The organism is Gilvimarinus algae, from assembly GCF_030518215.1.
Lineage (GTDB): Bacteria > Pseudomonadota > Gammaproteobacteria > Pseudomonadales > Cellvibrionaceae > Gilvimarinus > Gilvimarinus algae.
In genome coordinates this window covers 172,048-226,925 of the sequence record NZ_JAULRT010000035.1, presented here as the reverse complement: position 1 = coordinate 226,925, position 54,878 = coordinate 172,048, and the positions used below count along the sequence as shown (strand labels likewise).

The window sequence follows — 54,878 nt, the reverse complement described above, 5'->3', positions numbered from 1 at the left end:
GGCGCAACTGCGTCTCGGGGTGTTAAATCTGCAGACGGTGTCCGTGGGCGATCTGTTTGTCGGCGCGGTGATCCCCGGGCTGATGCTGGTGGTGCTCTACATGCTCTATGTGCTGTTTGTTGCGGGCACCCGGCCAGAGCGAGCGCCGCGCGCCTGCTTGAGCGATGATGAAGAGCCTGTCTCGCGCAGCCGTTTGCTCCTGTCCCTGGTGCCGGTGCTGGTCCTGATTACCCTGGTGCTCGGCTCTATTTTGCTGGGCATTGCCACGCCCACTGAGGCGGCGGGTGTGGGCGCGGCCGGTGCACTCATGTTGGCGGCCTGCAAACGCCAGCTGACGCGCGCGCGGCTGGTGGACGTGATGCGCAGTACCACCCGCGTCAGCGCCATGATTTTTACCATTTTGATCGGCGCATCGCTGTTCTCATTGGTGTTTCGCGGCTTTGGTGGCGAGGAGTTGGTGCACCAACTGTTCTCGCAAATGCCCGGTGGCGTGGTGGGCGCTACCCTGGTGGTGATGCTGGTGATTTTCCTGCTGGGCTTTATTCTCGATTTTATCGAAATCACCTTTGTGGTGGTGCCCATTGTCGGGCCGGTGCTACTGGCCATGGGGGTGGACCCGGTGTGGCTGGGCATTATGATTGCCATTAACCTGCAGACCTCCTTTCTGACCCCGCCGTTCGGCTTTGCACTGTTCTACCTGCGCGGTGTGGCGCCCGAGTCGGTGCCCACCAGCGCGATCTATCGCGGCGTTGCGCCCTTTATTGCCTTACAATTACTATTGCTACTGGTTCTGGCGATCTGGCCGTCCTTGGTCACTTGGCTCTAATTGGGCCCGGGTTGCGGAACTGCTCTTTAATGCACCTGTCGTTAAAGTGATTTAACATTTCCTGTATTGACCACCTCGCCTCTGCGGCGTCCACAAGCTAAGGTATACAACATGGCCATGCACGGTCTGGACGATGATCCCACCCCCAATGGTGTACTCACCCTGCAAACCCTTTCCATGCCCTCCGATACCAATCCCTACGGGGATATTTTCGGTGGCTGGCTGATGTCGCAAATGGATATTGGCGGTGCGATTCTCGCGCAGGACGTTGCCCGCGGCCGGGTCACCACCGTGGCGGTGGGCAGCATGGTGTTTTTGCGGCCGGTGCCCGTGGGTGCTACCGTGAGTGTCTACGCCGAAGAGGTGGAGGTCGGGCGCTCATCCATCCGTATAATGATCGAGGTGTGGATCAAGGATCATCGCAACGGCGAAACCGCCAAGGTCACCGAAGGCGAGTTCGTGTACGTGGCGATTGACGACAATGGTCGCACCCGGCCAGTCAACCGCTAGTCGGTGGTCGCTAATATTTGTTAAGCGGGCCAGCGAAACCTGGCCCTGGTTGGCAAAACTGACGAAAAGCGTCCAGGTTCTTTTGAGCTTGGCTTTTTTCTCACACTTCTTAACGTCAGCCGGCGGCGAGCTCTGATAGCGTAGCCATACTGCCAAGGCAAGGAACGGCATCTATGTTAAAAGACAATGCGCGGGGCTACGGGTTAATAACCATTATCGTTCACTGGGTGAGCGTCCTGGCCATCGTCTTTCTATTTGGCCTCGGGCTGTACATGACCAGCCTCAGCTATTACGAGCCCTGGTATCACAAAGGCCCGTCATTGCACGTCAGCATCGGCTTACTCTTGGCGATACTGACCCTGGCCCGACTGCTCTGGCGGCTGTTCAGCCGCAGCCCCGACCCGCTGCCAAATCACTCGTTATTGATTCGCTTTGCCGCGACCAGTGCCAAGGTGGTGCTCTACGCCCTGATTTTTACGGTGCTCGCCACCGGATACCTTATTACCACGGCCGAGGGCAAAGGGCCTGACATCTTTGGCTGGGTCACCTTTCCGGTACTGGTGGAGCTCGGCGCTGACAATGTGGATCTTGCCGGGGAGATTCATCTGATTTTCGCCTGGGCGATTATCGTGGTGGCGGCCTTGCACGGGCTGGCCGCGTTGGTTCATCACTTTGTGATCCGGGATAAAACACTCGTGCGTATGTTAAAGCCTGTTAAAACTTCTACCGATTCTCATCAAGGAGATTGATATGAAAGCTCTGCACCGCTCACTCAAGACCGCTGTAGCAACCGCTGTACTGACGGGCGCCAGCCTGACCTCCGTCCAAGCCCTGGCGGCGGATTACGTTATCGACGCCAAGGGTGCTCACGCGTCCATCAACTTTAAAATCAAGCATCTGGGTTACAGTTGGCTGACCGGCCGCTTTAACGACTTCAGTGGCGATTTCAGCTACGACCCAGCCAAGGTGGAAGAGAGCAAGATCCACGTGACCATCGACACCACCAGCATCGACAGTAACCACGCCGAACGCGACAAGCACTTGCGCGGCAGCGATTTTTTGTCCGTGGATAAATTTCCGCAAGCCAAGTTTGTGAGCAAGCGCATCACCAACGTGGAAGATGGCGGTGAAGAGTTCGATGTTGTCGGCGACCTCACCCTGCACGGTGTGACCAAAGAAATCACCATTGAGGTGGAAAAAGTCGGCGAAGGTAAAGACCCTTGGGGCGGCTACCGCGCCGGCTTTGAGGGCGACACTGAAATCCGCCTGAAAGACTTTGGTATCGACTACGATCTTGGCCCGGCTTCGCAAGTGGTTGAATTGGAGCTGCACGTAGAGGGTATCAAGCAGTAGTGCGCTTTTGATGCTCCAGACATCTGGCGCTCTGGTTCAAAACAATCTGAGCATTTGAAGTAAAAACGAGGCCGGCTTTTTGCCGGCCTCGTTCGTTCTGTGGTTCCTGCTTTAGGCGCTAGAGGTTTAGAGTTAGCTTGCTGATGGCACTATCGCTTTGCAGAATTTTCAAAATAACGTTTCAAAAAGCTACTTTATTTCACCGCAGGCAACGCGACTGCCGCCACCGCCGAGCGGCTTGGGCAGGTCGGAATAATTGTCCCCGCCTTCATGTAACATCAGCGCGCGACCTTTTAGGTCCTCCGGTTTGATTTTGGGGGCCAGCACCGGCTGAGTGGCCTTGCCGTCCTCGCTGACGTAAAGCGCGGGCAGATCACCCAGGTGGCCCTCGCTCCAAGGTGGCGCGTGGTTGCCGTGGCCTTTGGGGTCGTAGTGGCTGCCGGCGGCGCCGGCGGCTTTGCCATCCTTGGGCTCACAGCTTGGGTGCTCATGCACATGAAAGCCGTGCGCGCCCGGCTCAAGGCCAGACAAGTCCGGGGTGAACACCGTGCCGTGCTCGGTCTCGTGCACGCGGATCTGACCCAGCTTGTCGCCAACGCCATCGCTGTCTACGGCGTAAATGTCAACATTGAGTGCGGCGCTGTAGGCGAAAGCCGGCGCCGCCAGGCTGGCAAAAAGGAGTGTTCGTAGAGTGTGTTTCATCGCAAGTCTCCCGATAGAGTAAATGTATCGGGAGGTGACGCAAAGGTTGGGCCAACAACTGTTTGTTCCAAGGATGGCATAGATTTTAAATTTTATTCCTCTTAAAACTCGATGATGCCGCCTCTAGGAGAAACCCTAATAAATTGTTCGCCATTTCTCTTTAAAAAGAAAAGGTAGGTTTTGTTCTTTTCAAGTGGTAGGTTTGAAACCTTAGTACCTTGGCAGACGGGTAGGCTAATGGACCCGACGCTGAGCCCTCGGAGATTCTCAATAACCTCTATTTTGGATTCATAGTAACGCTCATTACACTGCCAGGGCTTTATTAGTTCATCGTGATTTTCGACGACCCGCCCAATAAAGATGTGAGATGCGGTTTTGGCAATAGTGACATTATCCATCTCGGGCATTGTTGTCGCCATGCTGTGTAGTGGAAGTAAGCTTAGCGCTATCGCCAACAGTAAATATTTCATGGAAGTTACCATCCTTCTGGTGCGCTCGCTGAAGCATTGAAGCCTTTCTCCTTCAGTAGGCGCAGTTTTTTTGAATCTTTCACTAGGCATATGCCTTCATGCCCTATGGCGCACGCCACCCAGTCATTGCTGTCCATCGGATAGAGACAGACAGAGTCCACAGAGCTTATTAATTCGGAAGAGAATCGATGCAAGTAAGAAATAAGAGAGGGTTTCGCTTTTATCGGGTTGGAGTGATACGGGATAAAACCGTCTGAGTACTCGGTGACGGGCTTAAGGGCGCTCCTGCTAATCCCAGTGTTAAAAATGGGAATGGTTTGGCAAGTTGTTTCCGGGTAGTACCACAAAACCAATTGGTATGGTTCTTGGGCGGCAAAAAGTTCGATGAGTTGAAGCTGCCTTTTTAGCCCAGATTCTTGGATGTAAATCATGACACCTATCGATTTCTCAATTTCAACTTATCCACCAATAATGGCGTTGAGATGGATTGTTGGAAAATAATACGCCCAAAAAAGAATGGCGGGCACACAAGAGAAGGGCAGCCCTGCGGTGAACCATAATGCCGCCTCAATTTTAGCGCTTTTCCCTTGCTTAATTTTATGCTGGACAAAAACCTTGGTGTGCGGATTGGGGAAGGTATTGAAGGGATAGCTCCGAATGGCTATCCAAAGAAAGTAAAGTGATGCCGGCCAAAACATTAGGCCGAAGTAGGCGAGTGCCCAAAATGGGCGCTCTTGAAAGGATACAATCCCGAGCGCCCAAAGCCCAAACATCATCAGGGTCGTAAGAAGGTAACAGAATGTGAAGTATCTTCTCTTGTCTGTCGGGACTAAAACCATAGATGTTTTGCGAAGGCAGGCGGTTTTGTTGCCTGCTAGTCGCCCTCGCGCACCTGATAGTAAGCCTCTTCCGAGACTTTATGCCACTGCCCGGCTTTTGCTTTAAAGGCTTTGTAGGATTCCCACACCCGGGCGAACATGGCGTTTTGTTCGGCCTGCTCGATAAAGACCTGTTCTGTCATTGTGCGCAACTCGTTCAGTACTTCATCGGGCAGGCGCCGCAGTTGTACACCGTGTTGCTCCACCAGGGTCTTGAGGGCGGCGTTATTAGTGGCGGTGTATTGATCCAGCATATCCTGGTTGGCAGCGCGAGCGGCGTAGGTGACTATGGCCTGTAAGTCGGCGGGCAGCTTTTCAAAGGCCGGTTTGTTAACCAGCAGTTCCAGGGTGGAGCCGGGCTCGTGCCAGCCGGGGTAGTAGTAATAGCGCGCCACGTCCTGAAACCCAAAGGCGAGGTCGTTGGCCGGGCCGACCCATTCGGCGGCGTCGATCACGCCGGTTTGCAGTGCGGTGTAGAGCTCGCCGCCGGGGATATTGACGCTGGTGCCGCCGGCGCGGTTAAACACTTCACCGGCAAGGCCCGGGATGCGCATTTTCAGGCCCTTGAGATCGGCGAGGGTATTGATCTCCTTGTTAAACCAGCCGGCCATCTGAATGCCGGTGTTGCCGGCGGCAAAGGGGATGATGTTAAACGGCTCGTAGACCTCGCGCCACAGTTCCAGGCCGCCGCCGTGGTGCAGCCAGCCGTTCATTTCCTGGGCATTCATGCCAAAGGGCACGGTGGTAAAAAACTGGGTGGCCGGGGACTTGCCGCGCCAGTAGTAGGCTCCGCCGTGACCCATTTCCACGCTGCCGGAAGAGACGGCATCAAACACGCCCATGGCGGGGACAATTTCGCCGGCGCCGTGTACGTGAATGATGAGCCGCCCGCCGCTCATTTGCTCAACCATTTTGGCAAATTCTTCGGCGGTGGTGCCCAGGCCCGGAAAATTTTTCGGCCAGGTGGTGACCATGCGCCAACGGTAGTGCTGTTGCTCGGCGGCGGCGCCTTCGCTTTGCGCGCTGCCGAACTGCTTGGCGTTGCTCATTACCAGTGCGGCAAAAAGAGCGACGCTGAGCGCCACCAGGGCCAGGATGATCAGGGGCGTGAGATTAACTGAGCGAGCGTTTGTCATGGTGTGGTTTTATTGTTTTGGGTTAGAGGCAAAATGATAGCACGGGGCATTGCTATAGCGTGTGGCAGGCACCCGGTGCCGGGCGCCTGAAGGAACATTAAACCGCCTCGAGCTTGGCGTATTGCATCACCAGCCACTTAGTGCCTTCGTTGTCAAAGTTGATTTGCACCCGGGTGCTGGCGCCCGAGCCCTCGAAATGGACGATGATGCCCTCGCCAAATTTTTTGTGTGTCACCCGCTGGCCGAGGCGAAAGCCGGTGTCTTCGCCCGAATCTGACAGGCGCAGACCCGCGCCGCCGGCGCGGCGCTCACCGCGACTTTGCAGCCGCGCCGGGCGAGAGATGGTGCTTTTGATGCGCACCTCTTCGAGGTATTCGTCCGGGATTTCTTTGACAAAGCGAGACACGGCATTAAAGGTTTCACCGCCGTGCAGACGGCGCGTCTCAGCGTAACAAAGGTAGAGCTTTTCCATGGCCCGGGTAATGCCTACGTAGGCAAGGCGACGCTCTTCTTCCAGCCGGTCCGGGTCCTCGATGGACATTTTATGGGGAAAGAGATTTTCTTCCACACCGGCCATAAACACCAGCGGAAACTCCAGCCCCTTGGCCGAGTGCAGGGTCATCAGCTGTACGGCGTCTTCAAACTCGTCGGCCTGAGCCTCGCCGGCATCGAGTGCGGCCGTGTCGAGAAACTGTTGCAGAACGGGTTCGTCCTCGTCCTCGGCATCGAAGACGCGGCAGGCGGTAATCAACTCTTCCAGGTTCTCGGCGCGTGCCTGGCCCTTTTCACCTTTTTCGTTTTTGTGAAACTCGTAAAGCCCTGTTGATTCCAGCACTGCCTCGGCAAAACGGTCCAGCGCCAGGTCGGCGCTTTTCTCGGTGAGAGCGTCAATCAGCTGAATAAACCCGAGCAGCGCGTTGCTCGCGCGCGCGCTGAGCAGTTTGTTTTGCACCATTTGCCCGGTTGCCTGCCAGAGCGAGCAGCCGTGCTCGCGGGCAAAAGCTCGGATGTCTTCCACCGTTTTACCGCCAATGCCCCGGGTGGGTGTGTTGATGACCCGCTCAAAGGCAGGGTCGTCGTCGCAGTTGGTGGCCAGGCGCATATAGGTGAGGGCGTTTTTGATTTCGAGCCGGTCGTAAAAGCGCTGGCCGCCATAGATGCGGTAGGCAATCCCCTCGCGCAGCAGGGCCTCCTCCAGTACCCGCGACTGGGCGTTGGAGCGGTACAGAATGGCGCAGCTGTTTTTACTCTGGCCTTTGCCAATCCAGTCGTTGATGCGCTCGACAATAAAGCGCGCCTCGTCCTGCTCGTTAAAGGCTGCGTACAGTGAGATGGGGTCGCCGTCGCTGCCGTCGGTCCAGAGCTCTTTGCCGAGGCGGCCAAAGTTGTTGGCGATGACCGCGTTGGCGGCACCCAGAATATTGGCCGTGGAGCGATAGTTCTGCTCCAGTCGCACCACGCGGGTCTCGGGGTAGTCCTCTTCAAAGCGGCGGATGTTTTCCACCTTGGCGCCGCGCCAGCCGTAAATGGACTGGTCGTCATCGCCAACGGCGGTGACGAAGCAGGCCTCGCCTGCCAGCACCCGCAGCCAGGCGTATTGTACGGAGTTGGTGTCCTGAAACTCGTCCACCAAAATAAACGGGAAGCGGCCCTGGTAGTGGGACAGCAGGGCCGAGTTGTTGAGCCACAGCTCGTGGGCGCGCAGCAATAACTCGGCAAAGTCCACCAGGCCGCCGCGCTCGCAATCCGCCTCGTAGGCGCGGTAGACCGCCGCCATGGTGCGGATAAACGGATCGGCGCTCTCCTGCAGGTGCTTGGCGCGCAAGCCTTCGTCTTTTTGGCCGTTGATAAACCACTGGGCCTGGCGCGGTGGCCAGCGCTCAGCATCCAGCCCCAGGTTTTGGTAGACGCGCTTGATCAGCCGCAGTTGATCGTCGCTGTCGAGAATCTGAAAGTTCTGCGGCAGCTTGGCGTCTTTCCAGTGAGCTTTGAGCAGCCGGTGAGCCAAGCCGTGAAACGTGCCCACCCACATGCTGCGGGTATTGATGGGCGTGCCCGCCTCGCGAAACAGCTCGTCCAGGCGGGCGCGCATCTCCTTGGCGGCCTTGTTGGTAAAGGTCACGGCCAAAATACTGTAGGGGGAAACGCCCTGGGTCTGCACCAGCCAGGCGATGCGGTGCACCAGCACCCGGGTTTTGCCGCTGCCGGCGCCGGCCAGAATCAGCTGGTTGCCGGGCTCGGCGGTAACGGCCTCGAGCTGGGCGTCGTTAAGGTTGGCGACGAGTTCAGGTGCTTGCATGGGAGACTTCTGTATCTGCAGGGCCTGGGCACCGGGCTTGTGCTCTTGCGATGACAAAACTTAAAACACAAACGGTGTGCGCAGGCCCGGGTTTGTTGTATGGTCGACACGCCCGGGCGCGCTCGTTGACCGGCAGGATAACATTTTACTGTAAATTTACCCAGTAACCCTGTCAGCACTGGAGAGACGAATATCATGGAGCCACTGACGCATTGCCGCTTGCTGGCGCTGTACAACCTGCGCATGAACCGCCAGGTCTATGGCGCGGCCGCTGGATTGGACGAGGCCACCCTGGCCGAGCCCGCGGGCGCCTTTTTTGGCTCTATTCTCGGGACACTCAATCACATCTTGGTGGGCGATTTGCTGTGGTTGAACCGCTTTGCCGCCCACTCGCCGGCCTACACCAGCCTGATGCCCCTGGCGGAGCTGCCGCGTCCCACCCGGCTCGACGAGCTGCTCTACGATCGCTTTGGCGCCTTGTCGTCGGCGCGCGCGCTGGTGGATGAGGCCATAGTGCACTGGAGCGCCGATGAGCTCGCCGCCGCCGATCTCGACCGCCCGCTCGCCTACCATAACAGCAAAGGCGAGCCCGCCACGCGGGATTTTGGCGAGCTGCTGATGCACTTTTTCAACCACCAGACCCATCACCGCGGCCAGGTCAGTACACTGCTTAACCAGCGCGGTGTGGACATCGGTGTTACGGACTTTCTTATCGATATTCCCCAGGTGGGCGGCGCTTGACTCTGCGCCACAAGGCCCCATTATGGCGGGAAGTACGCAAGCTGTTACACGGTTAGAGGTTTATGTCTGAGGTTTATATTATCCAGAATCAGGACAAGCTGTTTTTGAGCAAGCAGCGCGCCTGGCTCGATGGCCGCGACCCGGCCAGTCTGTACCGCAGCGCCCATAAAGACGAAGCGGTCAACGAGAAGTTTGAAGTCAACGCCAAGGATTACTCCCAGCGGGTAAGCTTGGTAAGGTGCCCGCTCAACGAGCGCGGCCAACCGCAGATCGACCCGGACATTTTGCCGCCGCCGCAGCCCAAAGCCAGCCAGTCCCTGTCTCTGGCGCTGGATGAGGCGGGTACCGACAGCGAGCCCGGCGCGGCAGCACCGGCCGAGAGCCAGTAAAGGGCCCAGGGCCCCACAGAGGACAACGTTTTGTCACAATTTGACGCGCACCTGGCGGCCTTTGCCGCACCTGCGGCCAATGGCACTTTGCGCGGTATTTTGCGCGGAATCGAGAAAGAGAGCCTGCGGGTAACGCCCGAGGGTCGCCTGGCGCAAACGGACCACCCGGCCGGGCTCGGCTCGGCGCTGGCCCATCCGCACATCACCACCGATTACTCCGAGGCGCTGCTGGAATTTATCACAGAGCCCTCGGCGTCCATCGAGGCCGTGCTCGGCCAGCTGGATGACATCCACCGCTACACCTACGGCCAGCTCGAGAGCGAGCACCTCTGGCCGGGCAGTATGCCCTGTGTGCTGGCGGGCGACGATTCTATCCCCGTGGCCCGCTACGGCAGCTCCAACAGCGGCGCCATGAAAACCATTTATCGGCTCGGGCTCGGCCACCGCTACGGCCGCGCTATGCAGACCATTGCCGGTGTGCATTACAACTTCTCGCTGCCGGATGAGTTCTGGCACGAGCTGGCAAGGCTGGAGGGCACTGAGCAGAACTTGCAGTCGTTTAAAACCGACAAGTACTTCGCCCTGATCCGTAACTTTCGCCGCTATTTCTGGCTCTTGCTCTACCTGTTTGGCGCGGCGCCGGCGGTGTGCCGCAGCTTTGTGCGCGGGCGCAAGCACGCGCTTGAACCTCTGGGACAGGACGAAAACACCCTGCACGCTCCCTACGCTACCTCGCTGCGCATGGGGGACCTCGGTTATCAGAGCGACGCCCAGCAGTCGCTGATTGTCTGTTACAACAACCTGGACAACTACCTGCAGACGCTCTGTGGTGCCATTACCCGCCCGCATCCGGCCTACGAGGCCATTGGCCTGAAAGACGCCGAGGGGCACTATCAGCAACTCAACACCAGCCTGCTGCAAATCGAGAACGAGTTCTACAGCACCATTCGCCCCAAGCGCACCGCCAAGTCCGGCGAGACCGCGCTCCAGGCGCTGCGGCTGCGCGGCGTGGAGTATGTGGAAGTGCGCTGCGTAGACCTCAACCCCTTTGAGCCTCTGGGTGTGTGCAGCGAGCAGCTGCATTATCTGGATGCCTTTTTGCTGTTTTGCCTCTTGCAGGACAGCCCGCTCACCGGCGATACCGAATACCTGGGTCTGCAGGAAAACCAAAAGCGGGTGGTCTATAGCGGCCGCGACCCGGCCCTGAAGTTAATGGTCAACGGCGGTGAAGTGAGCGCGCGGGAGTGGGCGAGCCAAGTACAACAGGGTGTTTTGTCCTGTGCCCGCCTGCTGGACACTGCCTGTGGCGGCAGCGCCTATGAGCAGGCTCACGCCGAGGCGCAGCGCAAGTTGGCGGGCGAGGCCTCAACGCCAGCGGATCGGGTACTGCAGGTATTACGTGACAAGCAGCAAACCTACTACGCCTTTGCCATGGAGCTGGCGCAGGCGCACAGTGCCCATTTTGCCGGCCGCCCCCTGGAGGCCGAGCGCGAGGCGCACTTCAAGGCCCTGGCCGAGCAATCGATACGACAGCAGACAGAGGTGGAGGCGGCCGATCAACTCAGCTTTGACGCGCATCTGGCCGCTTACTACGCTCAGTACCGCGACTGCGCCAACTGCGGCTGCGAGCCGCAGGCGGCTATTTCTGCACAATCAGGTTGTTAAAGTAGATCTCGAGCACATCGTTGGCGCTCTGCTCGGTTTCGAGCAGAGCGATGATCTCTTCCTTAGCGGTTTCGCGCAGCTGCTCCACGCCCTGCTGAGTGGTAATGGACTCTTCGCTCTGCCGGGAAAACAGCATCACCATAGCGTTGCGCAGCAGCGGCATATGATGGCGCACTGAAGCGGCCGTGTGTACATCGTTGACACGCACACTCAGCTCGGTCTTAAGGTACTTGAGGCGACCAGTGCCGCCGTAGTTGACGACAAAAGGCGGTTGCATGGGGATGTAGATGGAGCCTTCCACCGAGCCTTCTTGATCGTCCTGGGCCCAGGACGCCGCACCCGCCAGAAGCAGCAATAAGGCGAGAGTGCCTCGTGTTAAACATTTCATGGGTGTGTCCCGTTGTGACCTTATTGGCCAGCATAACGCGAGCGCTCAAAGACGGCAACGCAGCCGGGCGCAAAGCCAAAGGTCATGTTAAACTGGCCGGACCCCTGATTAGGGGGTTATAAAAGTAAGCACCCTCAGGGGAATATTTATGCTGGAAAATTGTCAGGACGCCAAAGAGCGCTGGGGCGGCGTCAGTCAGATTATTGATCGCTGGCTGGCAGAGCGACAGGAGATGCTGGTTAAATACTGCGCTCTGTCGGACACCAAAGGTCAGGATGACGAAGCTCGTGGCGACAAGCTCAAACGGCTGTGTGAGATCATGGTGGACTATGTCTCTGCCGGCCACTTTGAAGTCTATGATCAACTGCTGCAAGAAGGCCGGGATTTTGGGGACGATAAAGCTCTGAAGGCCGGTGCCGAGTACTTTAAAACGGTGGATGGTACCACCGAAGAAGTGCTCGATTTTAACGACAAATACCAGGAGACGGATGACCTGACGAGCCTGGATGCAGACCTCTCGCGCCTGGGTGAAACTCTCGAAGCGCGCTTCAGTGCGGAGGATCGTATGATCGCCGTGCTCCACGAAGCCCACCGGGACAAAGTCGAGTAAGGCTCCGGCACCCGCTGCTCAGCGGGTGCTACACTTGCCGTGACAATCCATTTGGCGCGGCAACACCATGATTAAACCTCCTGTCTGGCTTTTCTTTTCTCTGCTGCTTTCCCTGCCGGCCCTGCTGTCCTGTTCGCCCGATCCGGGGCCGAGTGCTGAGTTGGAAGTGGCTGCCCGCAGTGTACAGAGCGGCGCACTCGCGCCTGATGGCACTCAGGCTGTGATCGGTTCGGTCTATCACGGCGGCAGCTTTTGGCAGCTTGCGGAGCGCGAGCGGCTGTTTAACTGGAACCACAGCCAGAGTGACATGACCCTGTTGTTGGCCACAGCCATTTCGCCCGATGGTGGCTGGGCGGCAACGGTTGATGAGCAGTCGCTGGTACTTTGGAATACCCGTGAGGGCCAGGCTGCCGGTTTTTGGCGCATTCCCGCCGAAGTCCTGTCGGTGGCGCTCGGGCGCTACGGCAATGTTGCGCTGCTGGGCCTGGGTGACGGTCGCGGAGCGCTTTACGACGTGCGCGGCGGCGGTATTTTTCGAAGTTTTGCCCACGAGGGCCGGGTCAATGACGTGGCGGTGAGCGACGATCTCAGTGTGACGCTCACCGGCGGCGAGGACTTTCGCGTTAAGGTCTGGGATACCCAGACCGGCGAGCTGCGTTTTGAGCGGCTCTACAACGAGCCGGTGCAGGAGGTGGCGCTGAGCGGGGATGGCCGGCGCGCCCTGGCGGCCGCCAAGTACGACCGGGTTGAGATTTTCACCACTGACACCAACCAGAGCCTATGGCAATTGCCGTTTGCGAATGAGCGTGTCAAACGCGGTTTGAACATCACGGCGGCGCGCTTTTCCGACGACGCCACCTATCTGCTCACCGGGCGCCCGGACGGCCTGGTGCAGCTGTGGGACATCGATGGCCAGAGCGAGGTCTACCGCTGGCAACTGCCCAAACGCAAGCAGTGGCAGCCCTCGGCTACGGCGGTGATTGACATCAGTTTTACCGACGACCCCAACCGCTACCGCGCCATCAGCAGCAACGGTTTTGTCTACACCCTGACGTACTAGCAGGCACAAAAAAGCCCCCGTCTGTTGCCAGGCGGGGGCTTTTCCTTGAGCCGGCGATTTACTCTTCGCCAGCCTCAGCGTCTTGCGCTTCGGCCGGTGCATCAGCCGGTTCAACTTCCAGCAGTTCAACCTGGAAAATCAGCGTGGCGTTGGGCGGAATGCCGTGGTTGCCACCGGGGCCGTAGGCCAGATCTGACGGAATGTAGAGCTCGTATTTGGAGCCGGTTTCCATCAACTGCAGGCCCTCGGTCCAGCCGGAGATTACTTGATTCAGGGCAAAGGTCGCCGGCTGGTTGCGCTCGTAAGAGCTGTCGAACACGGTGCCGTCGATCAGCTTGCCTTCGTAGTGGACGGTGACGGTGTCTTCAGCTTTTGGCTTGATGCCGTCGCCCGCTTCCAGCACTTTGTACTGCAGGCCGCTGTCGGTGATCTCAACACCTTCTTTAGCGGCATTATCCGCCAGGAAAGCTTCGCCCTCGGATTTGTGCTTGTCGGCCAGCTCTTTCTGACGCTGCTGTTGCAGCTCCATTTGCTGCTCCTGGAAGGTCTGCATCACTTCCTGGATTTGCTCGTCGGTCAGGCGCTGCTCTTTGTCATCGCGCACGTCGGTCAGTGCCGCGGTAAAAGCTTCCACTTCAATCGGTACTTCGCGCTGCTTGAAGTTGCTGGCCATGTTCAGAGCGATGGCGTAGTTCACCTTTTGTTCCAAGGTTTCCAGCTGTACTTCCTTGGCAGTGTCTTGTTGAGAGTCGCCCTGGTTGCAGCCAGCGATCAGGGCCGCGGAGCAGAGCATGCCGGTCATCAGTAAACGCTTGTTAATCATAATCTACCTATTTTTCTTGGTGTATGGAACCTCTGCCCGGTAAGGGGCAGTGGCTGGCCGGGGCCTCCGGCCTGCAGGTACCTATAAAGAGCGCTCATAGTACCCTATCTTGAGCGCAGTGTGCGCGTTGGCGCGCATTGTGAACCCCCGGTGTGTGCGGTGGTCGTTAAAAAAGCGCCACCGCCGCTAGCAAGGGTATGGGCGCTCGTGGCGATTTCAATGGCGCAGCCGCCGCTTCTGTGCGCCAAAAGCAGAGGATAGGGGCAGGTCGACATCAACCAGCGGCCAGCTCACATTTCAGCGCGTGGGGGCGTACACTTTTTGAATAGATAGGTCTACAATGTTCAGCACAGAAAGTTCCCCTCTCCGACATTCAATTTTTTAGCTCACAAAGGGTTTTATTATGGCCGCCAAGAGGAAATCAGCCTTGTCTGTCGCGCAACTGGAAAAGGAAATCGCTTCGGTCAAGGCCAAGCTCAACAGCGAGCGGGAAAAGAGTGTAGCCGCCGCGAAGAAAGCCGTTGCCGCCGCCAGTAAAAAACTGGCCACCGAGAAAAAGAAATTGGTTGGCCTGCGCAGCCGTAAACAAGCCGCTGCCAAAGGGGCGAAAACCGCCGCTGGCAAAAAGCGTCTGGACAAAGCCTCGGCTGAACTCAAGGCGGCCCAGGCCAATGTAACAGCGCTCGACGCTAATCTGAAAACAGAGCGCGACGCCCTTGCCAGTGTGCAAACCGAGTTGGGCAACGCCCAGGCGTTTGCCAGGCTGCAGGCCAAGGCGGAGCGCGAGCTGGCCGCCAAGCAGAAAAAAGCGGCGAAGAAGACCCGCGCAAAAGCGAAAAAGCGTCCCGCGCGCAAGAGCCCTGCGACTGCTGATGCGGCTGTAGCGCCGAGTAAAGCGGCGCCCAAGAAAAAAGCGGCCGCCAAAAAGCGTCCTGCGGCGAACAAGGCGGTTGTAAAATCCAAACGCCCGGCTGCGAAAAAAGCCGCGACCAAGGCGACCTCAGCTCCGGCAGCAGAGTCGGCAACAAAAACCCTGGTAAAAAAAGCCGCGGCGAAAAAGCCAGCGGCGAAGAAGGCCGCTGCGAAAAGCGCCGCGAAGCCGGTAACGCCCGCAGCGGTACCGGCAGCGCCGCCGGCGCCCAAACCCGACTTGGCACCACAACCTCTTCCGAGCCATATGGGCACCCAGATGATTGAGCCGTCTGACTCGGACAAGCCCAAGGCCACGCCCGTGCCCGACGCCCCTGCGGCGCCGAAAACCGGCGGCTTGTTTGACGAAGATTTTTAACGGCGCCTGACAACCCAAAAGCCCCGCAAGGGGCTTTTTTTTGTCTGTGATTTATCGGGGTCTAGAGAAAAAAGCCGGGGCTTGATGCACCCTCTGGCTCGCCCCAAGTGTCGGGTGTTCCGTGCCCGGTTTACACCAATTCCTCGCCTTGTCGACCCTCAGATTTGTTCATAACCTCAATGGCCTGGCGAAGCTGATGCGCAATGCGCTTCTGCTCGGCCGCCGCTACCGAGAGTCTCTCCAGATACCGGTTGAAATACGTCAGCGCCGGATTGGGCGGCAACAGGGGTGATGGCGCAGCCTGTGACTGGCGCAGCAGCCATTGGCGCTCGGCTTCGAGTTCGGCGCCTTTGATCTGCTCGCGCAGCGCATGCTCGGGCTCGGTTAATGCTGTGTTGGCTTTCATCCAGCGGCGCGCCTGCCTGAGTGGCTCAACGACGTGGCGCTGCCACTGCTCGCTGGTCTTGTACAGGCGGGTCAATGCGTCGGCCTCGAGCTCGCGCCCGGTGATGTCAAACCAGATGAGCACCAGGGCCAGGGGAATGTGCATGTCCGCCGCGTCTTGCAGCGACAGCAACAGTGGCTCGACACCGGCTTGGCGGTACAGTGACTGGCAAAAAGGCCAGAGTTCGCTTTCTACGCAATGCATATCGGCTGTCACTTGGTGGGTTGGTGGTGCGACGAAAATAGTGCAAATTGCCCAAACACACCATAGAATGCGCCGCATGATTTCTCTCGATACTATCAGTTTACAGCGCGGCGCCAAGTTTCTTCTGAGCGAAGTGGATTTGTCCATTTTTCCCGGTCAGAAAATTGGGCTGATCGGTGCCAATGGCAGTGGCAAGTCTTCCCTGTTTAAGTTATTGCTGGGGGAGTTGCAGGCCGATGGCGGCACTTTGGATTTGCCCCGCCACTGGCGTTTGTCGCATATGGCCCAAGAGGTAGCCGATACGCAGCGCACGGCACTGGATTATGTGCTCGATGGTGACGAGGCGCTGCGCGAGCTGGAACAGCGTATCGAGAATGCGGGCGATGACGGCGAACTCCTGGCCGAGCTTTACGGTGAGCTGGAGCAGCTTGATGGTTACACGGCTCCGGCGCGCGCGGCTCAGCTGTTGAGCGGCCTGGGCTTTGCCGACAGCGATCATGCCCGGTCAGTGAGCGATTTCTCCGGCGGCTGGCGTATCCGTTTGAATCTCGCGCGGGCGCTGATGTGCCCCTCTGATTTGCTGCTTCTGGATGAGCCCACCAACCACCTGGATCTGGATGCGACCCTCTGGCTCGAGCAGTGGCTACAAAATTACGATGGCACCTTGCTGATTATCTCTCACGACCGGGACTTTCTCGATAACGTGGTAGAGCGAATTGTCAGTATCGAGTCAGGCAAGCTGGTGAATTATTCCGGCAACTACTCGGCCTATGAACGTCAGCGGGCCGAGCGCCTATCGCAGCAGCAGGCGGCGTTTGAAAAGCAGCGCGAGCGCGTCGCCCACCTGGAAAACTACATTCGCCGTTTTCGCGCCAAGGCGACCAAGGCCCGTCAGGCGCAAAGCCGCATCAAGCAGCTAGAGCGGATGGAAACCATTGCCCCTGCGCATGTGGACTCACCGTTTACTTTTAGCTTTACCGCCTCGGACAAGGTATCAGACCCGCTGATCGTGCTGCGCGATATGCGCATTGGCTATGCCGAGAAGCCCGTGCTCGAGCAGGTGAACCTGAATATTGCCCCGGCTCAACGCATTGGTCTGCTCGGGCCCAATGGCGCGGGCAAATCCAGCCTGATCAAAACCCTCGCAGGAGAGATTCAGGCGCTGGCGGGCGAGCGGGTCACCGGTGAGCACTTTCGCCTCGGTTACTTTGCCCAGCATCAATTGGAGGCACTGGATTTGGCCGCCTCGCCGGCGCTGCACATTCAGCGAATCAGCCCCAAGGCGCGCGAGCAGCAAATTCGCAACTTTCTTGGCAGTTTTGATTTTCAAGGTGACCGGGCCTTTGAGCCGATTCACCACTTCTCCGGCGGTGAAAAAGCCCGTTTGGCGCTGGCGCTGATCGCTTGGTGCGAGCCGAATGTGCTGCTGCTGGACGAGCCCACCAACCACCTGGATTTGGAAATGCGCCAGGCGCTCACCATGGCGCTGCAGGATTTTGAGGGCGCCGTCATTGTGGTCTCTCACGATCGCCACCTGCTGCGTAATACCGTGGATGAGTGGCTGCTGGTGGCGGACGGCCAGGTCGCGCCCTTTGACGGCACCCTCGACGACTACCACCGCTGGCTCACCGAGCACAACCGCAATCGTCACTCCTCCTCGACGCCTTCACCCGCTCAGCCCAAGCCCGCTGCGGTGGATAAAAAAGCCCAGCGCCAGCAACTGGCCGGGCGCCGTGAAGAGCTCAAACCCCTGACCCAGCGCCTGAAAAAACTGGAGACGCAGATGGAGCGCCTGGCGGCGCAGCTGGCTCAAGTTGAGGCCCAGCTGGCCGATACCTCGCTGTATGAGGAAGGCGAAAAGGACCGGCTGCAGGCGCTCTTGCAAAGCCAGGCCGAGCTGCGCGGGCAGGTGGATCAGGCCGAAGAGCAGTGGCTCGAGGCACAAGAAGCGCTGGAATCGCTCGGCGGCGCTTAAACTTTCCTATACTGAGAAAACAGTGGTTATGCGTGGGGTGGCGAGGTGGCCGCCGCACTGTGTTTTTGTGTCTGTTGAATTGAGGCAATGCTATGAAATGGGTGACCCGCAGCGTGCAAATGCGCTTGATGGTGGTCGTCGGCTGTGGATTGGCCGGTTTGTTGGTGGCAGCGGAGATAGCCATTTCGTTATTGAACGGCCAGCTGGCCAGCTACAACCGCCTTCTCGAGCGCAATGTGGCGCAGGAGCGGGCGATCAGTGATATCAACTTCGATTTTAAGGTGCAGGTCCAAGAGTGGAAAAACGTTCTGCTGCGTGGCGCCGATGACGAGCAGCGCGACAAGTATTGGGACAGGTTTCAAGCTGGCCACGAGCAGATTCAGGAGCGCGGCCGCGCTTTATTGGGCCAGCTCGAGGCGGGGCGCAGCGCTACGCTGGTACAGGATTTTCTGCGCGCTCATCAAAGTGCCTATGGGGAGTACCAGGATGGTTATCGGGCGTTTATCGCCTCGGGCTACGATCCCACGGCGGGCGATCAGGCGGTATCGGGTATTGATCGCGAGCCCAGTCGCCTATTGGCTGAAGCCGCGGATTTGATTAAGGACAATGTGGCGACTATGGCCGCCTCGGTGCAGGCGGCCAGCGCCCGAGTGTCCTTCTGGGCGCAGGTTTCCACCGTTGTCGTGGCCGTGGTCGTCATGAGTGGTCTTTGGTTGCTGCTCAGCTCCACTTTGATCAAGCCGTTGCACTCGGTGATGGGGCACATCAGGGTAATGGCCGGTGGCGATTTTTCCCAGCACTTCCAGCTGAAGCGGGCGGACGAGCTCGGGCAGCTGGGGGATAACCTGCACCAGATGCAGCGCGAGATCCGCTCAGTGGTGGTATCGGTAAAAGACACTTCGGCGCAACTCGGCGAGGCCTCCGCCAGCATCAACCAAACGGCATCTGACATTGCCCGCAATATCAGTGAGACCGAGCACTCCACCGACCAGGTCGCCGCGGCGGTCAATGAGATGTCGTCCACGGTGCAGGAGGTTGCCAGCAATGCCTCGGGCGCGGCTCAGGCGGCCGGCGAGGCGGACAGTGGGGCGAAAAACGGTATCGGTGTGATGGAGCAGACCATTGCTTCCATCGACGAACTCTCGGCCCAGGTGGAAGAAGTCAGTGGCGCAATGGCGCAATTGGAAAGCGAGACGGACCGCATCGGCCATGTGCTCGGTGTGATTAAGGGCATTGCCGAGCAAACCAACCTGCTCGCCTTGAACGCGGCCATTGAAGCGGCCCGCGCCGGTGAACAGGGTCGGGGTTTTGCCGTGGTCGCCGATGAGGTTCGCGCCCTGGCGCAGCGCACCCAAGAGTCCACCGCCGAGATTCAGCAAATTATTGAAGCGGTACAGGGCGGCGCTGCCGGCGCCACCCGCGCCATGGAAATCAGCCGCGACAAAACCCGGCGCACCGTGGAGCTGGTAGGCGAAACCGGCGAGTCGATCCGCGCGATTTCTTCGGCCATTGCCAGTATCTTGGACATGAACACCCAGATTGCCACGGCCGCCGAGGAGCAGAGTTACGCTGCCGAAGAGATCAATAAAAACGTCGGCAATGTTGTTTCTATGGTGCAGCAGGCACACGAGAGCGCTCAGCGCTCGACGCAAACGGCAAACGACCTGGATTCCACCGCGAAAAAACTATCCGGCCAAATCGCGCACTTTACGGTTTGATACCCGGCCCTCATCTTGTTCTTACGCCCCACTCGCACTCGGTTTACGAATGGGGCGACTTTACTTTTCGCTGATGGCGCCTCAGGTTTTAAACCTGGACATTTCATCGCGCAGTAGGTGACTTTCCCGGTCCAGCAGCGAGCTGCTATCGCGCACGATCTCTGCGTTATGGGAGACGTTTTCGGTCAGGTCGTGAATGGCGGTGATGTTTTTACTCACCTCATTCGCGGTGGCGCTCTGCTCCCGCGAAGCGCTGGCAATGTGGTGATTCATATCGTTGATGGAAACCACTTTGGTGCGGATTTGCTCCAGTGCATGATCCACCTTGCCCGAGGTTTCGATGGTTTCCTGTACGGCTTCAACGCTGTACTCCATTGAGTTGTGGGTGTCGTCGGCCGACTTTTGCAGCTCGAGAATGATGGATTCAATCTCCTCGGTAGACTGCTGGGTCTTTTGCGCCAGGGATCGCACCTCGTCGGCGACCACGGCAAACCCCCGGCCTTGCTCGCCCGCTCGCGCCGCTTCAATGGCCGCGTTTAAGGCGAGCAAATTGGTCTGTTCGGCGATATTGCGTATAACCTCCATCACCGAGCCAATGCTGTCGGACTTGTCACGCAGCCCCTTGATCTTGTCCGCTGTGGTTTGTATTTGTGTGGTCAGGCGGTTGATGGTGTGGATGGCTTGCTTGACCACCTCGGAGCCTTCATCGGTCAGGTGCAGGGTGGCCTGGGTATCAGCAGCGGTGTTTTTGGCGTGTTCAGCGACGTCTTCAGCCGAGTGCGACATCTGCTGTAAGGCGGCGGCGACCTGTTCAATTTCATTAATCTGCTGGGCAATCGAGGCGGTGGTGCTGGCGGCCGCATCCGTCATTTTTTCTGTCTGGGCGGTAACGCTGCTGCTGGTATCGGTCACCCGGTGAATGATGGAGGCGATTTGCTCCATGACGCGATTAAAGTTGTGGCTCAGATCGGCAATTTCATCCTCGCTGTGGGTGGGCAGGCGGCGAGTCAAGTCGCCTTCGCCATCGGCGATTTCGCTCAACGAATCGCTGATTTGCAACACCCGCCGCGCAATCATGCGCTTGCTCAAGAGCGCGACGGTGATTAGGCCGGCCAATAGCAGAGCGGCGATAGTAGCAAAGGTGGCTGCAGACTGATTGGCGAGGGTGGCGCGCATTTGCGCCGTGGAAAAATCCACACTGATATACCCGATCAGTTTGTCAGCGCGGGTAATCTCAATGCGTTCGCGTCTTTCTATCGAGCCGCCTTCGGGGCGCTGCTCGTCACTGGCCGAGCCCAGTGTCTTGCCGCGATGGTCGACAATGTCGATGGCGATGATCAAAGGCGTCTCGGCAAGCGACTGGCCAATGGCTTCGACCTGCGGCAGGTCGTAGGAAAACACCGGCTCACGCAGGGCGGATAACGCGAGGCGGATTTGCCCCTCCAGGCTCTCTTGAAACACGCGCTTTTGATACTGGCTTTGCAGCTGATAGTTCACAGTGACAATCAGCGCGGCCGCCAGCAACAATATGGCGGTGAGAGCAAACATGAGTTTTACAGTCAGGGTTTTTCTGATCATGGCAGGTCACTCGTTGTTATTCTGCGCTTTCGTCTGCCTCTTCGGGCGATCTCAGCGAGTTGATATCAAACCAGAGAGCCGCATTATCCAGCGGCGTGGCGTCGGGCAGGTCCGGGTTGGTGAGCTCAAAGATCTGGCGCTGGCCGAGCTTGCCCCGTTCTACGACCATTTGCACCATGGGGTCGCTCATCATCTGGGCATCGAAGCTGCCATCGGTAATTGCCATTAGCATGCCCTCTTCCAGTATGCGGGCAAGCTCTGGTTGGCGGGGGCTGACGAATAGGTAAAACGGCATGCGGTAGACAAACATCAGGTGCTCGTCCACGGCAAGCTCTAGCTCGGGTCGCGCCTGCAACTCACTCCAGGGCTCATTTACGCCGCGGGGGAAGGCGTCAAAGCGCTGGCCGTCGGCCATTAGAAATAGGCCCTCGTAGGTGCCGGTTTCGACTTTGAGGCCGTTGCGACGCATGATGTCAGTATCTGGCCAGCCCTTTCCTTGGCCGAAAACAAACCCTTGCAGTTGCTCAAAGCGGTGAATACCCGCAAAGAGGTTACGCTTGTCCCGGTGGACGATAAACACCCGGTGGCCGAGCAGGCCTTTGTATAGGGGTATCCGAATGGGTAGCAGGCGGCTTTCAATGTCCTCGGTAGTGGCGGCCCACATGATGTCGATAACACCGTCTTCGGTGTCCTGCTGCTGTCGTGCTGCGGTGAGAGTGCCTTGGCTGATGTTGAGCGTGTATTCGACGTCGGCCTTGTCGAGCGCGAGGCGAATCATGGCAATCGCGTAGCGGGCATTGCTGTCGTCGCGGGACACCAGTTTGATGTCGAACGCCGCGAGGGCACTCAAGGGGAGAAACAGTACCAGTATTAGCAGGAGTCTGCGCACTTTGCCGGCCTCTAATGGTTTTTATACGCTTATTATCTCCTTTTAACTTGGCGCATAAATTAGCAACTGGCAAGTAATGTTTTGTAATAGGAAGGGGGAAATTGATAACGCGAAGAGCAATGCCGGGTTCCCCTGTGCCGTGTAAAACGGGCAAGAAGCACAGGAGTTCCCGGTACTGTTTATAGCGGCCGGCGAGTGGAAAAGTTGAGCCCTAGCGCCCCTTTTTCATCGCCTGTTGCAAGAGCGCGCCCATACTGCCCATGGGCTCTTGGGCCGGGCGCTGGTTTTTCGCAGACTTTTGCCCGGTGTTGCGCCGGGGTTTGTCGCCCGTACCGGTTTTTTCTCCGGGGGTGTCGTCCAGGCGCATGGACAGGCCGATGCGCTTGCGCTCGACATCCACTTCCATCACCTTGATCTTGACGATATCGCCGGCTTTGACCACCTCGCGCGGGTCCTTCACAAAGGTGTTGGACAGAGCGGAAATATGCACGAGACCGTCCTGGTGGACGCCGATATCAACAAAGGCGCCAAAATTGGTGACGTTGGTGACCGTACCTTCCAGGATCATACCCGGCTCCAGATCCTTGATGGTGTCTACCCCTTCCTTGAACTCGGCGGTGCGGAATTCCGGGCGTGGGTCGCGGCCGGGTTTATCCAGCTCTTTGAGAATGTCGGTGATGGTGGGCAGGCCGAACTGCTCGGTGACATAGTCCTGAGCCTTGACGTTGCCGAGGAAGGCCGAGTCGCCGATCAGGCCCTTGATTTCGCGCTGGTTGCGCTCGGCGATGCTGGTGACCACCTGGTAGGACTCCGGGTGTACCGCTGAGGCGTCCAGCGGGTTGTCGCCGCCGGTAACGCGCAAAAAGCCGGCGGCCTGCTCAAAGGTTTTGGCACCAAAGCGGGTGACTGACTTGAGTTGCTCGCGGCTGGTAAAAGCGCCGTTTTTATCGCGAAACTCGACAATATTGCTGGCAAGAGAGGCGTTCAGGCCGGATACTCTGGCCAGCAGTGCCGCCGAGGCCGTGTTGACCTCGACCCCCACGGCGTTTACGCAGTCCTCCACCACGGCATCGAGTGAGCGGGCCAGCTGGGTCTGGGATACGTCGTGCTGGTATTGGCCCACACCGATGGATTTGGGGTCGATTTTCACCAGCTCCGCCAGAGGGTCCTGCAGCCGGCGGGCGATGGAAATGGCGCCGCGAATTGTGACGTCCAGATCCGGGAATTCGCGGGCGGCAAACTCCGAGGCAGAATACACCGAAGCGCCAGACTCGTTCACCATCACAGGTTTCACGTCCAGCTCCGGGTGCTTTTGCAGCATGTCCTTGACGAATTTTTCCGTCTCGCGACTGGCTGTGCCATTGCCAATGGCGATCAAATTGACAGCGTGCTTGGCGCAGAGCTTGGCAAGTACCTGCTCTGCCTCGGCGATCCGGTGTTGCGGGGCGGTCGGAAAGATAGCGCAGTGATCGAGCACCTTGCCGGTGGCATCCACCACCGCCACCTTGACGCCGGTACGCAGCCCCGGGTCCAGGCCGATAGTGGCTTTCTGCCCGGCCGGGGCGGCCAGCAGCAAGTCTTTCAAGTTGGAGGCAAAGACCTTGATGGCGTCTTCTTCGGCGCGGTCGCGCAGCTCGCCCAGCAGGTCGGTTTCCAGGTGGGTTAATAGCTTCACGCGCCAGGCCCAGCGCACCACCTCGGCCAGCCATTTGTCGGCTGCGCGCCCAGTATCGCGAATGTCCCAGTGCTCGGCCACCATGACTTCACAGGGATGCGTAGTGCCCGGCTCTTGTTCGCCGAGGGTGATGGCGATAGTCAATACGCCTTCATTGCGCCCACGGAACATCGCCAGCGCACGGTGCGAGGGGGTCGATTTAAGCGGCTCGTCGTGCTCGAAGTAATCGCGAAATTTCTGCACCTCCTGGCTGTTGTCGGTTTCCTTGCCGCTGGCAACGCGGCTTGACAGTGTGGCCTCTCTCTGCAAAAAATCGCGAAGTTTGCGCAAAAGGTCGGCATCTTCGCTGAATTTCTCCATAAGAATGTACTTGGCGCCGTCCAGGGCGGCCTTGATGTCGTCGATTTTGTGTTCCGGGTTCAGGTAATTGGCCGCCTCGGCTTCCGGGTCCAGGCTCGGGTCCGCCAGCAGCGCCTCCGCGAGTGGCTCCAGGCCCGCCTCTATGGCGATCTGGCCCTTGGTGCGGCGCTTGGGTTTGTAGGGCAGATACAGGTCTTCCAGGCGCGTCTTGGTGTCGGCGGCGCGGATATCGTTCTCGAGCGACGGTGTTAGCTTGTCCTGCTCGGCGATGCTTTTGAGGATGGCCTCGCGGCGGTCTTCCAGCTCGCGCAGGTAGCGCAGGCGCTCTTCAAGCGTACGCATTTGGGTGTCGTCCAGGCCCCCGGTAACCTCTTTGCGGTAGCGGGAGATAAATGGGACGGTAGCGCCTTCGTCCAGCAGGCCTACGGCGGCGTCTACCTGCTGCTCACGGATGCTCAGCTCTTCGGCAATGCGTTGAAAAATACTGCTCATGTCGATATCTCTTTTGATCTTCTCAAATCCCTCACCGGGCCGAAGCATTATGCGTAAAACCGGCCGCTATTACAGTCTTGAATTTGCCCTGAATTTGTGTCTTTTGCCCCCGCAGGCGTTCAATGCTTGACCAATTGTTTTATGGTGTTATAGTTATGTATAACACTATATCGAAGCGGGTGGTTCCAGAACAATGCAGTGGCGAGATGATCAGCCCATATACCGGCAACTCTACGAGCGCATGATCGAGTTGATCCTGCGCGGACAGGTGGCTGCCGGCGATGCCCTGCCGTCGGTGCGCCAGATCGCAGCGGACTATCAGATCAATCACCTGACCGTGGCCAAGGCCTACCAGGCCCTGGTGGATGAAGGGCTGGTGGAAAAGCGCAGGGGCCTGGGCATGTTTGTTCTCGAGGGCGCGCGCGAGCGTCTCAATGCGCGTGAGCGCGACACCTTTTTGCGGGAGCTGCCGATGTTGTTACAGCGGGCCAGCGCCCTGGGTATTACAACAGAAGAGCTGGTGCAGGCCATCCGCCTGGCCAGTGAGGAGGAGGGGAAATGAGTGCGGTGATTCAGGCTGCCAACATCAACAAGCGCTACGGCCGCCACAAGGTGCTGGACAACATCAACCTTGAAATCAACAGTGGCAAGATTGTCGGTCTTATCGGCCCCAATGGCGCGGGCAAAACCACCTTGTTGCAGTCCCTGCTGGGGCTCGGCGTGGCCAGCGGAGATATAAATGTACTGGGTGAGGATCCGCGCCGCGCCCGTTCAAAAATGCTCGAGCAGGTCTGCTTTATTGCCGATACTGCGACCCTGCCGAGGTGGATGAAGGTCTCCCAGGCCATCGAGTATGTGGCGGGTATTCATCCGCGGTTTGATCAGGCGTTGGCTGAGCGGTTGCTCACCAAAACGCAGATCAAACGCACGAGCAAGATTCGTGAATTGTCCAAAGGCATGGTGACCCAATTGCACCTGGCGCTGGTGATGGCGGTGGATGCCAAGCTGCTGGTGTTGGATGAGCCGACGCTGGGGCTCGATATTATCTACAGACGCACCTTCTACGACGCCTTGCTGAATGACTACTACGATGGCGACCGCACCATTTTGATAACGACGCATCAGGTGGAGGAAATTGAACACCTGCTGACCGACGTTGTATTTATTAATGACGGCAAAATTGTGCTGAATGAATCGATAGAAAGTTTTGAAAATCAGTTTGTTAAATTGAAAACCGGCCCGGAGTCTGTCGCTCAGGCGCGAGCGCTAAAACCGGTCAGTGAGTCGCGGACTTTGAGCGGGCACGAATTTATTTTTGAAAATGTCCCGCGCGAGCGCCTGGCAAGCCTGGGTGAGTTGGCGCTGGCGTCCCTTGCCGAGGTTTTTGTCGCCAAGGTAGCACCCACCGTTTCTGCCGGTGCGCATGAGGAGTCAGGCCATGAATAAAATCATTACTCAGGTAAAGCGCGAGGTGTGGGAAAGCTCTGGCATATTCTATAAAGCGCCGCTGTTGCTGTTTGCGATTATCCTGGTTTTTTCGGCTATTTCGCTTTACTCCCTGCACGCTGAGCATCTTGGCGATGTGAATTTTCACTGGTCCAACAAATGGCACAGCGAGGGTGAGCAGGCAAATGCGACAGAGGGCCATCAGAGTGTGCAGGAAATGGCAGCGGATAAGCTAATCGGTGTACAGTACATTATCTATTTTATTTTTGGTGTTATCTGTCTGTTTAATACGATTATTTATTCGTTAGGTGCTTTGATTGGCGATCGTCGCGACCGAAGCATTTTGTTTTTCAAATCTCTGCCTTTGTCTGAGTGGCAGGTGGTGATCACCAAGCTGTTGTTGTGTGCTTTTACCTTGCCGTTGATCTACTGGTTGTGTGCCTTCTTAACCGTCTTGGCTTACAGTGGTGGGGCTGTTGCTTTTGGCACTAGCACTCTTGACCTCAGTGGCTCCGAGCTCTGGCAGCAGATGCGTGTATTGCCAAGTGCGGCGGCTGGCTTTGTCAAACTGTGGTTTACCGGGCTTTGGGCTCTGCCGCTGATCAGTGCACTATTGCTGGTGTCGGCTTGGGCCAAGCGCTCGCCCTTTGGCATATTGGTCGCAGTGTTTGTAGGGATTTGGCTGTTTGAAAAGTGGTTTCTGGGAACCGGGTATTTAGTCGAAACCCTGGCGGCCTACCTCAGTGGATTGTATGTAGGCGATCACATCAGCTTTGTTGCCGGTGATGGACAGGCGGGGTTGAGAGGTATTGGCGCTTTTGTTGTTCGTCCCGGTTTGTATCTGGGGCTCGCGGTGTCTTGTGTGTTTGTGTATGGCGCTGTTTGGCTGCGTGACCGGCGCTTTGAAATTTAATATTGTCACAGGGGATAAGTGTCATGAACATCTTGCGGTCGGTCTCTTTTATCGCGCTGCTGGTTTTGAGCATCAATTCTCATGCACAGCTGTCGCTGACGCAAAGCGATTTCACCAGTTTATCCTACACCCAGGCGTCTTGGTCTTTGGATTTTCGTCGCTATCAGCCTGTGGAAGCCCTGCTGGATATCACCCGCCGTACGCGTGCCGCGCTGACTATTTCGGTCGCCGTAGACGCTGGCACTCAACAGACACGAACGGCGCCGGTCGCTACCCGGGTACTGAGCTACGGTTTAATGGGCAGCCTATTGCTCAGCCTGTTGCTGGTGGTTCTGGGTTTGCGCGATGCCATCAGGGAGTGAACTATTTATCCGAAAATTGTCATTGTCAGACGGATGAATTCTTTCGCCTCTCCAGGCGTCGGTTGTTTGTGCAAGTGAGGTGTTATGAAAGTCTTGGGATGTCTGGTTCTGCTTTGCCTGGCCGCAACGAGCCGCGCCGATGGCTTGGCCGATTTGCAGCGCGCCCTTGAGACGCTGACGCAACGCCTGCCAGTTACGGGCGAGCTGGCCGTTGAGGTCATGCAGAAGTATGGCGATGGCGACGATGCTGTGGAACGCAAGGGCGCTGCCAGTGCCCGGGTTGTGGATTCCCCGGAGGCTTTGAGTCTCGCCTACGGTGCCGAGCTGCTGGCGAGCCTTGAGGGCGAAGAGGCGCAGCGTGCGAGGGACCCTGATGTCGCGACGCCCGCCAAGGATGGGGTGCATGAGCTATCGCCCGCCGATGCCAGGTTGATGGTGCGCGCCCGTGACAGTTTGCAGCGCTCGATCAATGCGGCGCAGTACCTGGGTGAAACCGAGGAGTCCTATGAGCAAGTGCCGGCTCGCCGGCTGGATTTTGCCCTGCCCATTAGCCAGTTGGCCAAGCACGAGCGCAAGTATGTTAAATCCTACGACGGTGTCTTGTCGGTCTGGATTGACGAAAACGGTGTACCCTTGGCCAGTCGCACGCGCATTGACGCCTCTGGCCGAGTGTTTATATTTATCCGCTTTCACTTCGAGGTTCGCTCCGACCGCCAGTTTGTCGTCCACGGTGATCGCTTGCTGGCCTTAGAGGACAGGTACTACCAGCAGAGTCGCGGTGCCGGTGAGCGCTCCGAGCGCAGAGTGCACAAAACCCTGCGCGTGTCTGAGGGGCGCGACTCACACAGCCACTAGCAGTTGCGTTAGAATATCCCCTCTGGAGCGCTCAGTGGAGGGGATATGATTCGACTCATCAGTGGCCTAGTGCTTATGCTGGCCTGTGCAGTGGCCTTGGCCCAGCAAAATGTGCTTTTGATTGAACAGCAGGTTGATGCCTACAACAGTAACGACGCTGACAAGTACGCCAGTTACTTCCACGATGATATCGAAGTCTACAATTACCCCGATACGCCCATCACTGCCGGCAAGGGCGCCTTGATTGAAACCACCCGCAAAACCTTTGCCGATCACAGCCCCAGCAGCCGCATCGTTAAGGTCATCGATCTCAACGACAAAGTCATCACTCTGGAACGCGCCAGCTTTAAGGTGAAAGACACCCGCCAAGAGCTGGATGTGATTAAAATATACCAATTTCAGGGCGGCTTGATCCGCCGTATGACCTTTATGAATTGAGGTGCCATCACCGATGACTGACAAAGACGACAACGACCTCTACTGGGATCTGGTGGATGAGTTTATCGAGCGCGCCAATAGCCGCTGCGAGACGGCCGATCCGGGTATGGTCAGTGCGGCGCTGCTGCAGGCGGCCGCGCGCTTTAACGCCTTTGTCGTGGCCAGCTCTTCGGTGGATCGTAGTGAATTCACCGAAGAAATCGAGCCCTCGCTTCGCTATCTCACCAACCAGTATCGCGACTTTCTCAAAGAGCACCTGGAAGACTACCGGGAAAACTACAAGGTCTATATGCGCACCGAAGAATCCTGAGGGCGCAGACATGCAGTTTTTTTTGCGGGCGAGCCTATTGGTCGGCGGGCTTTGCGCTAGCACCAGTGTGCTGGCGATGGATTGGGTGTCGCTTGTCTGGCAAAACGATTTGTTTACCGGCACCGACGGCGGCGGTTACACCAACGGTTTGTTTCTCTCCCTCTACGATATATCCGATCAAGGCGACACTGAGTATCGTACACCTTTTTTGGCTCGCCCCCTGGCCTGGATGCTGGATGAGTCTCCGGACTCGCTGTTTTTCAGTGAGCATTCGCTGGGTCAGGCCATGGTCACGCCGTCCGATATTTCGCGCACCGTACCCGACCCGGACGATGCGCCCTACGCCGGGCTGTTGCTCTACCGTGTCAGTCACGCGGTGGTCGAAGAGAATTTTGCCGACCTGGTGCGCACGACCATTGGCATCGTCGGCCCCTCTTCCGGCGCCGAGCAAATGCAAAAGCTGGTGCACAAAATAACCGGCTCCGAGCAACCCAAGGGTTGGGATTATCAGTTAAACGATGAGCCCGTTTTTCAACTGGAGCGCACTGCGGTCTGGCGAATGCCCCTAAGTACCCATCTGGATACAGTGCTGCTGGCACAGGCGGGGCTGGGTAACCTGGAGAGTCATGTGGGTGGCGGCGCTATCGTGCGCGCCGGCAGAGGGCTCGAGGCGAGCTTTGCCACCACTGCCCTGCACTATGGTCGCATCAGTTCGCCGGCGGCCATTGATGGCGGCTGGTACTTGTACGGCGGTTTTGAGGCGAGTTATGTTTTTAACAATATATTAATCAACGGCAACACCTATCGCGACAGTGCCCAAACGGATCTGCGGCACGACCAGCTGAGTCTGACGGCGGGCTTTAGCTACAGCTGGAGTGATCTCAGTGTCACGCTTAGCTACAAAACCGGCAGCTCACTGGATGCGGGCGACAAGTCGCGGGACAGCTTTGGCGCTCTGAGTATGGCGTGGCGACTATGAAGCGCGCGTTGATTGTGGGTTACGTCTGGCCCGAGCCCAACTCATCGGCCGCCGGTGCGCGCATTGTGCAGCTAATACAGGCCTTACATGCGGGTGACTTTGTGGTGGATTTCGCGTGCGCCGCCGCGCTCAGTGAGCATCAGATCGATTTATCCAGTCTCAATGTGCCGGCGCACAGCATCGCGCTCAATTGCAGCAGCTTTGAAGAATTTGTTCGCGCCCTTGCGCCCGATGTGGTGATTTTTGATCGCTTTGTGACCGAAGAGCAGTTTGGTTGGCGCGTCGCCTCGGCCTGTCCGGCGGCGCTGAGGGTGTTGGATACCGAAGACCTGCACAGCCTCAGAGCGGCGCGTGAACAATTGCTAAAACAAGCGCTGGCCTCGGACAAGCAGGCCGGCCCGGTACTGGCAGAAAGCGCTGAGCTGTTCTGTCAAATGCGCCGCAGTGAGATGATTCTGCGCGAGGTCGCCTCTATCTTGCGCTGCGATATGACGCTGATGATTTCACCGGTGGAAATCGCGCTTTTGCAGGATTACTTTCAGGTGCCCCAGGCGCTGCTCTATCTCTTGCCCTTTATGGTGAACCCGGGCGAGAGCGAGCGTCACACTTTTATTGAGCGTCGCCATTTTGTCACTATTGGCAACTTTCGTCATAACCCCAACTGGGACGCTGTGTTGTGGTTGAAACAGAGCATTTGGCCAGAGCTGCGCCGGCAGGTGCCGGAGGCCGAACTACACATTTACGGCGCCTACCCACCGAAAAAGGCGACACAGTTACACAACCCGGCAGAGCGCTTTTACATTAAAGGCTGGGCAGACGATGCCCAGGTGGTGATCGGCGCGGCGCGGGTACTGCTGGCGCCACTGCGTTTTGGCGCCGGTATCAAGGGCAAGCTGCTCGATGCCATGCGCTGTGCAACGCCCAACATCGCCACGCCCATAGCCAGCGAAGGCATGGGGGGCGAGGGTCCCTGGCCCGGCGCCATAGCCACCGACGCTGAATCGTTTGCCCGCGAGGCTGCGCGTTTGTATCTTGAAGCCGATCATTGGCGCCATGCGGCGGATGCCTGCCTGCCATTGCTGCGGGAAAACTTCGATGCCCAGCGGTTAGGGCCGGCCTGGGTTCATCGGCTCCACGGATTGCTGGATGATTTGGACGCGCACAGACAGAAAAATTTTCTCGGTGCTATGTTTCAATTTCACGCCGCGCGCAGTACCGAGTTTATGTCCCGCTGGATTGAGGTGAAAAGCCGGCTTCAGGGCGATAGCTGATCGTCGTCTTTTTGCTTTTTCAATGGCGTTGCAAATTGCAAAATAAGAAAGTTGGTCAGCGCCAGTACGAGGGCGATTTCGTAGCGGTTGTACGCCACGGATACCCCTATAGCGCCCGTGTTCCAGATGCTCGCCGCAGTGGCCGTGCCCACGGTATGGTTGTTGTTTTTTAAAATGGCGCCGCCGCCGATAAAACCAATACCGGTAATAATCCCGTACATGACTCGCGCCTCGGCTTCCCCCGAGCCGTAAACCTGTATGCCCACCAGCATGTAGGCGCAGGAGGCGAGTGCCACCAGCGGAAAGGTCCTCAGGCCGGCGCCCGGGGCGCTGTGTTCGCGATTCACCGCCATGGGCATGGCGAGCAGCAGGGCGATGCCCATCTGCATCAGATGTTCGATTACTTCTTGTATGCTGAGATCAAAGTGCATAGTCGTCGGGGTTTAATCCGCCAGATAGTATTCAACGGTGGAGACTACCCGCACATTCTTAATGTGGGGGTTGTTGGCGTCGCGCGCACTAATGGAGAACTGACCTTGAGAGGCGCGCTTGATTTTACCCAGGCGGCTGCCGGAGTCTTCGGCAAACTTGGTGGCCACTTCCCGCGCCTTGACCGTGGCCTCTTCAATCATCGCCGGCTTGATGTCATTTAGGCCGGTGAACAGGTAATCGGTTTGAGCGTCGTAGTTGCCCGCGGTCAGGACAATGCCTTTCTTGCCCAGTGTGCCGACGTCGCTCATGGCGCTGCGCACCCTATTGATGTCGGCGCTGTAAACGGTCACCACCGCAGTGGCCACATAGCGAAAAGGCGCGGCCGGCCCGCCATAAGACTGGGCCGATTTGTCGGTGATCACTGGTGCATTGGTGCTGATGTCGCCGCTGGCGATGTCACGGGAGTGCAAAAACTCACGGATATGCTGGGTGCTGTCATCGATGCTTTGGTAGAGTTCACTAAGCTCGTTGCTCGCCAGGGTAAAGCTGATCGGCCAGATGACAATGTCGGCCGGCACCTCGCGCTCAGCGAGCCCCTTGGCGGTGACCGTGCGCTCGTATTCCTTGACGGCAATGGCTGCATCGCGCAGTAAAAAGCCAAGCAGGCCGAGGGCGGCAAAGACGAAGGCGCCAATGATCAGTGCGGGTTTGCTGCCGGATCGATCCATGGGGTACTCCTGGAGCCAGGGGCTCTTGTCAACGCGAATGCGTTACTATAATCAATTTGCTGTTGCGAACAAAGGAGTGACTGCAAGCAGGTTGTGGTCTGTAACATTTAAAGGAGTAAGAGAGTGAAAGAGACATTGCCCTGGCGGCCCGATGCAGAGCTCGCCGGTTTTGAGGTGCAGCCCATTGAGGTGGAAGTGGATGGGGTAGCCCTGCGCGGGACTTTGGTACGCGCCGCCGATAATCCGGCCGATGCTGAGCGTGCGGTGCTCTATGTACACGGGCTGACGGATTACTTTTTTCACGAGCACTTGGCCGAGGCCTATCGTAACGAGGGCATTGCCTTCTTCGCGTTGGATTTGCATCGCTTTGGCCGTTCGCTGCGTGATGATGACAGACCCAACTACTGCGATTCGGTGGAGGAGTACTTTCCGGAAATTGACCAGGCGATTGACCGGATTAAGGCCACGGGGGCTCGCCAGTTGATCGTCAACGCTCACTCTACCGGGGGGTTGATTTTGTCTCACTACGCCGACCATGGTTCTCGGCGCGCGGCGATTGATGGCCTGTTTCTCAACAGTCCGTTTTTTGACTTTCCCATGTACGGGCCGGAACGCTGGGCTCTGGCTGCGCTGGCCTGGCTGGGGCGCTGGTGGCCCTATGCCTCCTACCACCACGGTAAGCCATCGCTCTATGCCCAGAGCATTTATCGCGGTTATCGCGGCGAATGGGATTACAACTTGCGGATCAAGCCCGATGTGGGTTTTCCGATTCATTTGGGTTGGATCAGGGCCATCGTCAATGCGCAAAAAAGGCTGCAGGCGGGCCTGGACATTCGTTGCCCGGTGTTGGTGATGCATTCTGCCCGCTCGATTCGCAGCCTTAACCATTGGACCGACGATTTACAGGCGGCCGATGCAGTGCTGGATGTGGAGCACATGAGACGCTACGGTCCCGGTCTCGGCGACCGGGTCAGCCTGGTGGAGATCGACGGCGGAATGCACGATTTGGTGCTCTCGCAGGCAGGCGTGCGCAAACAGGTTTTTGCCGAACTGTTTCGCTGGCTTGGGCAAATCAGCGCCGAGCGTCAGGCGGCCTGACGCTCCAGCAGCAAGTTGCCCATGGTGTCCACCGTTAGCTGCCAGCCCGGTGCCAGCAAGGTGGTGGACACCTGCTCGCAGATCAGCGCTGGTCCTTGCAGAGAGGTGCCACTGACGAGCGCCGGGCGCCGGTAGAGGGGCGTCTGTCCGAGTTCGGGCAACTCAAGCCACTCATCCGGCGGCGGCGCCTTGCCCTGTTGCAGCGGCGCCAGTTGCAGTGAGGCTGTCTCGCCGCGCACACTGACCCTGAGGTTCACCAGCTCCACCGGAATATCCAGCCGGTGGCCGTAGCGCTGCTCGTGCGCCCGGTGGAACGCCTCACCGGCCTGGTCCAGGTCGGTAAACGGCAGATTAAGGGAAAAGCTCTGGCCCCGATAGCGCAGGTCCAGGCTAAAACTATGGCTCAAACTTTCCGATCTCAGCCCCTCGGCCAACAATTGCCGCCGGCCCTCCTGCGCCAGGGCCTCCAGCTGTTGTTCCAGCGCACGGGCGTGGCAGGCGTGCAGCGGTGTTTGGACCGAGCGGGACAGCTGGCGCTCGGGTGCCGCCACAAGCATCCCCAGCGCTGACAGCACTCCCGCATGGACTGGCACCAGTGCCCGGTGCATTCCCAGGGCTTCTGCCAAGGCGCAAACGTGCAGGCCGCCGGCCCCACCAAAGCAGCACAACCGAAATTCTGCGGGGTTGTGGCCCCGCTGCACGGAAATCACCCGCAGTGCGGCGGCCATGTGTTCGTTGGCAATGCGGATGACCCCCAGTGCCGCCTCAGTGGCCGATACCTGCAGCTCGGCGGCCAGCCGTGTCATAGCCGCGCGCGCCGAGTCGATATCCAGCGCCATAGCACCACCGAGGAAATAGTCCGGGTGCAGGCGTCCCAGGCAGGCGTTGGCGTCGGTCACGGTGACCAAGCTGCCGCCGCGTCCGTAGCAGGCCGGCCCCGGGGCCGCACCGGCCGACTCGGGGCCCACACGCAGTAGGCCGCCGGCATCGAGCTGGGCGATAGAGCCGCCACCGGCGCCTATGGTGTGCATATCCACCATAGGCACGGCGACGGGAAAGGGGCCAAGGCGGCCCTGACTGGTGAGCGTCAGCTCGCCATCCACCAGCGAGACATCGGTGGAGGTGCCGCCCATGTCAAAGGTTAGAAATTTCTCCGGCGTGCCGGGAGACAGCTGCTGCGTCAGATAGCGCGCCGCCGCCAAGCCGCCAGCCGGGCCGGACAGCAGTAAATTTACTGCGCGGTTACCTGCCTGGGCCGCGTCTATAGTGCCACCGGAGGACTGCATTACGCCCAGTGGGCTGGGCGCAAGGGCGTTGGCGAGTCGCTCCAGGTAGCCCTGCACCCTGGGCCCGAGGTAGGCATTGAGCCAGGTGGCAATGCCGCGCTCGTATTCGCCGTACTCCGGCAGTACGAAGGAGGAGCGACTGACAAAGACCTGCGCAGGGCAGGCAGCCTCCAGGGCCTTCTCGTCGCTGTCGTCGATAAACGAGTAAAGCAGATTGATCGCCACGGCCTCGGGCTTGCGCTCGGCGATGGTCGCGCGCAAGCGATCGATATCATCGGGGGTCAGCGGACTGATTCTCTGCCCCTTGGCGTCCAAGCGGGCGCCCACTTCCAGGCAGTCCTGCGGCGCTACCGGTGCCTGCCTGGGTGCTGGCGTCAGGTTGTAGAGCTCGGCGCGGGTCTGTCGGCCGATACTCAGCAGGTCTGCCAAGCCTTGGTTGGTGACATAGAGTGTGTTGACGCCCTTGCGCTCCAGCGCCGCATTGGTGGCCACGGTGCTGCCGTGGATGATGCGCAGGAGTCCCTGGCCGGCAGCTTCGTTCAGACCCATCTCAGCAATGCCCTGAACAATCGCGTGTTCGGGCGCCTCGGGGGTGGAGAGCACCTTGTGCACGGTGAGTGCGCCTTTGTCGTCCAGCAGGACAAAGTCTGTGAAAGTTCCGCCGGTATCTACACCCAGTAACATGGCTCTTGCCCAGATAAAATAACAGTCGGCTATTGTACGTTCTGAACCGTGTAAACACTAAGGGCGCTGGCGGGGCAAAACGTCCGCCTCGCATTGACAGGTAACCGCGGGATGAACACGAGCCGGGCAGTGCCGTTACAATAGCGAGCGGCTTTGTTACAGCGGGCGAGTCGAGATGCCGGAATTACCTGAAGTCGAAACCACATGCCGGGGCATTGCCCCGCACATCACCGGGCGCAAGGTCAAGGCCATTGTGGTGCGCCAGCCCAGCCTGCGCTGGCCGGTGCCAGCCGACTTGCCGGCGCTTTTGGTGGGGCGCAAGCTACACGGCGTCAGTCGCCGCGGTAAGTACCTCTTGCTCGGCTTTTCTGAGGGCAGTTTGCTGATCCATCTCGGTATGTCGGGCAGCTTGCGGCTGGTGGCTCCCGGGGCGCCACCCCAACTGCACGATCATATTGATATTGCATTTTCCGGCCGGGTTTTGCGCTACCACGACCCGCGCCGCTTCGGCTCCATGCACTGGCAGCCGGGCGATCCGGCTGAGCATTTTTTGCTTGCCAGCCTCGGCCCCGAGCCCTTGGAGCCGCTGTTTGACGGCGAGTGGTTGTTTCAACGTTCGCGCAAGCGTCAGCAGGCCGTAAAGCCCTTTTTAATGGACAGTAAAGTGGTGGTTGGCGTGGGCAACATCTACGCCAACGAGGCGCTGTTTATGGCCGGTATCAAGCCGATTCGCAAGGCCGGCAGCCTGACCCGCAATAATTGCTTGGCCCTGGCCGAGCACATTAAATTTGTTTTACAACGCTCGATAGACCAAGGTGGTACCACCTTGCGCGACTTTGTCGGCGGCGACGGTAAACCAGGGTATTTTAAGCAGCAGTTGCTGGTGTATGGCCGCGGCGGTGAGCCCTGCACTGTGTGTGCCTTGCCATTGAAAGAAATACGCCTGGGACAGCGCACCACGGTTTACTGCACGCGCTGCCAGCGCTGAGGCTTGTTGCCACGCGCGGGTAAGGCGTGGCGAGTGCAAATGTGGTATAAGGGGCGCTCATTTACGAGCACAAGGATATTGATATGAAACAACTCGTTGCCGTGGCGGCTATTTTCTTTTGCGTATCGGCCCAGGCTGCCGAGCCGGTTTACAAATTGATGGATTTGATCGGCAGCAAAGATCAACTCAATCAAATGTCCGGCCAGATGGTCAGTGTCATGGTGCAGTCCAACCCGGCACTTGCGCCGCATGAAGACGTCTTGAGAACCTGGGCCAATAAGCACTTTACCTGGGATGCCATGAAAGACGATATGGCGACCATCTACAAAAAATACTTCACCGACGCTGAAATCGAAAAACTGATTGAGTTTTACAGCACGCCGGTAGGTGCAAAAGCGATTGAAGTGATGCCGCAGCTGTTTCAAGAGGGCAGCCAAGTGGGTATGCGTATCGCTCAGGAGAATCAGGGCGAACTGATGCAGATGCTTGAGAAAGCGCAGGCTGAGTCCGAAGGCACCGAGGAGCCCTAAGCGAAAAACCAGGCGGCTTAGCAGGCAGTTGGGCCGCCCTGTTGTCATAACCACCAAATGGAGTTGCCCGTTGTGAGACTCTTTGTTGCCCTCCTGATATTTACTCTGGCGGGCTGTGCGCAGCCAAGCCGAGTGGTACAGTCCGATGTTGCTTTAACTTCCAGCTCGCCGCCATGGCAATTGAAAACCTACACGCGCTCCGGCAGCGTAGATGCCCTGCTGCGGCCTGCAGCACAATCCTCGACCCAATGGGAGTTTAGGGCGTCCGGCTCTCAAAGTGCGCCGCTGTTAACGCTGGTGATCAGCGATATGAATTGCGACACCGGTTTTGAAGTGCGCCTATCGTATCAATTTGCGCCCGGGGATACGCGTTTTCAGAAAGTCCATATCGACGAAAGCATTGCCCAACCGTTGGACATCGCGCTGCAGTGGAACAAGGGTGTGGTAGACATTGCGGTTAATCAGCATAGGCTGCAAGCCACTATCTATCGCCTGCCCTCTGAGTTGAGCCTTGCCGTTGCTGTTGGTGAAGCAAACCTGATGCGAATGGAGTATGACCCGCAAGGAGGTAGTACGCATGAAACCCCTTAGCTTTATCGCGCTGTTACTGCTCGCGTTATTGAGCCGTTTCAGTTATGGCGATTTTGCCCTGGGCGCTAGATACTACGATCAGGGTCAGTTCGAAAAAGCCTACAAAGAATTTTTGTTAGCGGCGTCTTACGGCGACAAGGACGCTCAGTACAATCTGGGTGCCATGTATTTTCGCGGTGAGCACGTCGAGAAAAATCTGGTGACCAGCTACGGCTGGTTTGCCCTCTACGAAGAGGGTAGGCAGGGTGAGGTCAATGCTATTTCAGAGAAAATTTTTGCGCGGCTGAACCAAGAGCAGAAAACGCAAGCCTTGGCGGTGCGCGAGCAGTTTTTCGAGCGCTATTCACAGGAGGGAATAAGTCGCAGTCTGTCCCCTGAGCTTTCGGTGTCTGATGCACACAGCGAGGCTTTCAGCCCTTTGCGTAAAGTGGCCCCCGAGTATCCGGCTAGTGCATTGCGACGCGGAGAGACCGGCTGGGTCGATGTGTCTTTTACCATTGCCGAAGACGGCTCCACTCGAGAGCATGTCATTTTGTATTCGTCTTATGCGGGGCTTGGTGATGCGGCGCTCAAGGCGGTGCGCCAGTGGCGGTACAATCCCAGGAGGGTGGATGGCAAGGCAGTGCCGACCACCGGCATTCGCAACCGTTTAGTGTTTCAAATCGCAGGCACTTCTTTCAGGGAGGATAAGTTGAATGAATTTTTCAGTGAACAGCGCTCCCTGGCCGAGACGGGCGATGCCGAGAAACAGTTTCAATACGCCTATGCATTGGGAGCGGCTGAATCGTTAGCTCAGGGTATGGAAAGCCGCAAGCGCCAACCTGAGAAAATTGAGGCGCTGAGCGATAATGCCAACGAGTGGTTTGAAAAATCCGCAAGCCAGGGTAACGCTTCGGCCGCCTATTTTTTGGGATTGAACACGCTTCAGGGGCGCTACTGTGAAAAGAGCACGTTTAAAAGCGCGGGGTGGTTGTACCGAGCCGCTATGCTGGGCAGTGCCGATGCCAAATACACCCTGGCGATTGAGTATTTAGCGGGCGCTTTCTTCGAGCGGGATGCAACCAAAGGCTTGCACTGGCTGCAGCAGGCCGCCGCTTCACTGCCCGCCGCGCAGCTGCGTTATGCGCTTTATCTCGCTACTGCGCAAGCTCCGGCGGATCGCGATCTGGAGGCGGCTCAAAGCTATCTTGAGCGGGTGGATAAGGATTACCACGACAAGCTGACGGTGCTGGAGGTCAAAGCTGCCATTGCCGCCGAACGTGGTGACTTCACGCAGGCGGTAAAGTGGCAGGAGCGAGCGCTCGACGAGGCGAACGACCTCGAACTCGATCTTACCTACTATACGGCGAGGCTTGACCAGTATCGCGCGCAGCGCCCTCTACGCCTTTGGCAGGCTTTACTTTTTCGCGATAATCCACACGGCGTGGACGATGCCCGGAATATACCCGCACAAGGTCAGCAGGATATTGAGCCAAAAGTGGAGGCCAAAGCCCACTTGCAAAAATACGCCTACCGGCGGCAACAAAATAGAAAGCAGTACGCGAATGAGGTCCATGTGTTGTTTCCTGTAATAGCGCCCGCGTCAGCGGGCGCAGAGTCGGTGAATGATTAGGCTACTTGGCGACTGTGCTTGCCTTCGGCCAGCTCTTCCAGCAGTTTACTGTTAAAGGCCTCAAGGTCGTCTGGACTACGGCTAGTGACCAAGCCGCTGTCGCATACGACGGCCTGATCGTGCCAAGTGCCCCCGGCATTGACCACATCATCTTTAACCGTGTGGTAGGACGTAAGATCGCGCCCGCCGATGACACCAGCGCTGATCAGCACCCAAGGGGCGTGACAAATGGCTGCCACCGGCTTGTGCTGCTCAAAGAATTCGCGGGTAAAATCCAGGGCGTCGTCGTTACTGCGCAGGGTATCGGGGTTGAATAAACCACCGGGCAGGACCAGCATGTCGTAATCTTCGCTGCTGGCCTCTTCCAGGGTTTTATCCACCGGGTATTCCTTACCCCAGTTGGTTTTGGCCCAACTGGTGATTTTGCCGCTTTTGAGGGACACAATATCCACCTCGACTCCCGCCGCTTTTAATGCTTCGCGCGGCGAGGTAAGTTCAGACTCTTCAAAACCATCGGTAGCCAAAATGGCGACCTGTTTGCCTTTCACTGACTTAGACATAATTACCTCCTCTCGTCGACAGTGATTGTCACAAGGGCTACTGCAATTATTGGTCCTGCTTGTGAATTGCGGTTTTTAAGGGGTTGGGCTGGTTTGGCGGTGCACGGCTTGCAAAAAGCTGTGAGGTTTACAAAATGCGTGTGTCCAGCCAGCGCTGCGCGGCACTCATGTCCTCGAAGACAGCGGCGGCCCCGGTAAAGTCGTGGCCTTTCGAGTAGTCGTTTTCAACGACAATGCACTCAAGGCCGCAGGCCAGTGCCGAGGTGAGCCCGGTGGCGCTGTCTTCTATAGCGATACATTCATCGGCGTTAAGACCGAGTTGATCGAGGGCGTATTGATAGACATCCGGTGCCGGCTTGGCCCTTGCCACCTGGTCGCGACTGGCGACGATGGCGAAGTAGCGCCCCAATTCGTGCTGCTCCAGTGTGGGTTTTACTTCTGCGAGTGAAGCACCCGTGGCAATGGCGGTTTGCAGTCCGCGGGCAACTACCCATTCAACGCACTCGCGGGCACCGGGAATCAGGGGGCAGGCGGTTAGGCCCAGGCTCGCCCGAGTGGCATTTTCACGTTTGTTGAACAGTGTTTCAGCGCTGATGGGTAAGTTGTACCGTTGGACGAGGTACTCGGCGTTGAAATGGGTGGGAACACCGGCCAGGTGGGCCTTGTATTCCTCTTCGGGAAACTCGACGCCAAACTCTGCCAGTAAATCGACCCAGAGTCCGTAGTGTTTACGCTCGGAATCGACCAGGGTTCCGTCGTGGTCAAAAATAACGCCTTTTATCATTGCCTTGGGCCCCCAAAAGGCGCCGATTGTAGCATGAGGTCGACATAAAAAAGGGCCGCTCGGCGGCCCTTTAATGGCGGTCGAATCCTGTCCGTCAGGGTTCGGCGAGATCCCCGACTTTAAAGCCGCTGCCGCTGACAACATTGCCCTCGGCGTAGGCAGACTCAACATTGGTCAGTTTGATCTTACCCAAGGTCTCGTAGGTGACCTTGAGCACGGCGCCTGTGGCCGGGTCTTTGATCTCACGCCCTTTGCGCTTAACGGTTAGTGTTTGGCCGCTGGTCAGGCCGGCGCTGCTGCCGGCGTTGAGAATGACATTTTTGCCAGTCACGTCGGCCAGCAAAACCGGCTCGGAGCTGGTCGCCGAGCCACCACTGCCTGAGGCTTTCAGGTCGGCGCTGGCCAGTTTGCCCACCAGCTCGTCGATGGCGCCGCGCAGGGCTTCTGTGGCGCTTTTTTCATTCCAGCTCTCGCCGCCGCCAAAGCCGAATACCCGGACGTTCATGGATGACTTGGAGGCACTGCCGGTATCGGCAAAGAGAATGCGGGACGTGTTGACGTCAATGATGCGAACATCCACGGTCGCGTGGTAGCCCTTCTTGCCCACATGTACGCCGCCGCCCCCGCCCCCGGCGTTGCTCTGGCCATACTCGGTGACAGCACCGGTAACGATGTATTCAACGCCGATGATTTTACCGATTTTGGCCGCGGTTGCCGGGTCTACCCGGCCCGAGCTGCCGAGGTTTTGCTCCTGGATAATGCTGTTGAGGCGGTCGCGCTCAAAAATATCGTAGTCGGTGCCTTTGACCAGCTCGGTGGTGAGCATGTCCGCTGCGCCGCGTCCGACTTGCCAGCCGCCGTGCTGGCTTTTGTTTTCAAAATCCATCACCGCGATACGCGGTGCGGACCAGGCCAGTGGCGCCGCAATCAACACTGCTGCCAAAAGCCACAGCTTTCCCCAAACATGACGGTACATAGTCAACTCCCTCTTATCTGTGTTGTCGGGACCAAGCGGCCCCTCTTGTAGCCACAATAATAGGCTAGACTGCCGTCTTATTTCTACCTTGGGCAGCGCTCTATTTCCGACCGGTGAGCGCGTATCGCGGATGGCCGGCGGTGTACAAAGATCGCCTGCGGTTTCAAAATAGAGCCCAGATGCGCTAAGGGTAAGGATTATGAAATCTCTCGGGGTCATTCTCGCCGGTATGGTGGTTTGCTGGTTTCTGACCGATGTACGTTCGCAAAACGGGTTCTTTAACCTGTTTATGCCACTGTGCGTCCTGCTTTTTGTGATTGCGTTCTTGTTTTGGCTGGTCTTTGCGCTCGCCGAAAGGCGCAGTGGCAACACCAGCCGCTCGGCGCTGGATGTGTTTGATCACCAGGATTTAGGCGGCAGTGATGGAGGTGGTGATTAAGCGGGAAAAAAAAGGGATAGCCAATGGCTATCCCGAAGTCCGATATCATGAAGCTATCGGGGGAAGAAACTGTCGGGGCGCTGGCAGCGGCCGGCGAGGTGTGTTTCCTTGTGATCGATGATCGAGAAGGCGCGGTTAGACCGCGACGTAGACTTTGCCGTTGTCGATTTTTACCGCGTAGGCGGTGAGCCGATGTTCCGGCTCCTCCAGACACTCGCCGGTTTTCAGGTCGAAGTGCTGCTTGTACAGAGGCGAAGCGACACAGATGCGCTCACCTTGCGAGCCGATAATGCCTCGCGACAATACATTGGCTTTGCCGATCGGATCAAAGTTATCGACTGCAAAGACTTCATCCAGTTTGCCTGAGTAGAAAAGGGCGATCTGGCGGCCTTTAATCAAGGCACACACGCCGGTGTCGGCAGTCAGTGCCTGCTTATCGCAGACGGGGGTCCACTGAATGGTTTCTTCGCTGCTTGCGGCATGGGCGTTCATGAGCGTGTCTCCTGTGATTGTCCTGGTACACCGCAGATCGTCTCGATGTGCTGGTGTGTCGCCCTTAAAAGTAGGCGGTTTTGCGCGCCAAGGATTGCAAGGGCGCACTTGAATTTATGATCTTTGGCGGCGCGTTCCAGCGCCGCTATTAACCCGGCAATTTCCAGCGCAGAGTTAATTGGTCGTGATTTCCATGGCGGGAATCTGGTCTTTGCGCTCTTGCTCGTTCGCCGGGCGACGCTGCTCGCGCTCGACCACATAGGCCAAGTTCGCGTCGGTCTCTTCGCTGTTGATAAAGTGGCGAAAGCGCTTGAGTTTTTCCGGATTCTCAATGGTGGTTTTCCACTCGCATTGGTACTTGCCGATGTTGCTGGTCATTTCATTTTCCAGTTCCTGGGCGATGTTCAGCTTGTCATCAATGACGACTTCACGGAGATAGTCCAGGCCGCCTTCCAGATTTTCCAGCCATACCGAGGTACGCTGCAGACGGTCGGCTGTGCGAATATAAAACATCAATACACGATCGATGTACTTCACCAGGGTTTCGTCGTCGAGATCTGTGGCGAACAAGTCGGCGTGACGCGGACGCATGCCGCCGTTACCACAAACGTAGAGGTTCCAGCCATTCTCCGTGGCAATAACCCCGATGTCTTTCGATTGTGCCTCGGCGCACTCGCGGGTGCAGCCCGATACGGCAAACTTGAGTTTGTGGGGCGAGCGTAAACCTTTGTAGCGGTTCTCAATGGCAATGGCCATGCCCACGCTGTCCTGTACACCATAGCGGCACCAGGTGCTGCCTACGCAAGACTTCACCGTGCGCACAGACTTGCCATAGGCGTGCCCAGTTTCAAAGCCGGCATCCACGAGCTTTTTCCAGATAACCGGAAGCTCGTGCAGTTGGGCACCGAATAAATCGATCCGCTGGCCGCCAGTGATTTTGGTGTAAAGGTTAAACTCCTTGGCGACTTCACCCAGGACAATCAATTTGTCGGGGGTGATTTCACCGCCGGCCACTCGGGGCACGATGGAGTAAGTGCCGTCTTTTTGCATGTTGCCAAGGTAAATATCGTTGGTGTCCTGCAAGCCCATGTGCTTTTCTTCGAGCACATAATCATTCCAGTAAGAGGCGAGAATGGATCCCACCGCTGGTTTGCAGATGTCACAGCCAAGGCCTTTGCCGTGACTGTCCAGTAGCTCGTCAAAGGATTCGATTTTCTTTACCCGAATGATATCGGCGAGTTCAGCGCGCGAGTACTCAAAGTGTTCGCAAATATGGTTGTTCACCTCCACGCCGAGGTTGGCCAACTCTTTATCCATGACGCTTTTCACCAGGGCGGCGCAGCCGCCACAACCGGTGGATGCGCCCGTGGTCGATTTAATATCGCCCATGTTGCAGCAACCGCCTTGCACGGCATTGACGATATCGCCCTTGGTGACGTCTAGGCAAGAGCATAGCTGTGCGGTGTCGGGCAGTGCGTCAACGCCCATGGCGGCGCTGGCGCTACCGTCGGATTGCGGCAGTATCAATTGCTCGGGCGAGCCGGGCAAATCCATGCTGTTGACACACATCTGCTGCAAAGTGCCATAGGCTTCTACATCGCCCACCAGTACGGCGCCGAGAAGTTTCTTACGATCCTCACTGACGATCAGGCGCTTGTAGACTTCATTTACGCCGTCTTCGTAGGTGTAGGTTTGCGCACCGGGGGTGCGTGCGTGGGCATCGCCCACGCTGGCAACGTCAACGCCCAGCAGTTTGAGTTTGGTGCTCATATCGGCACCGGTAAACTCCTCGGGGCCGCCGTCTATGTGAGAGAGGGCGACTTTCGCCATTTGGTACCCGGGCGCTACCAGGCCAAAAATCTTACTGTCCCACAAAGCGCATTCACCAATGGCGTAGATGTCTTCTATCGAAGTACGGCAGTAGTTATCGATAATAATGCCACCGCGCTCGCCAACATCAATGCCGCAATTTCGAGCCAGCTCGTCCTGCGGGCGAATACCGGCGGAGAAGAGAATCATGTCGGTCTCTAAATAGCTGCCGTCGGCAAACTCCATACGGTAGCGATGCTTTTCCCCGGCGGTAATATTTTTGGTGTTCTTTTCGGTGTGGACATTCACATCCAGCGCTTCAACTTTCCGGCGCAGAAGGTTACCGCCGCCTTCATCGAGCTGTACCGCCATCAGACGTGGTGCGAACTCCACCACGTGAGTTTCCAGCCCCAAGTTTTTCAGTGCATTGGCCGCTTCCAGGCCCAGAAGTCCGCCACCGACTACCACGCCCACTTTACTTTCCTGGGCAGAGGCGGTAATTGCCTCGAGATCCTCAATGGTGCGATACACCAGGCAGTGAGGCTGATCTTTGCCGGGAATGGGCGGCACAAATGGGTAGGAGCCGGTTGCCAGAACGAGTTTGTCATAGCGCTCGACTTTACCCGAGGCCAGCTTCACGGTTTTGTTGTCGTGGTCTAAATCCACAACTTTGTCGTTCAATGTGTAGACCACGCCCGCGCTTTGATAGTGCTCTTCGCTCGTGAGCATCAGGTCGTCTACGGTGGAACCGGAAAAATAGCTCGACAGCTTCACCCGATCGTAAGCCAGCCTGGGCTCTTCTGAAAACGTTAAGATTTCGTATTTGTCGGCGCTGTCGCTGTTGATGACATTGTCAATAAACTTGTGACCAACCATGCCGTTACCGACGACGATGACGCGTTGTTTACTCATGGCGAATACCTCTGGCTAATTCGGTTAGGCGCTCAGGCTCTGATACTGGCCTGTTGCTGATAGTTGCGGTTCTATGGCTTTGAGTTGTTGCGCGAGATTGACGACCTCGCCCACCATGATCAGTGCGGGTGACTGCACCTTGTGTTCCTCGACAGCCTGTTGCAGTGAGCTGAGCTCTGTGCTGATAACGCGCTGGTTGTCACGGCAGCCGTTCTCAATGATGGCAGCAGGCGTGGTGATGGCCATTCCCGCACGGATGAGTTGTTCGCTGATTAATTCAGCGCGGCTGACACCCATATAAAACACCAGTGTGTGGTTGAGCTGGGCGAGAGCGCTCCAGCTGAGGTTCAGCTCTCTCTCGCCGTGACCGGTCACCAGCGTGCAGCCCTGCGAAACACCGCGGTGGGTCAGCGGTATATCCGCCGAGGTTGAGCAGCCTGAGGCCGCCGTAATACCCGGGATTACCTCGGCATCGCAGCCTGCCTGGCGCAGCTGCAACAGCTCTTCACCGCCGCGACCGAAGACAAAGGGGTCGCCACCTTTCACGCGACAAACGGTCAAGCCGCGTTGGGCGTGATCCACCAACATTTGATTGAGATCGGTCTGGGCCACGCTGTGACAGTTCTTCACCTTGCCCACGTAGATGCTGGGCACGCCCCGGGGAAAGAGCTCACGGATTTCCTGACTCACAAGTTGGTCAAAGAAAATCACATCGGCACTTTCTATGGCCCGCAGGGCTTTGATCGTCAACAGCTCGGCGTCGCCTGGGCCGGCGCCCACCAGCCAGACTTTGCCTTGGGTCGGACGCGTTTGCGGCGCCAGGGAGACGACCGTCGCGGGCTTGTGTGTGCTGAAGTTGTGCATGGTGCAATCTCGTTTGCGGTTATCAGGCCAGCCCACAGAAGGCTGGTTGCTTGACTTGGGTAAGAGCAAGGACGGTGCCAGTCGCCAAAAAATGGCTTGGAATGCGAATTTTCCCAATAAAAAACAGTGCGTTATGATTTACACGTTTTAATGGACAGAGAAAATTCAAATGCCGACTCTGATTCACAATGGGGCGGCGCGCACCGTCATATGCACCATTGTCGGGATATTGGTGCTGACTTTGGTGTGTCCAAAGTGGTGCAAATTGAGGCTGTCTCGACCCTATAAGCCCAACTTGGTGCACCAGTTTGGGCGCTCTTGGGGCGGTAGTCTCTGTGCGGTGGCTGTGAAACCCCTGAGAATGTGGGCGAGTGCTGTTAAACTGGTAAGTTGGAAGGTGTCTTGCTAGCACGGTGTCTTGCTAGAGAGTGCTATCGATGAGCTACGAGGTTGCTATGCCCTTGCAGGCTGAAGAGAAGGTGTCCGGACCGCTGGTGGACCCATTTGATCGGACGGTCCGCTACTTGCGCATGTCGGTGACGGATCGCTGTGACCTTCGCTGTGTCTATTGCATGGCGGAAGAGATGACCTTTTTACCGCGCTCAGAGGTGTTGAGCATTGAGGAGTTCGTCCGCACAGCGAGGGTGTTTGCCGGCCTTGGCGTGAACAAAATTCGCCTGACCGGTGGTGAGCCGCTAGTGCGCCAGGGTATTGTGACCCTAGTAGAAAAACTGGCGGCACTGGAGGGCATTGATGAGCTGTGCATGACGACCAATGGTACGCGGCTCGATCAGTTTGCTGCGCCTCTAAAGCAGGCGGGGCTCGACCGTCTTAATATTAGTCTCGATACGTTAAACGCTGAGCGCTTCCGCGCTCTTACGCGTTTTGGCGATTTGCGAAAGGTGCTCGATGGTATTCAAGCGGCCCAGCAAGCCGGCTTTGCGCGGATAAAAATTAACTGTGTGGCACTCAAGCATCGCAATGCCGACGAGGCAAAGGATTTAGTGCGCTTTGCGCTTGAGCGCGGTCTGGACATCAGTTTTATTGAAGAGATGCCCCTCGGGAAAATCGACAGTCACGGTCGGGCGGCGGAGTTTGTCTCCAGTGCCGAGCTCAGAGAACAGATTGCGGGTGAATTTACGCTGGTCGCCAGCGCAGCGCAATCGGGCGGGCCCGCGCGCTATTGGAGCAGTCCGGGCTACGATTCGCGCATCGGTTTTATTTCCCCGCACAGTCAGAACTTTTGCGCCAGCTGCAATCGTGTGAGACTCACGGCCACCGGCCGCTTGTTGCTGTGCCTGGGTCAGGAACACAGCCGGGATTTGCGGCAGGTGCTGCGCAATCACGCCGATGACCGTTATCTGCAGCAGGCCATACGCGAGGCGGTGGCTATCAAGCCCAGGGAGCACACCTTTGACCTCAGTGCCGATGAGCCGCAGATTGTCCGGTTTATGAACGCGACCGGTGGTTAATACGTTTTCTTGGTCGCCCAATTTCAGTATCCGCTAAGAGCCCAAAATGAGCGCAACGAGTGAATTTATTCCGCTGAGTATCAGTGTGCTGACGGTATCCGATACCCGCACAGCCGCCACAGACACCTCCGGGCAGGCTCTGGTGGAGCTGCTGACGCACGTTGGACACCGCCTGTTTGATCGGGCGCTGGTGAAAGACGACATCTACCAGATTCGGGCGCGCGTTTCCCATTGGATAGCCGATACAGCCTGCCAGGTTATCGTCATCACCGGGGGGACTGGGTTCGCTGGCCGCGATTCCACGGTCGAGGCGGTGGAGCCACTCTTTGACAAGACGGTGGTGGGTTTTGGGGAGCTGTTCCGCCAGATTTCCTATGAAGAAATTGGCTCGTCCACGATCCAGTCCCGGGCCACGGCGGGGCTGGCCAACCGAACCTTGATATTTTGTCTGCCCGGCTCCACGGGCGCCTGTAAAACGGCCTGGACGATCATCGCAGAACAGCTGGATGCGCGTCATAGGCCGTGTAATTTTGTTGGCCAACTGGTGTGACGGAAGCAAGAGCGTGACCAACCAGCTGCTCAGTGTCGAACAGGCGCGCCAAACAATCATTGCCGAGGGCCTCGCGCGGCGCGGAGGGGTGGTGGAGTCTGTGCCTCTGGAGCAGGCGCTCGGCAGAGTGCTGGCCGAGGATATTGTCTCGGGCATTGACGTCCCGCCAGCCGACAACAGCGCCATGGACGGTTACGCAGTGCGCGCACAAGAGGCCCTCTTAGGTGTGATCCTGCCGGTTAGCCAAACGGTGGCGGCCGGTACCCTGCCCGCGCCCCTGGCAGTGGGTAGCGCGGCGCGGATTCTCACCGGCGCCGAGTTGCCCCCCGGGGCCGATGCAGTAGTGATTCAGGAAGAGGTCGAGCGAACCGGCGATGTGATTGAGCTTCGGGCAGCGGCTCGTCCCGGCGACAACATCCGCCCGCGGGGCCAGGATATTGCCCGGCACAGTCGGGTGCTGTCCGCCGGTCACAGGTTGCGGCCGCAGGATTTGGGGCTGCTCGCCTCGATTAACCGTGACCGCGTATCTGTCTATCAGCCCATTAAGGTGGCTTTGTTGTCCACCGGCAGCGAGCTGGTCGAGCCGGGAGCGGAGCTCAAACCCGGGCAAATCTACAATTCCAACCGACCCATGCTCGCCGCCTTGCTCAGCCAGTGCGGGTGTCAGGTGGTGTCGCAGGATCGGGTCGCGGACGATGCCGCGCAGACGCGGCAAATGCTGAGCCGGGCGGCCGAGGGGGCGGATCTGATTGTTACCACCGGCGGTGTCTCGGTGGGTGATGAGGACCATGTCAAAGCGGCAGTGCAGGCGCTTGGGGAATTGAGCTTGTGGAAAATTGCCATGAAGCCGGGCAAGCCATTGGCCTTTGGTCGGGTGGGCTCAGTGCCTCTGGTGGGTTTACCCGGCAATCCGGTCTCGGCGTATGTGGCTTTTCAACTGTTGGTGCGGCCCTTGCTGCAGGCACTTGGCGGGCAGCGGGTGAGCGAGTTGGAGTACCGTCAGTTACCGGCGGCTTTCCATTGGCCTAGAGCAGGGCGGCGCGATGAGTATGCCAGAGCTCGCGTCAGCGATGGGCGAGTAGAACTCTACCCGCAGCAGAGTTCCGGCGCCCTCTCGTCAGTGGTGTGGGCTGAGTGCCTGGTGTGCATACCTGCAGGCGCAAGCATCTCGCCCGGCGAGCTGGTGCAGGTGCTGCCCCTCGCGCAGTGGTAATAGGGCCTGCTGAGACTAAGGCTTACCAGCACCAGGAGCTGGGCAGCTGCTTGAGCATTTTTTTACGGCTGGTGATCAGCTCCTTGTAGGAAGCCATCAGAGAAAAATCCACCGCTTTGCCCTGTAATTTGAGCTCGTGCACCTGGCGCTCGAGGCCGGTAATTTCCGAGATCAGCTGGCGACGCAGGCGGCCAGTGTGGGTAATGTTGATGGAGATGCCAAAGTTGTCCCGCGCGTGCGGCCGTGCCTGTGCCATAGCAACCTTCCGTTGTGTCGCGAACAAAGTTCTGTCAGGTGAATAAGAATTATGGTCTAAGCGTTGAGCTTAGCACGGGTGCCTTGGTTGCGTTAGACGAATTTGCGGTAGTGAATTTAACTGGCCTAAGCTTGCGTTATATCGCCTTTGAGGCGTTTTGCGCCAGCCAGGCTTTTGCCATAAATAGAGCTGCGATGGTTCGTCCCTCCACCACCTCCTCGCGCATTACCAGTTCGAGCAGGTTATTGATATCGCAGGGGACAACCTCAATAGGCTCGGGCTCGTCACCCGGTAGTCTTTCGGGGTAGAGGTCGCGCATGATCAGCACATCAATGCGGTGCTCCATATACGCTGGCGAGAGATAGATTTTTTTCAGCCAGTGAATCGAGGCTGCGCCATAGCCGACCTCCTCTTTCAGCTCGCGGTTGGCCGCTTGTTCCGGGGTTTCGCCACGGTCGATGGCGCCCTTGGGCAGGGCCAGGTGGTAGTCCTCCAGTCCGCCCGCGTATTCGCGTACCATAAGCACGGTTGAATCATCGAGTATCGGGACCATCAATACCGCACCCGGGCCGCCGCTGCAGAGTTTTTCGTAGATGCGCTCTTCGCCGTTGCTGAACTGGAGGTGTAATTCATCGGCACGAAAGAGTCGGCTCTTGGCGACGGTGGCGCGCTTGAGGATGCTGGGCTTTTCAGGCATGGGCTGGGGTCTGGCTCCGTTGGCTTAGGTGACGGCTCCGCAATCCGCTGTGCTCGGACACCGTTGATGCGAAATAGTATCACACGCCGATGCAACTTTATGACCGCCGGCAGCGTCCCAGTGCGCGACATCATATAAGAGACAACAGGAAAGACCGGCCATGATCAGGCTAGAGAATGTTCACAAGTCCTATCAGACAGGCGATCAGCGCTTGCACGTGCTCAAAGGGGTCAATCTGCATATCCGTGAGGGGGAGTTGGTATCGATTATGGGGTCGTCAGGCTCGGGTAAGTCGACGCTGCTCAATATACTCGGTGTGTTGGATTCTCATGACGAGGGGGTTTACCGCCTTGCAGGCCGTGAAATCAAGCACCTGAAAGAGCGTCAGGCGGCGCTACTGCGCAACGAGTTTATCGGCTTTGTCTTTCAGTCGTTTAATTTATTGCCGTTTAAATCGGCGCTTGAGAATGTGGCTTTGCCGCTCTATTACCAAAAAATCGGCCGGCGCGAGCGCAATCGCCGGGCCGCCGAATACCTGGAAATGATGGGGTTGGGTGATCGGGCTGACCATATGCCCAACCAGCTTTCAGGTGGGCAAAAACAACGAGTCGCCATGGCGCGTGCGCTGGTTACCCGGCCCAAAGTGATTCTTGCCGATGAGCCCACGGGTGCGCTAGATAGCCGCACCACAGCTGAAGTCATGGCTGTTATGAAGCATGTCCACAGCCTCGGCAACACCATTGTTATCGTCACCCATGAGCAGGATATCGCCAACCAAACCGAGCGCTGCATCGTCTTGCGCGACGGACAAGTTGTGGATGCGGTGACTGAAGCGGCGACGCCTGAGGCCTTTGGCCATGATTGACGGCCTGCAGGAAATTCTCTACACCCTGCGCCAGAATAAACTGCGTACGGCGCTCACGGCCTTTGGGGTGTTCTGGGGCATCTTTATGTTGATACTGCTGCTCGGTGCGGGCAGAGGTATGCAAAATGGTGTGCTCGACAGCTTTGCCGATAATGCGTTGGACACCATTATTGTCTGGAGCGGCACCACGGCCGTTGCTTACAAGGGGCATGGGCTGGGTCGACGTATTGCCTATACCGATGACGACATAGCGGCGATTCGCCAACAGCTTGATGGTGTGCGCTTTGTGACCGGCGCCAACTCGATGGGTGAAGGCACGGTTACCTACGAGCAGAAGACCGGCTTTTTTGATGTCTTCGGTATCGACGACAAGTATTTCCAGATTCGCGATCAGGTGCCGATTCCCAGCGGGCGCTCAATCAACCTGCTCGATGACCACCAGACACGTAAGGTTGCTGTGATTGGCACTGCAGTACGGGATCGGCTCTTTGGCGCCGATGCCAATCCGGTGGGAAAAATGATTCAGGTGAACAACATCAATCTCACCGTTATTGGGGTTTTTCACGATCGCAACAACAATGGCAGGGATTCTGAAAGGCTGTATGTACCCTACAGTACCTTTACCAAGACGTTTGGTCGCGGTAATCAAGTGCACGTCATATGGGCTCGGCCCAAAGACGGTGTTGATGGCTTTGCATTGGAGCAGGATATTATCGCGCTGCTGAAAAAGCGTCATGGCGTCTCGCCCGATGACCGGCGGGCCATTCAGTCGTTTAACTTCGCCGAGCCCGCGAAAATGGTGAAAGGCTTGTTTGTGGCCATCAATGCCTTTATTTGGTTTGTCGGACTCGGCACTTTAATGGCCGGCATTGTCGGCATCAGCAATATCATGATCATTACCGTTAAGGAGCGAACCCGCGAAATCGGTATCCGCAAGGCGCTGGGAGCTACCCCCTTTTCCATTGTCAGCACACTCTTGTTGGAATCCATATTGGTAACCAGTATTGCCGGTTATGCAGGCTTGGTGCTTGGGGTGGCTCTGGTGGAGCTGATGGCCTACGGCATACAAGTTAGCGGCGCCGAAATGGAGTTTTTTAAACGTCCCGAAGTGAATTTTTCGGTAGCGGTAACCGCGCTTACTCTTTTGGTGGCTGTAGGGGCGCTGGCCGGATTTATGCCAGCCATGCGGGCGGCCAAAATTCCGCCCGTAGAAGCGATGAGGGCGGAGTGATGCAGCTGATTGACGGCGACAAGTGGCGAGAAATATTCATCACGCTGAGTCAACACAAGTTGCGTACAGCGCTGACGGCCTTCGGGGTTTTCTGGGGCATCTTTATGCTCTCAATTCTACTCGGTGCGGGCAAGGGGCTTGAAAATGGGGTCATGGATGGCTTCCCCAAAGTGCCTAATGGTGTGTGGATTTGGTCGGCGGGAGAAACGCAGATCCCGTATAAAGGCATGAGCATTGGCCGGCGCGTCACCCTATTGCCAGAAGATGTAGAGGCAGTGCTGCAAAACGTTGAGAGTGCCGCTTATGTGCGCGGGCAGAACAGCGTCGGCATCTGGAACGGAACGCCGCCTTATACGGTATACAAAGATAATAATGGTACTTTCTTTGTGCAGGGGTCGCACGAGGGTATGGCGCTCATGCACTCACTGAAAGTCACTGACGGCCGCTACCTGAATAAAATTGATACCGATGAAAGACGCAAGGTGGCCGTTATTGGCTCGCGCGTCAAAGAGCAATTGTTTGAGCCAGACTCGCCTGTGATTGGCGAAAATATCACTATCAATGGCATCAGTTTTCAGGTGATAGGAACCTTTAAATCGTTGTCGCAGGGAAACACCACTCAGGAAGAGGAAAAAATTTACGTGCCTAACGACACCCTGAGGTACGCGTTCAACCAAGTCGGTTGGCTGGGTAGTTTGTTTATTCTGCCGGCCGAGGGCGTGCATGCAGCAAAGGCTGAGGAGGACGTAAAAGCCTTTTTGAAAGAGCGCAAACGCATTCACCCGGACGATCAGGGTGTATTGGGGAGCTTCAATCTGCAAAAAGAGTACGACAAAATTCAGGGCCTGTTTACCGGTATCAGCTTTTTCAGCTGGCTGGTGGCCGTAGGTACGATCATGGCTGGCGCCATTGGTGTGGGTAATATCATGCTGATCGTGGTCAAAGAGCGCACGCGCGAAATAGGCGTGCGCAAAGCGCTGGGTGCTACGCCGGCATCCATTGTCAGCTTGATTGTTCAGGAGTCGGTGTTGATTACCGCGGTGGCGGGCTACTGTGGGCTGGTGGTTGGCGTGCTCTTGTTGGAGCTTGTCTCTATGGGGCTCGAGGCCACTGGTGGCTCAGATATGTTTCGCCGGCCCGAAGTGGATTTTTCTACCGCTTTGATTGCGGTGGGGGTATTGATTGTCTCGGGGTTGCTGGCCTCTTTGCTGCCGGCGAGCAAAGCGGCCAAGGTAGATCCCATTGTCGCTTTGCAGGACGAATAACAGAAACTGGAAATCACTATGAAAAAAGTCTTTTTAATTTTTCTTTCGCTTATCGTGCTTGCTGTGTTTGTTGGCACTGGGGTCTTTTTGTTTAATAAATCCAGGGAAAAGCCCGAGGTGTTTGAGGTGGTTTCACCCTATGTCACCGATATTGTGAAAAAGACGGTGGCTACCGGAAAGGTGATTCCCAGAAAGGAAGTCAATGTCACTTCGCAGGTTTCCGGTGTGGTTGATCAGCTGTTTGTGATCGCCGGCGACACGGTAGAAAAAGGTGATGTAATCGCCAGAATTTCTCTGGCACCAAATATGATTGCCCTGAATAATGCCGAGTCCCAGTTAGAGAGTGCGCGGATCAGCCTGGCAAATGCCGAGCAGGAACTCGAGCGGCAAAAAAACCTTATGCAGGAAAAGCTAATCTCAGCGTCTGAATACAATAGATTTCAGCTTGATTACGAGCTCAAGCGCGAAAGAGTGAACTCGGCGGAGAACAACCTGTTGCTGATTAAAGAAGGGGCCACCAAAAAGTCCGATCTGGTGTCCAATGTCATCCGGGCCACCAGCGACGGCATGATCCTCGACGTGCCGAACAAAGAGGGGGCGTTTATCGTTGAATCCAGTACCTTTGGCTCCGGCACCACGGTAGCAACCCTGGCGGATATGAATGACATGATTTTTGAGGGTATGGTGGATGAGGCCGAGGTGGGGAAAATCCGAGAGGGGATGGAGTTGCTGCTGGACGTTGGGGCTTTAGAAGGGGAGCCCTTCTCCGCGGTGCTGGAATACATCTCGCCCAAAGGCGTGCAGGATCAGGGAACGATTAAATTTCAGATTCGTGCAGCGGTCGACTTGCGTGAACAGCTGTTCCTCCGGGCCAACTACAGCGCTAATGCGGACATTGTGCTGGACAAGCGTGAAGCGGTTATCGCTATCAATGAGGGTAACCTGATAATTGAAAACGATAAACACTATGTGGAGGTGCAGACGGGGCCTCAGCAGTTTGAGCGTCGAGAAGTGACCACTGGACTCTCTGACGGCATTCAGATCGAAATTGTGTCTGGGCTTAAGGAAAGTGATAAAATCAAGGAACTGTGAAATGAGACAACCGCCCGGGCGCTCGGAGGTGATGTATGATCGACTGGCAGGCGATAGACACCGTCATGCTGGATATGGACGGTACCCTGCTTGATTTGCACTTTGACAATTATTTCTGGGTGCAACACCTGCCAGAGCGCTACGCCGAGATCCACGGGCGCCCGTTTGATCTGGTGCGAGAAGAGCTGGCGGGCCAGATAGCCTCCCGCCAGGGCAGCTTGCAGTGGTACTGCCTGGAGTTTTGGTCAGAGACCCTGAAACTCGATATCCGCGCGCTCAAGGAAGAAATAAAGCACAAGATCCAGATCCGGCCTCATGTGGAGGATTTTCTCGACCGGCTGCGGGACCATGGCAAACAGGTCATGCTCGTGACCAATGCCCATCCGCAGAGCATGTCTCTCAAG

Annotated in this window: 57 protein-coding genes (2 of these 57 only partly in view); 35 read left to right on the top strand and 22 right to left on the bottom strand. The window is 57.5% G+C overall.

From position 1 onward, the window contains the following. The 4 genes from QWI16_RS04650 to QWI16_RS04635 all read left to right on the top strand — a co-directional run. Positions 1-826, top strand: the 3' portion of a protein-coding gene (locus tag QWI16_RS04650) for a TRAP transporter large permease (protein WP_302711587.1). It extends 533 nt beyond the left edge of the window; 826 of the gene's 1,359 nt are visible here — the last part of the coding sequence; the start codon falls outside the window, past its left edge; it ends in the stop codon at positions 824-826. 117 nt (positions 827-943) lie between these two features. Then, positions 944-1,336 (top strand): acyl-CoA thioesterase, encoded by a 393-nt coding sequence (locus QWI16_RS04645; RefSeq protein ID WP_302711896.1) that lies wholly within the window; start codon positions 944-946, stop codon positions 1,334-1,336. A 173-nt stretch (positions 1,337-1,509) separates the two neighbouring features. Further along, positions 1,510-2,085: a cytochrome b gene (locus QWI16_RS04640; RefSeq protein ID WP_302711586.1), complete on the top strand. Its 576-nt coding sequence runs from the start codon at positions 1,510-1,512 to the stop codon at positions 2,083-2,085. Between the two features lies 1 nt (position 2,086). After that, complete coding sequence (locus QWI16_RS04635; protein WP_302711585.1) at positions 2,087-2,689, top strand: YceI family protein; 603 nt, start codon at positions 2,087-2,089, stop codon at positions 2,687-2,689. 189 nt (positions 2,690-2,878) lie between these two features. Here QWI16_RS04635 and sodC read toward each other — a convergent pair whose 3' ends face one another. The 5 genes from sodC to uvrD all read right to left on the bottom strand — a co-directional run bounded on the left by sodC (position 2,879) and on the right by uvrD (position 8,174). Further along, positions 2,879-3,391, bottom strand: coding sequence for a superoxide dismutase [Cu-Zn] SodC (sodC, locus tag QWI16_RS04630; RefSeq protein ID WP_302711584.1), 513 nt, complete (start codon positions 3,389-3,391; stop codon positions 2,879-2,881). A 101-nt stretch (positions 3,392-3,492) separates the two neighbouring features. Continuing rightward, positions 3,493-3,861: a hypothetical protein gene (locus tag QWI16_RS04625; RefSeq protein WP_302711583.1), complete on the bottom strand. Its 369-nt coding sequence runs from the start codon at positions 3,859-3,861 to the stop codon at positions 3,493-3,495. 458 nt (positions 3,862-4,319) lie between these two features. Continuing rightward, complete coding sequence (locus QWI16_RS04620; RefSeq protein ID WP_302711582.1) at positions 4,320-4,700, bottom strand: hypothetical protein; 381 nt, start codon at positions 4,698-4,700, stop codon at positions 4,320-4,322. Between the two features lie 35 nt (positions 4,701-4,735). Further along, positions 4,736-5,875: a TRAP transporter substrate-binding protein gene (locus QWI16_RS04615; protein WP_302711581.1), complete on the bottom strand. Its 1,140-nt coding sequence runs from the start codon at positions 5,873-5,875 to the stop codon at positions 4,736-4,738. 97 nt (positions 5,876-5,972) lie between these two features. After that, positions 5,973-8,174, bottom strand: a complete 2,202-nt coding sequence (gene uvrD / locus QWI16_RS04610; protein WP_302711580.1) for a DNA helicase II — start codon at positions 8,172-8,174, stop codon at positions 5,973-5,975. 195 nt (positions 8,175-8,369) lie between these two features. On the opposite strand from uvrD, the gene QWI16_RS04605 reads away from it, so the two are divergent. From QWI16_RS04605 to gshA, 3 genes are all read left to right on the top strand, one after another. After that, positions 8,370-8,915: a DinB family protein gene (locus QWI16_RS04605; protein ID WP_302711579.1), complete on the top strand. Its 546-nt coding sequence runs from the start codon at positions 8,370-8,372 to the stop codon at positions 8,913-8,915. Positions 8,916-8,977: 62 nt separating this feature from the next. Continuing rightward, positions 8,978-9,304 (top strand): hypothetical protein, encoded by a 327-nt coding sequence (locus QWI16_RS04600; protein WP_302711578.1) that lies wholly within the window; start codon positions 8,978-8,980, stop codon positions 9,302-9,304. Between the two features lie 30 nt (positions 9,305-9,334). Further along, on the top strand, positions 9,335-10,969 hold the full coding sequence (gene gshA / locus QWI16_RS04595) for a glutamate--cysteine ligase (RefSeq protein WP_302711577.1): 1,635 nt from the start codon (positions 9,335-9,337) through the stop codon (positions 10,967-10,969). Here the strand turns inward: gshA and QWI16_RS04590 are convergent. Beyond that, entirely contained in the window at positions 10,944-11,357 is a 414-nt protein-coding gene (locus QWI16_RS04590; RefSeq protein ID WP_302711576.1) for a flagellar basal body-associated FliL family protein, read from the bottom strand. The genes gshA and QWI16_RS04590 overlap by 26 nt on opposite strands. 148 nt (positions 11,358-11,505) lie before the next feature. Between QWI16_RS04590 and rsd the strand changes: the two genes are divergently transcribed. Both rsd and QWI16_RS04580 read left to right on the top strand, forming a co-directional pair. Beyond that, entirely contained in the window at positions 11,506-11,967 is a 462-nt protein-coding gene (gene rsd, locus QWI16_RS04585) for a sigma D regulator (RefSeq protein WP_302711575.1), read from the top strand. Between the two features lie 67 nt (positions 11,968-12,034). Further along, positions 12,035-13,027 (top strand): WD40 repeat domain-containing protein, encoded by a 993-nt coding sequence (locus QWI16_RS04580; protein WP_302711574.1) that lies wholly within the window; start codon positions 12,035-12,037, stop codon positions 13,025-13,027. A 58-nt stretch (positions 13,028-13,085) separates the two neighbouring features. Here QWI16_RS04580 and bamJ read toward each other — a convergent pair whose 3' ends face one another. Further along, on the bottom strand, positions 13,086-13,850 hold the full coding sequence (bamJ, locus tag QWI16_RS04575; RefSeq protein ID WP_302711573.1) for a BamJ family beta-barrel-assembly machinery protein: 765 nt from the start codon (positions 13,848-13,850) through the stop codon (positions 13,086-13,088). A 427-nt stretch (positions 13,851-14,277) separates the two neighbouring features. On the opposite strand from bamJ, the gene QWI16_RS04570 reads away from it, so the two are divergent. Then, entirely contained in the window at positions 14,278-15,138 is an 861-nt protein-coding gene (locus QWI16_RS04570; protein WP_302711572.1) for a hypothetical protein, read from the top strand. 130 nt (positions 15,139-15,268) lie between these two features. Here QWI16_RS04570 and QWI16_RS04565 read toward each other — a convergent pair whose 3' ends face one another. After that, positions 15,269-15,787, bottom strand: coding sequence for a TIGR02444 family protein (locus tag QWI16_RS04565; protein WP_302711571.1), 519 nt, complete (start codon positions 15,785-15,787; stop codon positions 15,269-15,271). 76 nt (positions 15,788-15,863) lie between these two features. On the opposite strand from QWI16_RS04565, the gene QWI16_RS04560 reads away from it, so the two are divergent. Both QWI16_RS04560 and QWI16_RS04555 read left to right on the top strand, forming a co-directional pair. Beyond that, complete coding sequence (locus QWI16_RS04560; protein WP_302711570.1) at positions 15,864-17,762, top strand: ATP-binding cassette domain-containing protein; 1,899 nt, start codon at positions 15,864-15,866, stop codon at positions 17,760-17,762. Between the two features lie 92 nt (positions 17,763-17,854). Beyond that, positions 17,855-19,480, top strand: a complete 1,626-nt coding sequence (locus QWI16_RS04555; protein ID WP_302711569.1) for a methyl-accepting chemotaxis protein — start codon at positions 17,855-17,857, stop codon at positions 19,478-19,480. Positions 19,481-19,561: 81 nt separating this feature from the next. Here the strand turns inward: QWI16_RS04555 and QWI16_RS04550 are convergent, their stop codons facing one another. The 3 genes from QWI16_RS04550 to QWI16_RS04540 all read right to left on the bottom strand — a co-directional run bounded on the left by QWI16_RS04550 (position 19,562) and on the right by QWI16_RS04540 (position 24,474). Next, on the bottom strand, positions 19,562-21,058 hold the full coding sequence (locus tag QWI16_RS04550) for a methyl-accepting chemotaxis protein (protein WP_302711568.1): 1,497 nt from the start codon (positions 21,056-21,058) through the stop codon (positions 19,562-19,564). 16 nt (positions 21,059-21,074) lie between these two features. After that, a complete protein-coding gene (locus QWI16_RS04545) occupies positions 21,075-21,947 on the bottom strand; it encodes a transporter substrate-binding domain-containing protein (protein ID WP_302711567.1) in 873 nt (290 codons plus the stop codon). A 211-nt stretch (positions 21,948-22,158) separates the two neighbouring features. After that, entirely contained in the window at positions 22,159-24,474 is a 2,316-nt protein-coding gene (locus QWI16_RS04540) for a Tex family protein (protein ID WP_302711566.1), read from the bottom strand. A 193-nt stretch (positions 24,475-24,667) separates the two neighbouring features. Between QWI16_RS04540 and QWI16_RS04535 the strand changes: the two genes are divergently transcribed. The 9 genes from QWI16_RS04535 (at position 24,668) to QWI16_RS04495 (ending at position 31,048) form a co-directional block, all read left to right on the top strand. Then, entirely contained in the window at positions 24,668-25,036 is a 369-nt protein-coding gene (locus QWI16_RS04535) for a GntR family transcriptional regulator (protein WP_302711565.1), read from the top strand. After that, positions 25,033-25,920, top strand: a complete 888-nt coding sequence (locus tag QWI16_RS04530) for an ABC transporter ATP-binding protein (RefSeq protein ID WP_302711564.1) — start codon at positions 25,033-25,035, stop codon at positions 25,918-25,920. The genes QWI16_RS04535 and QWI16_RS04530 overlap by 4 nt, the downstream gene beginning before the upstream one ends. Continuing rightward, entirely contained in the window at positions 25,913-26,833 is a 921-nt protein-coding gene (locus QWI16_RS04525; RefSeq protein ID WP_302711563.1) for a hypothetical protein, read from the top strand. The genes QWI16_RS04530 and QWI16_RS04525 overlap by 8 nt, the downstream gene beginning before the upstream one ends. 23 nt (positions 26,834-26,856) lie before the next feature. Beyond that, entirely contained in the window at positions 26,857-27,195 is a 339-nt protein-coding gene (locus QWI16_RS04520) for a hypothetical protein (RefSeq protein WP_302711562.1), read from the top strand. 84 nt (positions 27,196-27,279) lie between these two features. Then, a complete protein-coding gene (locus QWI16_RS04515) occupies positions 27,280-28,050 on the top strand; it encodes a hypothetical protein (protein ID WP_302711561.1) in 771 nt (256 codons plus the stop codon). Positions 28,051-28,095: 45 nt separating this feature from the next. Continuing rightward, the gene (locus tag QWI16_RS04510; protein ID WP_302711560.1) at positions 28,096-28,488 is read left to right on the top strand and encodes a nuclear transport factor 2 family protein; all 393 of its coding nucleotides are present in this window, start codon (positions 28,096-28,098) and stop codon (positions 28,486-28,488) included. A gap of 13 nt (positions 28,489-28,501) precedes the next feature. Continuing rightward, positions 28,502-28,798 (top strand): DUF3144 domain-containing protein, encoded by a 297-nt coding sequence (locus tag QWI16_RS04505; protein WP_302711559.1) that lies wholly within the window; start codon positions 28,502-28,504, stop codon positions 28,796-28,798. A 10-nt stretch (positions 28,799-28,808) separates the two neighbouring features. Next, complete coding sequence (locus tag QWI16_RS04500; RefSeq protein WP_302711558.1) at positions 28,809-29,777, top strand: lipid A deacylase LpxR family protein; 969 nt, start codon at positions 28,809-28,811, stop codon at positions 29,775-29,777. Further along, complete coding sequence (locus QWI16_RS04495) at positions 29,774-31,048, top strand: glycosyltransferase (protein WP_302711557.1); 1,275 nt, start codon at positions 29,774-29,776, stop codon at positions 31,046-31,048. Before QWI16_RS04500 ends, QWI16_RS04495 begins: the two co-directional genes overlap by 4 nt. Here the strand turns inward: QWI16_RS04495 and QWI16_RS04490 are convergent. Further along, positions 31,033-31,437: an MgtC/SapB family protein gene (locus QWI16_RS04490; RefSeq protein WP_302711556.1), complete on the bottom strand. Its 405-nt coding sequence runs from the start codon at positions 31,435-31,437 to the stop codon at positions 31,033-31,035. The genes QWI16_RS04495 and QWI16_RS04490 overlap by 16 nt on opposite strands. A 54-nt stretch (positions 31,438-31,491) precedes the next feature. Further along, positions 31,492-32,208: an SIMPL domain-containing protein gene (locus QWI16_RS04485; RefSeq protein WP_302711555.1), complete on the bottom strand. Its 717-nt coding sequence runs from the start codon at positions 32,206-32,208 to the stop codon at positions 31,492-31,494. Positions 32,209-32,331: 123 nt separating this feature from the next. On the opposite strand from QWI16_RS04485, the gene QWI16_RS04480 reads away from it, so the two are divergent. Continuing rightward, positions 32,332-33,306 (top strand): alpha/beta hydrolase, encoded by a 975-nt coding sequence (locus QWI16_RS04480; protein WP_302711554.1) that lies wholly within the window; start codon positions 32,332-32,334, stop codon positions 33,304-33,306. Here the strand turns inward: QWI16_RS04480 and QWI16_RS04475 are convergent. Next, positions 33,294-35,276, bottom strand: a complete 1,983-nt coding sequence (locus QWI16_RS04475) for a hydantoinase/oxoprolinase family protein (protein ID WP_302711553.1) — start codon at positions 35,274-35,276, stop codon at positions 33,294-33,296. The genes QWI16_RS04480 and QWI16_RS04475 overlap by 13 nt on opposite strands. A 175-nt stretch (positions 35,277-35,451) precedes the next feature. On the opposite strand from QWI16_RS04475, the gene mutM reads away from it, so the two are divergent. The 4 genes from mutM to QWI16_RS04455 all read left to right on the top strand — a co-directional run bounded on the left by mutM (position 35,452) and on the right by QWI16_RS04455 (position 38,997). After that, complete coding sequence (gene mutM, locus QWI16_RS04470; protein ID WP_302711552.1) at positions 35,452-36,264, top strand: bifunctional DNA-formamidopyrimidine glycosylase/DNA-(apurinic or apyrimidinic site) lyase; 813 nt, start codon at positions 35,452-35,454, stop codon at positions 36,262-36,264. A gap of 83 nt (positions 36,265-36,347) precedes the next feature. After that, on the top strand, positions 36,348-36,794 hold the full coding sequence (locus tag QWI16_RS04465; RefSeq protein ID WP_302711551.1) for a DUF2059 domain-containing protein: 447 nt from the start codon (positions 36,348-36,350) through the stop codon (positions 36,792-36,794). 72 nt (positions 36,795-36,866) lie between these two features. Next, entirely contained in the window at positions 36,867-37,385 is a 519-nt protein-coding gene (locus QWI16_RS04460) for a hypothetical protein (RefSeq protein WP_302711550.1), read from the top strand. Then, positions 37,372-38,997 carry a TonB family protein gene (locus tag QWI16_RS04455; protein WP_441294555.1) on the top strand — a complete coding sequence of 542 codons (1,626 nt, stop codon included), beginning with the start codon at positions 37,372-37,374 and terminating at the stop codon, positions 38,995-38,997. Before QWI16_RS04460 ends, QWI16_RS04455 begins: the two co-directional genes overlap by 14 nt. On the opposite strand, the gene QWI16_RS04445 is transcribed toward QWI16_RS04455, so the two are convergent. The 3 genes from QWI16_RS04445 to QWI16_RS04435 all read right to left on the bottom strand — a co-directional run bounded on the left by QWI16_RS04445 (position 38,994) and on the right by QWI16_RS04435 (position 41,317). Next, entirely contained in the window at positions 38,994-39,557 is a 564-nt protein-coding gene (locus tag QWI16_RS04445; RefSeq protein WP_302711549.1) for a type 1 glutamine amidotransferase domain-containing protein, read from the bottom strand. The genes QWI16_RS04455 and QWI16_RS04445 overlap by 4 nt on opposite strands. Before the next feature lie 127 nt (positions 39,558-39,684). Continuing rightward, positions 39,685-40,341, bottom strand: a complete 657-nt coding sequence (locus QWI16_RS04440) for an HAD family hydrolase (protein WP_302711548.1) — start codon at positions 40,339-40,341, stop codon at positions 39,685-39,687. A gap of 94 nt (positions 40,342-40,435) precedes the next feature. Then, positions 40,436-41,317: a CsgG/HfaB family protein gene (locus QWI16_RS04435; RefSeq protein ID WP_302711547.1), complete on the bottom strand. Its 882-nt coding sequence runs from the start codon at positions 41,315-41,317 to the stop codon at positions 40,436-40,438. Positions 41,318-41,516: 199 nt separating this feature from the next. Between QWI16_RS04435 and QWI16_RS04430 the strand changes: the two genes are divergently transcribed. Then, a complete protein-coding gene (locus QWI16_RS04430) occupies positions 41,517-41,756 on the top strand; it encodes a hypothetical protein (protein ID WP_302711546.1) in 240 nt (79 codons plus the stop codon). A gap of 135 nt (positions 41,757-41,891) precedes the next feature. Here QWI16_RS04430 and nirD read toward each other — a convergent pair whose 3' ends face one another. From nirD to cobA, 3 genes are all read right to left on the bottom strand, one after another. Further along, positions 41,892-42,248 (bottom strand): nitrite reductase small subunit NirD, encoded by a 357-nt coding sequence (gene nirD / locus QWI16_RS04425; RefSeq protein ID WP_302711545.1) that lies wholly within the window; start codon positions 42,246-42,248, stop codon positions 41,892-41,894. A 174-nt stretch (positions 42,249-42,422) separates the two neighbouring features. After that, positions 42,423-44,969, bottom strand: a complete 2,547-nt coding sequence (gene nirB, locus QWI16_RS04420; RefSeq protein WP_302711544.1) for a nitrite reductase large subunit NirB — start codon at positions 44,967-44,969, stop codon at positions 42,423-42,425. 24 nt (positions 44,970-44,993) lie between these two features. Next, entirely contained in the window at positions 44,994-45,833 is an 840-nt protein-coding gene (gene cobA, locus QWI16_RS04415; RefSeq protein WP_302711543.1) for a uroporphyrinogen-III C-methyltransferase, read from the bottom strand. 437 nt (positions 45,834-46,270) lie between these two features. Here cobA and moaA point away from each other — a divergent pair, with 437 nt between their 5' ends. The 3 genes from moaA to QWI16_RS04400 are packed head-to-tail and all read left to right on the top strand — an operon-like array spanning position 46,271 to position 49,068. Continuing rightward, entirely contained in the window at positions 46,271-47,305 is a 1,035-nt protein-coding gene (gene moaA, locus QWI16_RS04410) for a GTP 3',8-cyclase MoaA (RefSeq protein WP_302711542.1), read from the top strand. A 46-nt stretch (positions 47,306-47,351) separates the two neighbouring features. Beyond that, positions 47,352-47,855 carry a molybdenum cofactor biosynthesis protein B gene (gene moaB / locus QWI16_RS04405; RefSeq protein ID WP_302711541.1) on the top strand — a complete coding sequence of 168 codons (504 nt, stop codon included), beginning with the start codon at positions 47,352-47,354 and terminating at the stop codon, positions 47,853-47,855. Positions 47,856-47,868: 13 nt separating this feature from the next. Next, entirely contained in the window at positions 47,869-49,068 is a 1,200-nt protein-coding gene (locus tag QWI16_RS04400; RefSeq protein WP_302711540.1) for a molybdopterin molybdotransferase MoeA, read from the top strand. Between the two features lie 22 nt (positions 49,069-49,090). Here the strand turns inward: QWI16_RS04400 and QWI16_RS04395 are convergent, their stop codons facing one another. Both QWI16_RS04395 and nudE read right to left on the bottom strand, forming a co-directional pair. Further along, positions 49,091-49,324, bottom strand: a complete 234-nt coding sequence (locus tag QWI16_RS04395) for a hypothetical protein (protein WP_302711539.1) — start codon at positions 49,322-49,324, stop codon at positions 49,091-49,093. Between the two features lie 136 nt (positions 49,325-49,460). Beyond that, complete coding sequence (gene nudE, locus QWI16_RS04390; protein ID WP_302711538.1) at positions 49,461-50,021, bottom strand: ADP compounds hydrolase NudE; 561 nt, start codon at positions 50,019-50,021, stop codon at positions 49,461-49,463. A 160-nt stretch (positions 50,022-50,181) separates the two neighbouring features. On the opposite strand from nudE, the gene QWI16_RS04385 reads away from it, so the two are divergent. The 5 genes in view from QWI16_RS04385 to yrfG are tightly spaced (at most 35 nt apart) and all read left to right on the top strand, a layout consistent with a single transcriptional unit that may run on beyond the window. Continuing rightward, positions 50,182-50,886 (top strand): ABC transporter ATP-binding protein, encoded by a 705-nt coding sequence (locus QWI16_RS04385; RefSeq protein ID WP_302711537.1) that lies wholly within the window; start codon positions 50,182-50,184, stop codon positions 50,884-50,886. Further along, the gene (locus QWI16_RS04380) at positions 50,879-52,117 is read left to right on the top strand and encodes an ABC transporter permease (RefSeq protein WP_302711536.1); all 1,239 of its coding nucleotides are present in this window, start codon (positions 50,879-50,881) and stop codon (positions 52,115-52,117) included. Before QWI16_RS04385 ends, QWI16_RS04380 begins: the two co-directional genes overlap by 8 nt. Next, the gene (locus QWI16_RS04375) at positions 52,117-53,382 is read left to right on the top strand and encodes an ABC transporter permease (RefSeq protein WP_302711894.1); all 1,266 of its coding nucleotides are present in this window, start codon (positions 52,117-52,119) and stop codon (positions 53,380-53,382) included. The genes QWI16_RS04380 and QWI16_RS04375 overlap by 1 nt, the downstream gene beginning before the upstream one ends. Before the next feature lie 18 nt (positions 53,383-53,400). After that, complete coding sequence (locus QWI16_RS04370) at positions 53,401-54,474, top strand: efflux RND transporter periplasmic adaptor subunit (RefSeq protein WP_302711535.1); 1,074 nt, start codon at positions 53,401-53,403, stop codon at positions 54,472-54,474. A gap of 35 nt (positions 54,475-54,509) precedes the next feature. Continuing rightward, on the top strand, positions 54,510-54,878 hold the 5' portion of the coding sequence (gene yrfG / locus QWI16_RS04365) for a GMP/IMP nucleotidase (RefSeq protein ID WP_302711534.1). The gene runs 294 nt beyond the window's last position; 369 of the gene's 663 nt are visible here — the first part of the coding sequence; its start codon is at positions 54,510-54,512; its stop codon lies beyond the right edge, outside the window.

What these genes read in the sequence shown, in the direction of transcription:
- QWI16_RS04645 (WP_302711896.1), top strand. Translation starts at nt 944, where the DNA reads ATGCACGGTCTGGACGATGATCCCACCCCCAATGGTGTACTCACCCTG.
- QWI16_RS04640 (WP_302711586.1), top strand. Translation starts at nt 1,510, where the DNA reads ATGTTAAAAGACAATGCGCGGGGCTACGGGTTAATAACCATTATCGTT.
- QWI16_RS04635 (WP_302711585.1), top strand. Translation starts at nt 2,087, where the DNA reads ATGAAAGCTCTGCACCGCTCACTCAAGACCGCTGTAGCAACCGCTGTA.
- sodC (WP_302711584.1), bottom strand. Translation starts at nt 3,391, where the DNA reads ATGAAACACACTCTACGAACACTCCTTTTTGCCAGCCTGGCGGCGCCG.
- QWI16_RS04625 (WP_302711583.1), bottom strand. Translation starts at nt 3,861, where the DNA reads ATGAAATATTTACTGTTGGCGATAGCGCTAAGCTTACTTCCACTACAC.
- QWI16_RS04620 (WP_302711582.1), bottom strand. Translation starts at nt 4,700, where the DNA reads ATGGTTTTAGTCCCGACAGACAAGAGAAGATACTTCACATTCTGTTAC.
- QWI16_RS04615 (WP_302711581.1), bottom strand. Translation starts at nt 5,875, where the DNA reads ATGACAAACGCTCGCTCAGTTAATCTCACGCCCCTGATCATCCTGGCC.
- uvrD (WP_302711580.1), bottom strand. Translation starts at nt 8,174, where the DNA reads ATGCAAGCACCTGAACTCGTCGCCAACCTTAACGACGCCCAGCTCGAG.
- QWI16_RS04605 (WP_302711579.1), top strand. Translation starts at nt 8,370, where the DNA reads ATGGAGCCACTGACGCATTGCCGCTTGCTGGCGCTGTACAACCTGCGC.
- QWI16_RS04600 (WP_302711578.1), top strand. Translation starts at nt 8,978, where the DNA reads ATGTCTGAGGTTTATATTATCCAGAATCAGGACAAGCTGTTTTTGAGC.
- QWI16_RS04590 (WP_302711576.1), bottom strand. Translation starts at nt 11,357, where the DNA reads ATGAAATGTTTAACACGAGGCACTCTCGCCTTATTGCTGCTTCTGGCG.
- rsd (WP_302711575.1), top strand. Translation starts at nt 11,506, where the DNA reads ATGCTGGAAAATTGTCAGGACGCCAAAGAGCGCTGGGGCGGCGTCAGT.
- QWI16_RS04580 (WP_302711574.1), top strand. Translation starts at nt 12,035, where the DNA reads ATGATTAAACCTCCTGTCTGGCTTTTCTTTTCTCTGCTGCTTTCCCTG.
- bamJ (WP_302711573.1), bottom strand. Translation starts at nt 13,850, where the DNA reads ATGATTAACAAGCGTTTACTGATGACCGGCATGCTCTGCTCCGCGGCC.
- QWI16_RS04565 (WP_302711571.1), bottom strand. Translation starts at nt 15,787, where the DNA reads ATGCATTGCGTAGAAAGCGAACTCTGGCCTTTTTGCCAGTCACTGTAC.
- QWI16_RS04560 (WP_302711570.1), top strand. Translation starts at nt 15,864, where the DNA reads ATGATTTCTCTCGATACTATCAGTTTACAGCGCGGCGCCAAGTTTCTT.
- QWI16_RS04555 (WP_302711569.1), top strand. Translation starts at nt 17,855, where the DNA reads ATGAAATGGGTGACCCGCAGCGTGCAAATGCGCTTGATGGTGGTCGTC.
- QWI16_RS04550 (WP_302711568.1), bottom strand. Translation starts at nt 21,058, where the DNA reads ATGATCAGAAAAACCCTGACTGTAAAACTCATGTTTGCTCTCACCGCC.
- QWI16_RS04540 (WP_302711566.1), bottom strand. Translation starts at nt 24,474, where the DNA reads ATGAGCAGTATTTTTCAACGCATTGCCGAAGAGCTGAGCATCCGTGAG.
- QWI16_RS04535 (WP_302711565.1), top strand. Translation starts at nt 24,668, where the DNA reads ATGCAGTGGCGAGATGATCAGCCCATATACCGGCAACTCTACGAGCGC.
- QWI16_RS04530 (WP_302711564.1), top strand. Translation starts at nt 25,033, where the DNA reads ATGAGTGCGGTGATTCAGGCTGCCAACATCAACAAGCGCTACGGCCGC.
- QWI16_RS04525 (WP_302711563.1), top strand. Translation starts at nt 25,913, where the DNA reads ATGAATAAAATCATTACTCAGGTAAAGCGCGAGGTGTGGGAAAGCTCT.
- QWI16_RS04520 (WP_302711562.1), top strand. Translation starts at nt 26,857, where the DNA reads ATGAACATCTTGCGGTCGGTCTCTTTTATCGCGCTGCTGGTTTTGAGC.
- QWI16_RS04515 (WP_302711561.1), top strand. Translation starts at nt 27,280, where the DNA reads ATGAAAGTCTTGGGATGTCTGGTTCTGCTTTGCCTGGCCGCAACGAGC.
- QWI16_RS04510 (WP_302711560.1), top strand. Translation starts at nt 28,096, where the DNA reads ATGATTCGACTCATCAGTGGCCTAGTGCTTATGCTGGCCTGTGCAGTG.
- QWI16_RS04505 (WP_302711559.1), top strand. Translation starts at nt 28,502, where the DNA reads ATGACTGACAAAGACGACAACGACCTCTACTGGGATCTGGTGGATGAG.
- QWI16_RS04500 (WP_302711558.1), top strand. Translation starts at nt 28,809, where the DNA reads ATGCAGTTTTTTTTGCGGGCGAGCCTATTGGTCGGCGGGCTTTGCGCT.
- QWI16_RS04495 (WP_302711557.1), top strand. Translation starts at nt 29,774, where the DNA reads ATGAAGCGCGCGTTGATTGTGGGTTACGTCTGGCCCGAGCCCAACTCA.
- QWI16_RS04490 (WP_302711556.1), bottom strand. Translation starts at nt 31,437, where the DNA reads ATGCAGATGGGCATCGCCCTGCTGCTCGCCATGCCCATGGCGGTGAAT.
- QWI16_RS04485 (WP_302711555.1), bottom strand. Translation starts at nt 32,208, where the DNA reads ATGGATCGATCCGGCAGCAAACCCGCACTGATCATTGGCGCCTTCGTC.
- QWI16_RS04475 (WP_302711553.1), bottom strand. Translation starts at nt 35,276, where the DNA reads ATGTTACTGGGTGTAGATACCGGCGGAACTTTCACAGACTTTGTCCTG.
- mutM (WP_302711552.1), top strand. Translation starts at nt 35,452, where the DNA reads ATGCCGGAATTACCTGAAGTCGAAACCACATGCCGGGGCATTGCCCCG.
- QWI16_RS04465 (WP_302711551.1), top strand. Translation starts at nt 36,348, where the DNA reads ATGAAACAACTCGTTGCCGTGGCGGCTATTTTCTTTTGCGTATCGGCC.
- QWI16_RS04455 (WP_441294555.1), top strand. Translation starts at nt 37,372, where the DNA reads ATGAAACCCCTTAGCTTTATCGCGCTGTTACTGCTCGCGTTATTGAGC.
- QWI16_RS04445 (WP_302711549.1), bottom strand. Translation starts at nt 39,557, where the DNA reads ATGTCTAAGTCAGTGAAAGGCAAACAGGTCGCCATTTTGGCTACCGAT.
- QWI16_RS04440 (WP_302711548.1), bottom strand. Translation starts at nt 40,341, where the DNA reads ATGATAAAAGGCGTTATTTTTGACCACGACGGAACCCTGGTCGATTCC.
- QWI16_RS04435 (WP_302711547.1), bottom strand. Translation starts at nt 41,317, where the DNA reads ATGTACCGTCATGTTTGGGGAAAGCTGTGGCTTTTGGCAGCAGTGTTG.
- QWI16_RS04430 (WP_302711546.1), top strand. Translation starts at nt 41,517, where the DNA reads ATGAAATCTCTCGGGGTCATTCTCGCCGGTATGGTGGTTTGCTGGTTT.
- nirD (WP_302711545.1), bottom strand. Translation starts at nt 42,248, where the DNA reads ATGAACGCCCATGCCGCAAGCAGCGAAGAAACCATTCAGTGGACCCCC.
- nirB (WP_302711544.1), bottom strand. Translation starts at nt 44,969, where the DNA reads ATGAGTAAACAACGCGTCATCGTCGTCGGTAACGGCATGGTTGGTCAC.
- cobA (WP_302711543.1), bottom strand. Translation starts at nt 45,833, where the DNA reads ATGCACAACTTCAGCACACACAAGCCCGCGACGGTCGTCTCCCTGGCG.
- moaA (WP_302711542.1), top strand. Translation starts at nt 46,271, where the DNA reads ATGAGCTACGAGGTTGCTATGCCCTTGCAGGCTGAAGAGAAGGTGTCC.
- moaB (WP_302711541.1), top strand. Translation starts at nt 47,352, where the DNA reads ATGAGCGCAACGAGTGAATTTATTCCGCTGAGTATCAGTGTGCTGACG.
- QWI16_RS04395 (WP_302711539.1), bottom strand. Translation starts at nt 49,324, where the DNA reads ATGGCACAGGCACGGCCGCACGCGCGGGACAACTTTGGCATCTCCATC.
- nudE (WP_302711538.1), bottom strand. Translation starts at nt 50,021, where the DNA reads ATGCCTGAAAAGCCCAGCATCCTCAAGCGCGCCACCGTCGCCAAGAGC.
- QWI16_RS04385 (WP_302711537.1), top strand. Translation starts at nt 50,182, where the DNA reads ATGATCAGGCTAGAGAATGTTCACAAGTCCTATCAGACAGGCGATCAG.
- QWI16_RS04380 (WP_302711536.1), top strand. Translation starts at nt 50,879, where the DNA reads ATGATTGACGGCCTGCAGGAAATTCTCTACACCCTGCGCCAGAATAAA.
- QWI16_RS04375 (WP_302711894.1), top strand. Translation starts at nt 52,117, where the DNA reads ATGCAGCTGATTGACGGCGACAAGTGGCGAGAAATATTCATCACGCTG.
- QWI16_RS04370 (WP_302711535.1), top strand. Translation starts at nt 53,401, where the DNA reads ATGAAAAAAGTCTTTTTAATTTTTCTTTCGCTTATCGTGCTTGCTGTG.